The 56,670-nt window shown below is 60.4% G+C and carries 51 protein-coding genes and 10 pseudogenes (1 of these 61 only partly in view); 32 read left to right on the top strand and 29 right to left on the bottom strand.

All coding sequences use genetic code 11. The features are described 5' to 3' along the window. Both NKH67_RS24855 and NKH67_RS24845 read right to left on the bottom strand, forming a co-directional pair. Positions 1-189: the 5' end (the start) of a conjugal transfer protein TraG gene (locus NKH67_RS24855; protein WP_352610158.1), read on the bottom strand. 1,839 nt of this gene lie to the left of the window's left edge; only the first 189 of its 2,028 coding nucleotides appear in the window; the start codon lies at positions 187-189; the stop codon falls past the left edge of the window. Between the two features lie 972 nt (positions 190-1,161). Beyond that, positions 1,162-1,395: a hypothetical protein gene (locus NKH67_RS24845; protein ID WP_352467844.1), complete on the bottom strand. Its 234-nt coding sequence runs from the start codon at positions 1,393-1,395 to the stop codon at positions 1,162-1,164. 271 nt (positions 1,396-1,666) lie between these two features. On the opposite strand from NKH67_RS24845, the gene NKH67_RS24840 reads away from it, so the two are divergent. The 6 genes and pseudogenes from NKH67_RS24840 (at position 1,667) to NKH67_RS24815 (ending at position 6,831) form a co-directional block, all read left to right on the top strand. Then, positions 1,667-1,885, top strand: a complete 219-nt coding sequence (locus NKH67_RS24840; protein WP_352910898.1) for a KTSC domain-containing protein — start codon at positions 1,667-1,669, stop codon at positions 1,883-1,885. Positions 1,886-2,836: 951 nt separating this feature from the next. Continuing rightward, positions 2,837-3,190 carry a hypothetical protein gene (locus NKH67_RS24835; protein WP_352594728.1) on the top strand — a complete coding sequence of 118 codons (354 nt, stop codon included), beginning with the start codon at positions 2,837-2,839 and terminating at the stop codon, positions 3,188-3,190. Positions 3,191-3,788: 598 nt separating this feature from the next. Continuing rightward, positions 3,789-4,001, top strand: a complete 213-nt coding sequence (locus NKH67_RS24830) for a hypothetical protein (RefSeq protein WP_352594726.1) — start codon at positions 3,789-3,791, stop codon at positions 3,999-4,001. Positions 4,002-4,642: 641 nt separating this feature from the next. Beyond that, positions 4,643-5,344: a Crp/Fnr family transcriptional regulator gene (locus NKH67_RS24825; protein ID WP_352910901.1), complete on the top strand. Its 702-nt coding sequence runs from the start codon at positions 4,643-4,645 to the stop codon at positions 5,342-5,344. An 83-nt stretch (positions 5,345-5,427) separates the two neighbouring features. After that, the gene (locus NKH67_RS24820) at positions 5,428-5,673 is read left to right on the top strand and encodes a hypothetical protein (RefSeq protein ID WP_352479079.1); all 246 of its coding nucleotides are present in this window, start codon (positions 5,428-5,430) and stop codon (positions 5,671-5,673) included. A gap of 524 nt (positions 5,674-6,197) precedes the next feature. Further along, positions 6,198-6,831, top strand: a pseudogene (locus tag NKH67_RS24815) (hypothetical protein). Positions 6,832-6,852: 21 nt separating this feature from the next. Here NKH67_RS24815 and NKH67_RS24810 read toward each other — a convergent pair. From NKH67_RS24810 to NKH67_RS24765, 9 genes and pseudogenes are all read right to left on the bottom strand, one after another. After that, the gene (locus NKH67_RS24810; protein ID WP_353031937.1) at positions 6,853-8,307 is read right to left on the bottom strand and encodes a PHP domain-containing protein; all 1,455 of its coding nucleotides are present in this window, start codon (positions 8,305-8,307) and stop codon (positions 6,853-6,855) included. Next, positions 8,267-8,512 (bottom strand): hypothetical protein, encoded by a 246-nt coding sequence (locus tag NKH67_RS24805; RefSeq protein ID WP_353031935.1) that lies wholly within the window; start codon positions 8,510-8,512, stop codon positions 8,267-8,269. Before NKH67_RS24805 ends, NKH67_RS24810 begins: the two co-directional genes overlap by 41 nt. Before the next feature lie 737 nt (positions 8,513-9,249). After that, entirely contained in the window at positions 9,250-9,495 is a 246-nt protein-coding gene (locus tag NKH67_RS24800) for a DUF982 domain-containing protein (protein ID WP_352911367.1), read from the bottom strand. Positions 9,496-9,978: 483 nt separating this feature from the next. Beyond that, positions 9,979-10,221 (bottom strand): DUF982 domain-containing protein, encoded by a 243-nt coding sequence (locus NKH67_RS24790; protein WP_352911361.1) that lies wholly within the window; start codon positions 10,219-10,221, stop codon positions 9,979-9,981. Positions 10,222-10,405: 184 nt separating this feature from the next. Continuing rightward, a complete protein-coding gene (locus tag NKH67_RS24785) occupies positions 10,406-10,624 on the bottom strand; it encodes a hypothetical protein (protein WP_352911358.1) in 219 nt (72 codons plus the stop codon). A gap of 274 nt (positions 10,625-10,898) precedes the next feature. Further along, on the bottom strand, positions 10,899-11,126 hold the full coding sequence (locus tag NKH67_RS24780) for a hypothetical protein (protein ID WP_352457911.1): 228 nt from the start codon (positions 11,124-11,126) through the stop codon (positions 10,899-10,901). A gap of 140 nt (positions 11,127-11,266) precedes the next feature. Continuing rightward, positions 11,267-11,461, bottom strand: coding sequence for a hypothetical protein (locus NKH67_RS24775; protein WP_352911355.1), 195 nt, complete (start codon positions 11,459-11,461; stop codon positions 11,267-11,269). 240 nt (positions 11,462-11,701) lie between these two features. Next, on the bottom strand, positions 11,702-11,968 hold the full coding sequence (locus NKH67_RS24770; protein WP_352911352.1) for a hypothetical protein: 267 nt from the start codon (positions 11,966-11,968) through the stop codon (positions 11,702-11,704). Positions 11,969-12,611: 643 nt separating this feature from the next. Beyond that, positions 12,612-12,809 (bottom strand): annotated as a pseudogene (locus NKH67_RS24765) (transposase); the annotation flags it as partial. Between the two features lie 75 nt (positions 12,810-12,884). Here NKH67_RS24765 and NKH67_RS24760 point away from each other — a divergent pair. Next, positions 12,885-13,136: a DUF6074 family protein gene (locus tag NKH67_RS24760; RefSeq protein ID WP_352911349.1), complete on the top strand. Its 252-nt coding sequence runs from the start codon at positions 12,885-12,887 to the stop codon at positions 13,134-13,136. Here the strand turns inward: NKH67_RS24760 and NKH67_RS24755 are convergent. Further along, on the bottom strand, positions 13,082-13,498 hold the full coding sequence (locus NKH67_RS24755) for a hypothetical protein (RefSeq protein WP_353031960.1): 417 nt from the start codon (positions 13,496-13,498) through the stop codon (positions 13,082-13,084). The two genes, NKH67_RS24760 and NKH67_RS24755, sit on opposite strands and share 55 nt — an antisense overlap. A gap of 202 nt (positions 13,499-13,700) precedes the next feature. On the opposite strand from NKH67_RS24755, the gene NKH67_RS24750 reads away from it, so the two are divergent. After that, positions 13,701-15,335 carry a PIN domain-containing protein gene (locus tag NKH67_RS24750; RefSeq protein WP_353031931.1) on the top strand — a complete coding sequence of 545 codons (1,635 nt, stop codon included), beginning with the start codon at positions 13,701-13,703 and terminating at the stop codon, positions 15,333-15,335. Here NKH67_RS24750 and NKH67_RS24745 read toward each other — a convergent pair. Next, the gene (locus NKH67_RS24745; protein ID WP_352911341.1) at positions 15,289-15,516 is read right to left on the bottom strand and encodes a peptidoglycan-binding protein; all 228 of its coding nucleotides are present in this window, start codon (positions 15,514-15,516) and stop codon (positions 15,289-15,291) included. The genes NKH67_RS24750 and NKH67_RS24745 overlap by 47 nt on opposite strands. Continuing rightward, positions 15,506-15,607: pseudogene (locus NKH67_RS24740) on the bottom strand (damage-inducible protein); the annotation flags it as partial. The pseudogene NKH67_RS24740 and the gene NKH67_RS24745, both read right to left, overlap by 11 nt. A gap of 313 nt (positions 15,608-15,920) precedes the next feature. Between NKH67_RS24740 and NKH67_RS24735 the strand changes: the two are divergent. Further along, complete coding sequence (locus NKH67_RS24735) at positions 15,921-17,195, top strand: DUF4238 domain-containing protein (RefSeq protein ID WP_352911338.1); 1,275 nt, start codon at positions 15,921-15,923, stop codon at positions 17,193-17,195. On the opposite strand, the gene NKH67_RS24730 is transcribed toward NKH67_RS24735, so the two are convergent. From NKH67_RS24730 to NKH67_RS24720, 3 genes are read right to left on the bottom strand one after another with little or no spacing between them, the layout of a single operon-like run. Continuing rightward, positions 17,171-18,073: a hypothetical protein gene (locus NKH67_RS24730; RefSeq protein WP_352911335.1), complete on the bottom strand. Its 903-nt coding sequence runs from the start codon at positions 18,071-18,073 to the stop codon at positions 17,171-17,173. The two genes, NKH67_RS24735 and NKH67_RS24730, sit on opposite strands and share 25 nt — an antisense overlap. A gap of 42 nt (positions 18,074-18,115) precedes the next feature. Continuing rightward, positions 18,116-18,565 (bottom strand): DUF2971 domain-containing protein, encoded by a 450-nt coding sequence (locus tag NKH67_RS24725; protein ID WP_352911332.1) that lies wholly within the window; start codon positions 18,563-18,565, stop codon positions 18,116-18,118. A gap of 10 nt (positions 18,566-18,575) precedes the next feature. Next, complete coding sequence (locus tag NKH67_RS24720; RefSeq protein WP_352917929.1) at positions 18,576-18,857, bottom strand: hypothetical protein; 282 nt, start codon at positions 18,855-18,857, stop codon at positions 18,576-18,578. Between the two features lie 128 nt (positions 18,858-18,985). Between NKH67_RS24720 and NKH67_RS24715 the strand changes: the two genes are divergently transcribed. Both NKH67_RS24715 and NKH67_RS24710 read left to right on the top strand, forming a co-directional pair. After that, entirely contained in the window at positions 18,986-19,237 is a 252-nt protein-coding gene (locus NKH67_RS24715; RefSeq protein ID WP_352911328.1) for a helix-turn-helix domain-containing protein, read from the top strand. Beyond that, positions 19,237-20,514 carry a type II toxin-antitoxin system HipA family toxin gene (locus tag NKH67_RS24710; protein ID WP_352911325.1) on the top strand — a complete coding sequence of 426 codons (1,278 nt, stop codon included), beginning with the start codon at positions 19,237-19,239 and terminating at the stop codon, positions 20,512-20,514. Before NKH67_RS24715 ends, NKH67_RS24710 begins: the two co-directional genes overlap by 1 nt. A 152-nt stretch (positions 20,515-20,666) precedes the next feature. On the opposite strand, the gene NKH67_RS24705 is transcribed toward NKH67_RS24710, so the two are convergent. Together NKH67_RS24705 and NKH67_RS24700 are read right to left on the bottom strand one after the other, a co-directional pair. Beyond that, positions 20,667-21,161 (bottom strand): hypothetical protein, encoded by a 495-nt coding sequence (locus NKH67_RS24705; RefSeq protein ID WP_352911322.1) that lies wholly within the window; start codon positions 21,159-21,161, stop codon positions 20,667-20,669. A gap of 49 nt (positions 21,162-21,210) precedes the next feature. Then, on the bottom strand, positions 21,211-22,380 hold the full coding sequence (locus NKH67_RS24700) for a hypothetical protein (RefSeq protein WP_352911319.1): 1,170 nt from the start codon (positions 22,378-22,380) through the stop codon (positions 21,211-21,213). A gap of 265 nt (positions 22,381-22,645) precedes the next feature. On the opposite strand from NKH67_RS24700, the gene NKH67_RS24695 reads away from it, so the two are divergent. The 5 genes from NKH67_RS24695 to NKH67_RS24675 all read left to right on the top strand — a co-directional run bounded on the left by NKH67_RS24695 (position 22,646) and on the right by NKH67_RS24675 (position 33,652). Continuing rightward, a complete protein-coding gene (locus tag NKH67_RS24695) occupies positions 22,646-23,695 on the top strand; it encodes a hypothetical protein (RefSeq protein ID WP_353031927.1) in 1,050 nt (349 codons plus the stop codon). Positions 23,696-23,768: 73 nt separating this feature from the next. Beyond that, positions 23,769-27,062, top strand: a complete 3,294-nt coding sequence (locus NKH67_RS24690) for an NERD domain-containing protein (RefSeq protein WP_353031925.1) — start codon at positions 23,769-23,771, stop codon at positions 27,060-27,062. A 423-nt stretch (positions 27,063-27,485) separates the two neighbouring features. Continuing rightward, on the top strand, positions 27,486-28,406 hold the full coding sequence (locus NKH67_RS24685) for a hypothetical protein (protein ID WP_353031923.1): 921 nt from the start codon (positions 27,486-27,488) through the stop codon (positions 28,404-28,406). Positions 28,407-28,625: 219 nt separating this feature from the next. Next, positions 28,626-31,916 carry a DEAD/DEAH box helicase gene (locus NKH67_RS24680; protein WP_353031958.1) on the top strand — a complete coding sequence of 1,097 codons (3,291 nt, stop codon included), beginning with the start codon at positions 28,626-28,628 and terminating at the stop codon, positions 31,914-31,916. Beyond that, positions 31,913-33,652: a phospholipase D-like domain-containing protein gene (locus NKH67_RS24675; protein ID WP_353031921.1), complete on the top strand. Its 1,740-nt coding sequence runs from the start codon at positions 31,913-31,915 to the stop codon at positions 33,650-33,652. Before NKH67_RS24680 ends, NKH67_RS24675 begins: the two co-directional genes overlap by 4 nt. Positions 33,653-33,670: 18 nt before the next feature. Here the strand turns inward: NKH67_RS24675 and NKH67_RS24670 are convergent, their stop codons facing one another. Next, positions 33,671-33,790, bottom strand: a complete 120-nt coding sequence (locus NKH67_RS24670) for a topoisomerase DNA-binding C4 zinc finger domain-containing protein (RefSeq protein ID WP_352917951.1) — start codon at positions 33,788-33,790, stop codon at positions 33,671-33,673. Between NKH67_RS24670 and NKH67_RS24665 the strand changes: the two are divergent. Then, positions 33,758-33,955: pseudogene (locus NKH67_RS24665) on the top strand (hypothetical protein); the annotation flags it as partial. The gene NKH67_RS24670 and the pseudogene NKH67_RS24665 sit on opposite strands and share 33 nt — an antisense overlap. Before the next feature lie 67 nt (positions 33,956-34,022). On the opposite strand, the gene scpB reads toward NKH67_RS24665, so the two are convergent. After that, positions 34,023-34,742 carry an SMC-Scp complex subunit ScpB gene (scpB, locus tag NKH67_RS24660; RefSeq protein ID WP_352917925.1) on the bottom strand — a complete coding sequence of 240 codons (720 nt, stop codon included), beginning with the start codon at positions 34,740-34,742 and terminating at the stop codon, positions 34,023-34,025. Between the two features lie 2 nt (positions 34,743-34,744). Beyond that, positions 34,745-35,698 (bottom strand): DUF1403 family protein, encoded by a 954-nt coding sequence (locus NKH67_RS24655; protein ID WP_352911304.1) that lies wholly within the window; start codon positions 35,696-35,698, stop codon positions 34,745-34,747. Between the two features lie 169 nt (positions 35,699-35,867). On the opposite strand from NKH67_RS24655, the gene NKH67_RS24650 reads away from it, so the two are divergent. The 4 genes and pseudogenes from NKH67_RS24650 (at position 35,868) to NKH67_RS24635 (ending at position 39,164) form a co-directional block, all read left to right on the top strand. Continuing rightward, entirely contained in the window at positions 35,868-36,125 is a 258-nt protein-coding gene (locus NKH67_RS24650; RefSeq protein WP_031195575.1) for a type II toxin-antitoxin system VapB family antitoxin, read from the top strand. Continuing rightward, positions 36,125-36,511 carry a type II toxin-antitoxin system VapC family toxin gene (locus NKH67_RS24645; RefSeq protein ID WP_352917924.1) on the top strand — a complete coding sequence of 129 codons (387 nt, stop codon included), beginning with the start codon at positions 36,125-36,127 and terminating at the stop codon, positions 36,509-36,511. The genes NKH67_RS24650 and NKH67_RS24645 overlap by 1 nt, the downstream gene beginning before the upstream one ends. Continuing rightward, positions 36,508-37,641, top strand: coding sequence for a site-specific integrase (locus NKH67_RS24640; protein ID WP_353031918.1), 1,134 nt, complete (start codon positions 36,508-36,510; stop codon positions 37,639-37,641). The genes NKH67_RS24645 and NKH67_RS24640 overlap by 4 nt, the downstream gene beginning before the upstream one ends. 584 nt (positions 37,642-38,225) lie before the next feature. Then, a pseudogene (locus tag NKH67_RS24635) lies at positions 38,226-39,164 on the top strand (IS5 family transposase). A gap of 203 nt (positions 39,165-39,367) precedes the next feature. Here NKH67_RS24635 and NKH67_RS24630 read toward each other — a convergent pair. Then, positions 39,368-40,339 carry a LysR substrate-binding domain-containing protein gene (locus NKH67_RS24630; RefSeq protein ID WP_352457357.1) on the bottom strand — a complete coding sequence of 324 codons (972 nt, stop codon included), beginning with the start codon at positions 40,337-40,339 and terminating at the stop codon, positions 39,368-39,370. Positions 40,340-40,461: 122 nt separating this feature from the next. Between NKH67_RS24630 and NKH67_RS24625 the strand changes: the two genes are divergently transcribed. From NKH67_RS24625 to NKH67_RS24590, 8 genes and pseudogenes are all read left to right on the top strand, one after another. Beyond that, entirely contained in the window at positions 40,462-40,929 is a 468-nt protein-coding gene (locus NKH67_RS24625) for an ATP-binding cassette domain-containing protein (RefSeq protein WP_352457358.1), read from the top strand. Beyond that, positions 40,929-41,705 (top strand): amidohydrolase family protein, encoded by a 777-nt coding sequence (locus NKH67_RS24620; RefSeq protein WP_353031916.1) that lies wholly within the window; start codon positions 40,929-40,931, stop codon positions 41,703-41,705. The genes NKH67_RS24625 and NKH67_RS24620 overlap by 1 nt, the downstream gene beginning before the upstream one ends. 35 nt (positions 41,706-41,740) lie before the next feature. Beyond that, positions 41,741-42,493, top strand: a complete 753-nt coding sequence (locus NKH67_RS24615; protein WP_352453729.1) for an SDR family NAD(P)-dependent oxidoreductase — start codon at positions 41,741-41,743, stop codon at positions 42,491-42,493. A 19-nt stretch (positions 42,494-42,512) separates the two neighbouring features. Next, positions 42,513-43,352 carry a transketolase gene (locus NKH67_RS24610; RefSeq protein ID WP_352453734.1) on the top strand — a complete coding sequence of 280 codons (840 nt, stop codon included), beginning with the start codon at positions 42,513-42,515 and terminating at the stop codon, positions 43,350-43,352. Next, entirely contained in the window at positions 43,349-44,371 is a 1,023-nt protein-coding gene (locus NKH67_RS24605; RefSeq protein WP_502893802.1) for a transketolase family protein, read from the top strand. Before NKH67_RS24610 ends, NKH67_RS24605 begins: the two co-directional genes overlap by 4 nt. 106 nt (positions 44,372-44,477) lie before the next feature. Beyond that, positions 44,478-44,767 (top strand): annotated as a pseudogene (locus NKH67_RS24600) (transposase); the annotation flags it as partial. Positions 44,768-44,852: 85 nt separating this feature from the next. After that, a pseudogene (locus NKH67_RS24595) lies at positions 44,853-44,990 on the top strand (ATP-binding protein); the annotation flags it as partial. 265 nt (positions 44,991-45,255) lie between these two features. Further along, positions 45,256-45,612, top strand: a complete 357-nt coding sequence (locus NKH67_RS24590; protein WP_352453730.1) for a hypothetical protein — start codon at positions 45,256-45,258, stop codon at positions 45,610-45,612. A 138-nt stretch (positions 45,613-45,750) separates the two neighbouring features. On the opposite strand, the gene NKH67_RS24585 is transcribed toward NKH67_RS24590, so the two are convergent. Then, positions 45,751-46,719: a glycosyltransferase family 10 domain-containing protein gene (locus tag NKH67_RS24585; protein ID WP_352493678.1), complete on the bottom strand. Its 969-nt coding sequence runs from the start codon at positions 46,717-46,719 to the stop codon at positions 45,751-45,753. A gap of 536 nt (positions 46,720-47,255) precedes the next feature. On the opposite strand from NKH67_RS24585, the pseudogene NKH67_RS24580 reads away from it, so the two are divergent. After that, positions 47,256-48,379, top strand: a pseudogene (locus tag NKH67_RS24580) (site-specific integrase). 242 nt (positions 48,380-48,621) lie between these two features. On the opposite strand, the gene NKH67_RS24575 reads toward NKH67_RS24580, so the two are convergent. Next, entirely contained in the window at positions 48,622-50,283 is a 1,662-nt protein-coding gene (locus NKH67_RS24575; RefSeq protein ID WP_352493621.1) for a tannase/feruloyl esterase family alpha/beta hydrolase, read from the bottom strand. Between the two features lie 191 nt (positions 50,284-50,474). Here NKH67_RS24575 and NKH67_RS24570 point away from each other — a divergent pair. Beyond that, positions 50,475-50,698: pseudogene (locus tag NKH67_RS24570) on the top strand (integrase); the annotation flags it as partial. 2 nt (positions 50,699-50,700) lie between these two features. On the opposite strand, the gene NKH67_RS24565 reads toward NKH67_RS24570, so the two are convergent. From NKH67_RS24565 to nadE, 4 genes and pseudogenes are all read right to left on the bottom strand, one after another. Beyond that, positions 50,701-50,958, bottom strand: coding sequence for an aminopeptidase (locus tag NKH67_RS24565; RefSeq protein ID WP_352453904.1), 258 nt, complete (start codon positions 50,956-50,958; stop codon positions 50,701-50,703). Positions 50,959-51,014: 56 nt separating this feature from the next. Continuing rightward, a complete protein-coding gene (locus tag NKH67_RS24560) occupies positions 51,015-51,116 on the bottom strand; it encodes a hypothetical protein (protein WP_352468513.1) in 102 nt (33 codons plus the stop codon). A gap of 502 nt (positions 51,117-51,618) precedes the next feature. Further along, entirely contained in the window at positions 51,619-52,701 is a 1,083-nt protein-coding gene (locus NKH67_RS24555; RefSeq protein WP_352920358.1) for a sensor histidine kinase, read from the bottom strand. 404 nt (positions 52,702-53,105) lie between these two features. After that, positions 53,106-53,437 (bottom strand): annotated as a pseudogene (gene nadE, locus NKH67_RS24550) (NAD(+) synthase); the annotation flags it as partial. A gap of 1,013 nt (positions 53,438-54,450) precedes the next feature. On the opposite strand from nadE, the gene NKH67_RS24545 reads away from it, so the two are divergent. Next, positions 54,451-56,517, top strand: coding sequence for a carbamoyltransferase family protein (locus NKH67_RS24545; RefSeq protein ID WP_353031954.1), 2,067 nt, complete (start codon positions 54,451-54,453; stop codon positions 56,515-56,517). Positions 56,518-56,670: the final 153 nt, after the last annotated feature.

The following is a 56,670-nucleotide window of genomic DNA, read 5'->3' as shown; positions in this document are numbered from 1 at the left end:
TTGGAACCACCATTCGAACAGTTTCCACGGCTGGTAGATCGGCCAGCCGACTGTCACAAACCATGGCGCGCCGAGTGGCGGCTGATAGAAGAGCATGTGGGCGCACCATTGGGTTGCAGTCCACACGCCAAGAATGACAATTGCGAATACGACAGCGATCTGCCCAATCAGCAACTTCGTGGGTGTCAATGGCTTGCTCCGCTCTTCTGGCCAGACGGACCAAACATCGCGCCGAGCGATGAGAATTCGAACGGCCGCTACGTGCGACTAGGTGCGATGACAAGGTTGATAGGCATTGTTCAGCTGCGAACAGCGAAAATCCGCCGCAGCAACCGATCGGCGGTGCCAGGTACGCGGTTTGGTCGCAGAAGATGTTGGGGCTTCAGGCGCGGGCACATTGAAGATGTGCTGACAGACAAACCTTTGGAGCCGACGCGTTTGTGCGAGAGCGAGCTGAAAGGCTCGGCGAGAAGTCGTCGTTCTCAATTGGGCGACGGGGGATACATCGGCGAAGACGGCATAAGGCAGGATGGGCCAGACCGAGCCGATGGCAACGTCGTAGCCAAGGCCTTGGAGCCCATAGCGCCTGGCCGGGAGGCCGCCGCCAGTCAGGCTTACGCGGCGCGTGGTTGAGCGAGGTGAAGACCCGAACGGGCTCGACGAGGGTCCACGGCGGTCACAATGTTGTGGTGGTGATCGCAGTAGACGCGATCCGGCGAAGTTGGCCCAGCACAAAAACGATAACCGCCAGGTACAGAAGCGTCTTCGCTCACCGGGAAGCGGCACTGATAGAGGCCTAGCTGAATGAGGGGGACGTCTCTCGAAGTTGGTCTGGTATTTTCAGGCATGATGGTTTCCTAGTTCGTAGCAATTACCAGCTGACGGCCGCAGTGCGACCCGTCGGGACGAGCTTCTCTCGTTTTGGAGGGCTATGGGTCACCATATGGTGTTGGTAGCACCATCAATGAAGCCCTACGCCCTGCTTCTGAAGCCAATAGTTTGCGACTTAAGGCCACACGCGCGAACGCATTAGTAATCTACCATCGTGTCCCCGAGGCACTCGCCCGCCGCGGTTTGCCGGCGGCGGGGTCGCACTGGCTTGTGGGGCCCTAGGCCCACTCGCGGCGCTCGCACTCGATCTCGGTGCGGGTTTCCCGTGTCTCACCGCCCTGTCAGCGCCTTGCAAATGAGCGAAACCAAGCTGTCGCGCGCTCGCTCGTGGAGTGCGCCTTTCGGCCGCCATGCAAGGAAATCATCAACGCTCATCCAATCAGCCGGGTTTGTGTCGGCGTCTGGCTGGCTGAATTCCACATACAAATGCAGTTCGTCCGGCACGAAGACGACCCTCCATAATCCTTTGATGTCATTGGCAAGGTTGTAGGCGAGGACGGTCATGGCGGGGCACTCCTTTCGCCGTGGAGCGTGCCTATCTCACGGGAAAATTCCATCACCAGAAGTTAGTATTGACGCTCGCGCTTTCTCAGAAATCCAACGTCCGCGTGATGCCGAAAGGTGCAGCCAGCTTTTTGTGTATCTCGATGGAACACGGGATCGCCGCGAAAGTTCGGTGCACGCAGCGAATCCTCCCCCTCCAGGTATTGCTGCAGATCGGTATTCCGATCGGCCCGCGCTCCCCGCAAGGCGCGGGCCTCGGGCTGTGGTGCTCATGCCATCTACTTCGATACGCAAAACGGAATACGATCCTGACAGAAGAATCCTCTCTGTCTGGTTTGTGGCCAGCGACAAGCGGTACGAGTTTGAGGGGGTACCGCCGGAAACCTTTGCCGCGTTCCGGGCCGCGTTCGCCAAGGGCCGCTACTTCAACGACCACATCCGCAACAATTTCCGCTATCGTCTGGTTGCGAGCGATAGCGACCCGGGATGACCTGACCTGCCGACCGCTCAATCGTCCTATCGCTCCAACCGGCGGTTGGTGGACGCGTTGCCGCTGTGGCGCTTAGGGTTGGTTACGGTCCGCGCTCACCTGGCAAGCCCAACCCCCCGGCATCCCCCCGCCTGGTGCAAAGCGTTTGATCGGTCCCGCCGTTCTGGCAGTGCGGCGGGACTTTTTTGCGGTCCAGGTGGAACATCGGCGCGCGGGGAAGGCGCGGTGCACGCAGCACCCTTTTCTCATCCAACGTACGCGGTGGCGCGCTGAAGGGTCTCGACGTCGGTCTGCCGCCGGAGCTCAACTAGCTGGACTATTGCTCGACCGGAAGCGGCTCGTGCTGGGACTCAGCGTGGTGGAAGACCTGTCCAAGATCGCGCGCGTCGAACGTTTGGCCGCAGACTGGGCAGTAGACCAAGTGCTTCGACTCGTCTTCTACCGGCCCGTCATGCGGCCTGCCCTCATAGCCCGTCGCGATGTTGTCGGTTCTAATCCGGGGCAACGACAAGTGCCTTTCGTCGGTTTGGCGGCCGATATTTCTACCGGACCTTGTCACGGTCGACCGTGACCAGCGGCCCGAGGTCGATCGTCACGGTGTCCTCGTCGATGCGCGTGACCTCGCCTTTCAGGTCGATTTGCTGGCCCTCGGTTCACCTTGGTGTGGTCGATGATGGAATGTGGGAAGTCGTAGCCTGGGATCGACACGCTTACGCGGTCCTCTGTTATCCGCCTTCGAACCCTGGCCGTAATGGCCACCTGGTCACCAATGTCTATTCCCCGAGCCATGCCACGGATTCTGGTGCGGGCAGCGTCTTCTTCAAGAGATTCTAATATACGTCCGCCACTTTAAGGCTGGCCTACGACCAGAGTGACAAAAGTTGAGCTTCTTGGGGGAACACTCTTTCTATCTGCCTGTTGGATTTGCCAGCGCACACCGCGAGAAAGAACATGAAACGCATCCTTTTGGCTTCGGCCGTACTGGCGGTGTCGGCCGGGCTTTCCTTTGCCCAGACGACCAGCGGAACTTCGAGCGGAACCTCGACGAGCGGCACCTCGACCACGACAACCATGCCCAGCACGACGGATCAGGGCACCGGCACGACGAGCAGCGGCACCAACATGTCCGGCGATCAAGGCACCGACACGACCACGACCAGCGGCACCACAAATGCGAACTCGGCCAGAGACTGCGCGCCCGGCCAGCAGACTGGCAGCGCTCAGCAGGCGGCGCCAGGTCAGCAGGACACGACAGCCAAAACCGCCGCGCCAGGCCAGGTGAAAAAGACCGACGAAGGTTGCTGATTGGCACATCGGCTCGGGTTGGAATCACCAGCGTGTGGCTGGCTGGTCTCCCCCGACCACCGGCTAAGATAAACTCGGCTGGCGAGCAAGTTGCCGCCAGCCGAGCATCAGTCCAGGAACGTTTGCGCTTGCTTGTGCTTTCAGTGGGGCACGCCTAGCTTCTGTTTGCTTTCGGTCAGATAGTGTCGCTGGCGTCTTCGGACTACCGGTGAAGCAAGTCCGATGTGCGCCTATCGCGACCCCGCTTCACCTGCCGTCCAGCCGTTCGCGCATTCGCGATCGTCGCTCTCGGCAACAGGCGGCGCGCGCGGCCAGGACGTATCGCATGTGCGCGCTGTCGAAGGAGGCGCCCAGCAACATTGCGCGTGAAGGCACGCGGGCATCCGATCGATCGTTAACCTTTCTCTGCAATGAGCGCCTTGTCTTCGGCGATGGGCCTCCGGCTCTTACGCATTATGGAGATCACATGTTGGTCCCGGCACCCGATGCCGGGAGCAGGTCTGCTTCGGAGCGTCGTGACAGAACTGGGCGACATGGTTGCGGTGGAGTAGGCGCCGTCGCCCTGGATGAACAACAACTGTCGCATGCGGTGCATACGTTGTCGAAGCTTTCGGTCGGCCGCGGCCGCATCGACGACGACCACAACGGCATCAAGTCGTTGCTGAAAGCCCGCAAGGTATCGTCAAGACATAGCGTGCCGGCGAAGATCCGCCCTCGCGACAGGGATTCGTCAGGCCGATCGGTCGGCAACGTGACCGGCCAGATGAGCGAGAGCTTACCCTCGGTGCTGGTCTCGACCCGGCTCGTATAGAGGCCTGAAGGGACATCTCCAAACGCTCATCGACGGTCGTCGATCACTGCCGACTACGGTCGAGGTCGTATGGCTCGTGGCCTAGCTCGTTGTGATGAAGCGCCTCTGCCATACACCTGATGTCGAACGCTTGGCCGCACCCCGGGCAGAGGACAAAATACTCCTCCTCCCGAAGTGGCGATGCATCGTGGTCTTGGGGGATGACGATGTCATTGTATTCGTCGGGCATTGGGTCCTCCGGCAACGCCGCCCGCCATGCTGGAACGCCTGCCGGCAGGATTTGTTTCAAAGTTACTGCGCTTAAGAAGAGGGCCGGAACGGGTGAAGCACAATGTCGGTAAGCGCAAGGCGACGGCGCCCGAAACTCATCACGTGAGCTGAACGACTGCTTTTGCCAACTCGATGCTCGAAACCTGCCGATCTGCTTAGGCCGGTTCCGGACATTCGTGACCGGCCTCATAAGTCATAAGAAGCGCCCACCACCTACGGGACTCAAGCCGACATTCCCCGAGCCTTTCGCCAGGCACGGACTCTTTGCCAACCGCACATTTGAAGCCTATGCTTCCCACATCGGCCGCCAGCGCGTCGGACGCAGCCGACAGTAAGAGGTACGTGCTCTTGCCCGCATGGGAGAGAGAGCCATGCCCCAATCCCTTCTTCGCAACCATGTATTGAAAACCCTCTCCTCGGAGGATTTCGCGCTTTTGAGGCCGTCACTGCATCACGTCGAACTGGGCATCAAGGACCAGCTGGAGGTCGCATATCATCCGATCGAGCGTGTCTATTTTCCAGAGATGGGCATCGCGTCGGTGGTCGCCACGATGACCGGAGGGCGGCAAAGCGAAGTCGGCATCGTCGGCCATGACGGCATGACAGGAGTTGCCGTTATTCTCGGCCAGGACAAGTCGCCCAATGAAACCTATATCCAAGTCGCAGGTAATGGCTGGATCCTCCCGGTTGAAAACCTTCGCTCAGCGATTGCAGACAGCCTGTCACTTCGTGAGTCGCTGCTTCGCTATGCCCACGCGTTCCTCATCCAGTCGTCCCGGACGGCACTGGTCAACGGCCACTCCAAAATCGAGGAGCGCTTGGCCCGCTGGTTGCTGATGGTCCAAGACCGCGTCGAAGGAAATAAGATCTACCTGACGCATGAATTCCTGGCGACAATGCTTGGTGCCCAGCGCCCCGGCGTTACCACGGCCCTCCAAATGCTTGAATATCGGGGGCTGGTTCACGCCAAGCGCGGCGAGATCACGATTATCGACCGCGTTGGAATGATACGACTCACGCATGGTGCTTACGGGGAGGAGGAGCAAAGTCACTTCGGCCTAGCCTCCGCCTAACTGTCCTAAATCAGACAAACCCTTGCAAGCTACCGAATTCGTGCCGTAAATCGTGTGGGTCAGGGTTCAGGGAGGAATTCTCGATGACCACCACTTTTGACACAGTCACGGTTGAAAGAGCCGCCGAAGCCTATGTTCTCTCCAGAGGCAAGGCCCACTTCCTTTCGATAGCACAGGCAATCCGCGCCATCCGAACACTCATGCCCGCATGCAGGGCCACCGACCGCGAGCTGGAGGAGCTCTTGGCGGCAGCATCCATTATTCACGGTGTGCCAGTCGCGTTCGACTTAAAAACAGCCGTGGCCGCAGAACCACGGCTCCATTCATAGGGCCGGGTGATGCCTGCGCTCGCGCAGACGCCTACCTTATCGGACGTTCGCCAAGCGATTGTCCGCCACCTGATCGACAACATCGGCAGCCCGAGCATTTCGATATCCGAGGTTAGCCACACCGTGAGGAGAATGCTTCCCTTTTGCGAACTCACGGACTGGCAACTTGGCGATCTCATTGCGCGAAGCGCGATCGATGCGGGATTCGCGATTGAATCCGACGGGGTGGGTCCCGAAAACGCATGTCGAGGCTCAATAGCGGAACAGCCGCTTTAGCCATGTGGCTCCCAATCACGGGCGGTCAGGTTGTGGCCCACGTACAGCCGCCAGGCGGCAACGCGCCTGATATCGCACTTCGAGATCAACTCGGCCGCTTCCTGCTAGCCGGGGTTGCAAGCGCCCCCGCTAACAATCGTGGTTGCGCCTTTAGGGCATCGCGGTTCAGACCGCTGGCGGATTAGAACTCATGTTGGCTTTGCGATCGGCTCATCGCTGCCGACAATCGGTGACCTATATAAAGGGGCATGTTCACGCGCCGAAAAAGCAGTGCAACAGCGAAGCTGATTGGAGAGTGGCCTTTAACCCCGGCTGCAACGCTTGGACCGTCAGAGCGAGGGGTATTTTTCTCGAAATACGCGCCGCCTTCCAACGGAGTTCAGGAAACTGCTCCATATCGAGTCCCGCGTGCTTACCGTGCACCTGTCTGAGGGCGCCCAGAATGATGTGCAGGTGGTATTCGGGATCGTATCCAAAGCAATGCGGAATATCGAAGACCTGCCCGTAATCCCCCGTGAAATCGAGGACATTCTGACGATCTCGACGGCCGAACGGCACCGCTGGCTGAAAGACGGTCGCTTGCAGAGCGCCGGGACGAAAACGGTGAAACTCCGCGGGCGGGCAAGGAACATCACCTTTCACGTGTTCGACCCGCAGCACGTCGAGGATGTCCTTGACCGCGACCTGGTCACGGTCTGGCGCGAACAGGACGCAGCGACAGCTGCAGAGAATAGGCGGCGTGGCGCGGGGAAGGCCGCTATGAAACGCGCTCAAAGAAGCGGTCGCGGAACTGCAGCTTCAGCTGGCTTTGGCCCCGATGAGAACTCGCACTCCAGTTTGCGCGGCTGGGAAGATTTTGAGAAAGACGGACTCCTGCGCTGATAGGCCGGGCGCACAGCCAGGTTAGGACGTTTGCCTGCGCCGTGCGAGATGCGCAAGGAGGGCCGCCAAACGCATCGCGTTCAGGACCCGCTTCGCAGGGACACCGCCCTTGCGCGCCATCTCGACACCCCAATGCATGTGGTCGAGCTCGCGGATCGAATGAGCGTCCGGATTGATGCTGAAGATGCAGCCCTGATTGAGTGCCTTTTGATGCCAGCGCCAGTCGAGGTCAAGTCGCCACGGATGCGCGTTGATTTCGACAGCGACGCCGTGCTTCGCACACGCTTTGAGGACTTTGTCGACGTCGAGATCATAACCGGGCCGGCGCAACAGCTGGCGACCGGTCATGTGCCCGATGATTGTTGTCCGAGGATTTCCGATCGCCTTAATGATACGCTCCGTCTGTTCCTTCTTGGGCAACTTGAAGCGGCTGTGCACGCTCGCGACGACGAAATCGAACAGCTCCAAGATATCATTCGGGTAATCGAGCGAGCCATCCGCCAGGATGTCCGCCTCGATGCCCTTCAGTATGCGAAATTTTCCATTGTATGCCTTGTTCAGCCGGTCAGCTTCGCGGTGCTGTTCAGCAAGCTCCTGCAACGAAAGGCCGCCTGCGTAGTGAGCGGACTGCGAATGATCGGCGACACCATAGTATTCGAAACCGCGCCTACGCGTGGCTTCAGCCATTGCCTCAAGCGTTTCGGTGCCATCGGATGCGGTCGTGTGAGAATGCAGGATGCCATGCAGATCTTCATCCCGAATGAGGGCGGGTAGCTTCTGCTTTGCCGCTCGCTCAATCTCGTCCCTGCCTTCGCGCAATTCAGGCTCGATAAACTGCAAGTCTAGAGCTTGGTAGATTTCTTCTTCTGTCGCTGACGCGATCAGCTTTCTCCCGCGATGAAGCCCGTCGGCGTTTAGGGTGAATCCCTTGTCGGCCGCGAACGTCTTCAGTTGCTTGAGGTGGTCTGCCGAACCGGTTGCTTCGAGCAGGCGCGCGCCAAAATGCTTCTTGTCCGTGACAACAAGCCTGAGGGTCGTATCCTCGGTTACAGTCGACTTTCTGGCCTGCGCTACCAGGGCGAAGTCGGAAACGAGCTCGCAACCGCGTCGGAAGTCACCTGCAATTTCGACGCGCGAAAACTCTGGATGCTCTTGCTTCACCGATATGACCGCATGTTCGAGAAGGGCGGCGGCCTTGTGCAGGTGAAGTTGCGTTTCGCCGCTTCGCACGATGGCCAGGTTCTGCAGCAGCTTTGTCTGAAGCGCGGCGCCGAGGCCTTTGACTGGGCGTATGCGGTCTTCTCTTGCTGCGGCCTCGAGCTCCGCCAGCGAGCTCACGCCGAGCGCCTGATGAAGCTTCAGTATCTTATCGGGACGAAGCCCGGGTATGGCAAACAGCTCCATCACGTCCGCTGGAACATCCTCGCGCAGCTTCTCAAGGCTTGGGTGCGTGCCGGTTTGGTAAAGCTTGGTCACGATGTCTGCGATCGTCACCGATCCCCGGGATCTTGGTGAGGGCGCCGGCGGCGATGATCCGATCAAGCGGCTGCGACAGCGCCGTCAGACTGTCTGCCGCGCGCAAGTATGCCTTTGTGCGATAGGGATTGTCGCCGCGCAAAGACGCCCGTTGTGCGTATTCCTTCAAAAGACTGGCGACGGTCCTCGGATCGATTTTTGCCATTGCTTCAGCCAAACGAGGCCGATCTCCGCAGGTTCCAATCAGGCAAGGCCATGAGCGCCGCGTTGCCCTTTAAATCCCGGCTTTACTGCCTTCTTCCCGCGTCGGCCGCTACAGATCGGGCAAGGATTGGTCAGCGCGACCCCGCCCCAGCGATTCAAGGATAGCGCGGAACTGAAAGGCAGCGGCGCGGACGGCCTCAAAATCGAGGCCTTCACCGGGTCGAGGTCGAACACGAGGCGGTCGGCCTTTTCGACATCCGTATCCGGTTTCTGCCATCGGCTTTAGATGCCTGACATTCCGGTTCCGGTCCCCTTACCTCGACGTGCCCCATAGACGCCAAGTACCTCGCCCAGAGCAAGCTCCGATGCCAGTTTCAAGAAGTGCAAAATGGCCCATAAATGCGCCGGCCAGAGTGAATGCTCTCGTATCCGGGTCTATTTCGAGCAGCGCGGACTTGGTCAGCATTCGGACAGCCTAGCGGGTCCGTCCCAACATAGCCATGGGCACCGGCCTGCTACTCACGGAGCACCCCTTCCTCCTTGGCAGCAGCCTCGAAAGCCTGACGGACCTCCTGTCGGCGCACAGTTGCACAGCCTTCCTCCACTTAGGTCCCATCTTGGTCCACTTCATGAGTTCCTCGGCGGCACCCTCGACGTTGTTGCACTCGTAGGTGACCCCAGGTCGGTCGGTCTTGACGTACACCGGAGGGGAGAACCAATGGGTTACCACGACACCTCCTACTCAGGGGAGAGATACACGTTGGCCTCCTTAGCGGCAGCCTCAAAGGCCTTTCGTATTATGTGCGGGTCAATCGAATCGCCCTCCAAGGCTGACATGCAGAGGATCACCGCCTTGTGCCAGAGAGGCCCTCGCCGGGTCCACATGTTGAGCTGCTCAAGGGCTTCCTTCGCATTGTTGCAGCCATGCCTGACACCGGTTTCAGTCTTCACGAACACCGGAGGGACGAACCAGATGGGCGCCATGATACCTCCTACTCAGGGGAGAGATACACGTTGGCCTCCCTGGCAGCCGCCTCAAAGGCTTCACGGACCTCATGGGGGACATCCTGCCCTCGAACGCGTCGACGCAGGATTGGACCGCCTTGGTCCACCTCGGGGCCCTTTGTGTCCCACGCCATGAGTTCCTCGGCGGCTCCCTCGAGGTGGCTGACCCCATTGCGAATGCCCGGACGTTTCGTCTTCACGTAGACCGGGGGAGAGAACCAGAGAGGACCCATAAGGGGGAACTTAGAGCGGCAAGAGCCCGCCGACCAACCCCGCTTTAGCCGCAGCTAACGGAACGATGTAGGCCCTCGCGGGTTTAGAGGTGGCAGCGGGATTCTTCGTGATCTGCAGCCGTGTAGGGGGGTCCGTCGCCTCTCCCTCACCGGCGGCGGGCTCCTTTCGCGAAGGCGGTGTTGGTAATAGACACCTAGAACCTTATACCGCATCCAATTTAGCTAGTTCTCATTGGGGGAGTAATGTCCCCTCCTCTTTTGCAGCAGCCAGGAACGCCTTGCGAGCCTCCTCAGGTTCCATCTCGTCGAAAATCACGGCCATGCAAACACGCACCGCGAGGTCCCACCAAGGGCCACGCTTGGTCCACTTCATCAGCTCCTCGCCGGCTGTCTCGGCGTTGTTGACATTGTGGATGATCCCGGGACGCTCGGTCTTGACCGGGACCGGAGGGTTGAACCAGTGGAGAGCCATACGTCACTCTTTGTCGGCCCGATCAAGTTTCTCCAGCAAATACCTTTGCTCAGCCGGGAGCTTCCGTTCTACAGGCAGATTTAGCAGCTTGCGACGGTAATTGCGGATTACCTCTGACTATTGAAAATGACGCAGGACTGCGCGCTTCCGTTGCGATGCCACAGTGACTGAAGTTGGCTGACAGCTACTCCCGGGCGTCGAAAGCCACGCAGAGGCCCATGGCAGTTGCTGCCTCGACGATTGCCTCGGTTAGTTCTTCGTCGGAGGCCACCAAATTAGGCGCAGTCTCGCGAGCTTCGCGTAGTGCCGCTTTGATCGAGACCGTATCGCGACGGTCCGCCCTGTTGAGGAGTACAGTAATTGCTTGTTCTAGAAACGGACCGACCCTTCGCGCGACGCTCATCCAGCCCTCCCCAGGAACACGCCGAAGGGTACTCTACTCCCTACCTGAGCGGCATCAAGGCCATGTACGAATTGTACAAATTGGTACGGCGCTGGGCCGCGACAGTCAGGAATGTTTGTAGAATTTCTGTGGTGGGGATCGGACACCGGCTCGCGAAGACCCTCATGCTCCTCCTCGATCCTATTGACGCGCCTCGAGCCGCCTTTCTCCCACAATCCTAGGTCGGTCTGTCCTGACGTACACCGCAGGCGAGAACCAACGGGTTGCCATGAGGCTATTCGCGAAGATCGAACCCGACGAACAGGCCAAAGGCTGGGGCAACATTGACAATAAACTCCACCAGCTCGCAGTCAGTTTCCGCCAGATGTGGCCCGTCTCGGCGCACCGCTGCGATAGTCTCTTTGACGGAGATGATTTGGCCGCGACGGGCTTGTAGGATCAGCTCGTGAACAAGGTGTTTGGCAGTCACCTTGTCGGGTCGGCAGTTCGTCCAAACGTTCATACAAGGCCTCCCACCTCAGCGAGAAGCCAAGGGAACATTCATGATCCTCTGTCGGGAAAAATCAAGAAGAATGTTTGATAGCTTCTGAGTGGGAATCAGGGGAACAAGCCACGAAGCGAGCCTGACGCTCAGCCAGCCGGCTAGGGACCTTCTTCCGTCGGCCCCTGTTTGGCCCGATCAATAGCCGCAAGTAATGACTGAAGGGTTGGCGGCAGTTCTGGTTCGACCCCCAGATTTAAGAACGTTTGTACGTGATGACGATAGCCTTCGGAACGGATCAGTTTCCGAAACGCTTCGGAGACAGACTGATGGTCTGCTTTGTTGCTGGTTGTCATGTTCGGGAAGTCCGTCCCAATCAGCCGCAACTCGCCCGCAACGAATGGGTTCCATCAGGAGGTCGGAATATTTGGTAGAAATTTCTGAGCGGGAGATCGGATAACTGGCTCGCGCGAAGACCCCCCCGTGCCCCCTTCGTTTGCCGCAGCATTAACCTCGCTCTTTGAACTGAAATTCGTGTCTATCTAGCGTCGGCGTTGCACATCGTGAACGTTGAAATGCTTCTGTCCAATGTTTGCTCACGCTGTGATGCCAACGGGCAGGCTCTTGCGGCAGGGTGCCGCAAGGCGAATGAAACGCCGGCCCAGTTCAACCGCGCGACGTCCTTCAAAGCTGGGGGGATCGATCTTCACCAAGCGGTCTGCGGACTCGACCGCAGTTCGTATCCTGCTGCACAGCGCGAGATTTTCGGCCAGCATTTCTTCAGTGCGTTGAAGCGCGAGCTCGGTCCGGTGGATGCGCTGCCTGGCATTGGCAACTTCCGATGTCAAAAGATCGGCCGCCATCCCGTGGCCGTGGGGTTCCATAGTGTCCATGGGTTTCTAATACATGGGGGGAGATATCGTTCCCTGATGTCGGGCGAAACGGCGGGCCGCAGAAAAGCGCGATGAGCCGAATGACCAATGCGCTCCCTGTCAAAACAGCGCCAGAAACAGGCGAACGGCTTCGGCCGCTCTACATCCCACGGGCAGAGGCGATCACGGTCCAGAGGCCATTGATCTGTTCAGGCACGACTACAACGTAAGCGAAGACACACTCAGGCGGCTGGTGATCAAGCACCGTCTTCACAACCAGACAATGCCCGGTGCTCCGTGGAGAATAAGCGCTCCCGGTTTGGCTATGGCGCTCGCCGGCGATGATGACGCGCTTGCACGGTTGAGGCAGGACGATCGCGAGCACCCGGACGTAACTCGGTATTTCAAGCGGCTCGGCATCCCGCGACCCTGACCTGTTATCAAAAGTTATGGTCGCGGCTACTGTCTAGAGTAGACATTAAGTAGATGTCGCGGCCCGACAGGGCCCCACACAAGAGCGAACCGTTGCTGCCTTGCGCGTCGCCCTCTAGGCCGCCGGCGTCGAGTTCATCCCGGAGAACGGCAGCCGCGCCGGCGTGAGGCTCCGCAAACCTTAGGCCGTAGACTCGTTACTGCGCAGCCACACACCTGCTTTTCCCCATCGGACGAAGCGGTTGCAACAGGTGGTGCGCGGGCCATAGCGCTGAGGCAGGTCGCGCCATGGAGCACCGGAGCGCAGCACCCAGAAGATGCCGTTCAGCACGCGCCGATCATCAACACGCGGTACACCTCTTGGCTTGTTGGGTAGACGCTTTATTCCATTGCTGACCATTGTCCAAAAGCGCTGTTAACCAAATTTTCTCACCCGCCAATGCTTATTCGCGCGACTGAAGGGGTGAGGTGATCGATGTGTGATTCAAAGATAAGCGCGTTTCCGCTGCATCGGCGGCGGAAGTTGGTCGAAGGGATCGCCCGGGTCCTGGAATCCAAGAACGGGGAAGACGCGAACGCCTTCTGGCGCAACACCGCCAAGGCAATTCTCGTTCAACTGTCCGAATCAGGAATTGCACCCGGGGTCGCCGAACAGGAAGTTGGAACGCTTCTTCATGCTGTCTTGGGCGATATCGCCACCCGCAGTGCTGCGAAACTTGCACAATAGCATCGGCTCACGATGAGGGATTGCCGCATAGAGACGCCCCGGGGCTCCACAAGCGTAGCACCACTGCATCCGTCAAACGCAGGTTTCTCACTGCGGATGAAAAGATAGCCGCGTTCGTCGAAATCATGCGCGCGAATGTGCTCTCGGGCGAGATACGGTTCCGCCTCGCCTGTCCGGCGTTCATCGACCAAATCGAGGTAGGCGATGCGGAAACCCGCATTCATGGAAGGCCGACGGACCTTTTCCACGAGCTGAACCCGCAAAACCAATGAGCCGCCGTTGAGTTCCACACTGCCATTTATGCGACTTTTGAGGCACAAAAAGCGAACATCCAGTGGCGGCTTATGTGGTTTCGGCGTCATGATTGGCTGGAACGGGGAGGATAGCAGCCGGTCAAACTTTCAAATTGACACGCAACCCATGCGCCAGGCGTGAGTGACGGAAGCGAAGGACGCGTCCGCTCTTCGTACGGCAACATACCAAGCTTTGGTTGGCCATTGGCAAAAGTGCTTGAATTTGCCTGAAGGAGAGCAAATATCCGAGCCGGCAGACGAGGGGGCGGGAATGGAAATCCATCTGGTTGCGGACACCAACCTTTTCTTCGAGTGCAAGCCACTCGACCAGCTGCCGTGGCAAGAGCTCGGCTACGATCCGATTGTCATCCTCTTGGCGAAGCCCGTCCTGGATGAGATCGACAAGCACAAGAATGCCAATAGCCGCACGCGCGATCGCGCGCTCGAAATATTTCGGCGCGTCCGCCAAATGCTGAAGTTTTCGGTACTGGAATCCGAAATCCGGACATCCTCGCCAAAGGTCGTGTTGCGCCGCATGCCCAGCGTGAAACCGGATCCCGCGCTGGAGGAACATCTCGATTACACGAAAACCGACGAGAGACTCATCGGCATCGTGTCCACGCTGAACGCGCGGTCCCCAGAACACCGCGTAATATTGTTCACCGAAGATGCCGGACCAGCCATGACCGCTGATGGCCTAGCTATCCCGTACCTTATGATCGACGAAAGCTGGCGACGCCCTCCGCTGGCAACGGACGATGCCAAAAGGATCAAAGAGCTCAAAAGGGAAATAGAAGCCTATCGGGCGCAGGAGCCGAGGATTTCGATCGGCACCTGCGAAAGCGCGGACGGTTCGAACACGATAGCCGCGACTAGAAAGGTCGCGACCCCGCTCACGCAAATGGAAATTGGGGGATTTCTCGCGGCACTCAAACTTAAGCATGCGCTCGTAACAGACTTCACGCCGCCCTCTCCGTCGAGCACGACCGATGCTTCGGGCGAGGTGACGAAGATCGAGTACTCTTCCCCTGCCGAAGACGATATTAGCAAATATCGCGACGTGCTTTACCCGCAATGGATTGAACGGTGCCACGCGATCCTGTCGCAGCTCCATCACGGCCGCGACGAGATCGAGCCGCCCGTTATGGTGCGCTGGCCGATATCGAACAACGGCACCCGCCCTGCATCGCAGGTTCGCCTCGAGTTCGAGGCGAAAGGTTCGCTGGCACTCCGGCGTATCCGGACAGACGACGACGAGGATTCCGCGACTGGTGCGCCTTTGCGATTGCCGCCGACACCCCCCACCACACAGTTTCCGCTACCACCCAAACCTCCGTCATTTCAAAAGCAGGTTACGCGTATATCGCCACCTGCCGAACCGAAACCGAAGGTGACGCAGGGACTCGACATCTCGAAACTGATGGCTTCTGGAGCACTAGGCGACAACCCCCGACACATCGCAGAGATGTCCAAAATGCTTGGGCGCTTGGATACTTCCGCGGTGAGTGCAGCAGCCCGTCTGCTGCAGCATGATGTGTTTCGCACCTTCAGTCCCGACGCGTTTTTCGGTCAGGCATCACCCGAGACAGTTTCGTATCGGCCCTTACGAACCTACATTCCAGATCCGCATGACCCGGAATCCTTCTACTATGAGGACTGGCCGACGACCGGCATCGTGAAGAAGGGTGCCTTGACGTGCGACCTTTGGCGTCACCAGGCTAGCGAACAGGTTTTCGAATTTGAGGTGTTGTTCACAAAGACAGGAGAAGCCCGCGGCATTGTCGAATGCACGGTGCATGCCGAGAACCTGGCAAAGCCCGAACAAGCAAGGCTGATTGTCAGTCGGACTTTGGATTCGTTTAGCGTATCGGATGTGGCGAGCGCCATGGTCGAGATCTGCAACTAGCGTGCTCGATCCTGAGCGCAGTTAGCGTCTCGGGCGTAATCGTCCCGGTTACCTTCAGAGAGTAGTCCGCCTGCATATTCTGCAGTCCGGCCCTCAGGTCGGGATTCATTTCGCCGTCTATCTCGCCGCTGTAGTAGCCGAACGCAAGCAAGGCGAATTGGACCTCTTGGTTCCACTTCAAAATCGGCGCTTTCTCCCGCTCTCACCCGGATGAGTTCGAGCTGCCAGCGAGCACGGCCGATGCCGGGGACCGGCAAGTCGATACCGGGAACGCCGAACGGAAGCACCGCGCGATGGCGCGCCGGCCCGCCTTCGAGGCGTGCGATTCGCTCGCGAAGCGCAGCGATGGCAGGGCTGGCGGCCGGCTGACCCATGGATAAATCACTCTCAAACAGTCTTCCCAATGGATTTCGGGCTGATATGTTCCTTATTTGTTCTACTCGATGGGAATGCGGCTGCCCGTCAATCGCGACGCGGTGAGCCATTGCCGGTCATCGGATGCAAACGAAGTTTGCTGCTATGATGCGCTTCGGACTGCTTCCGCACCATCAACTGTGCTGAGGGGCCGCATCACGGCAGGAAACGATGAGTCGACCATCGAAAAAGCATCACTTCGTTCCTCAGGCCCAACTTCGGCACTTTGCCGCCGATCCAGAACGGCGCTCCATCTACGTTTTCGCCAAGCGGTCCGACCGGTCCTTTCTGACGTCGATTGCCAACGCTGGCTCCGAGAACGACTTCAATACGGTGATCCTGGGGGACACGAGATGGAACTTCGAGGACCTCTTTCAGGAGGTCGATGCCCGCTCCGCCCGCCTCGTCGCCGAAATCCTCTCGCGACGCTCGCTGGCGTGGATGACGGCGGACGATCGTATTGCACTGGCCGATTTCTTCGCGACCCAGATGCTACGGACTCATTTAAGCCGAACGGGACCAAAGCATCTGGCGGGCCAATTGCGGGAGATGACGCGCCAGGTCGGCTATGACCCGGATGCCGATCCGCACATGGCCATGCCCTCTGACACGGCAGTGAGGCTTGGTGCCGTCAAGGCGTTCCTTGAACGGGAAGGTCACACCGTCGCGCTGCTTCGTCTTCATCCCGCCCTCTATGGGAGCGACGGCGAGCATCGCTTCATCATCTCGGACCATCCGGTCAGCCGCATCAACGCCTTCCCCTACGGAGATGTCGGGCTCACTTCGCCGGGTGTCATGGTGATGCTGCCGGTTTCACCTGGCCTGACGCTTGCGTTGCATTGCGCGACGATTGCCCAGCGTTACGAACTGGCGGCGAGCGCGGATCTTGAGCCTGAACGCAAGGCAAGAATGATCCGCTATCGGGATGGTCTGCGGTCCGGTGAGGCGATCGCCATCGATGGCGACATGGTACGCTACCTCAATGGTCTCCAGGTCTCGCAAAGCGCCGGCTACCTTTATGCCGATACCGACGCGTTCGACTTCGCACGCGAGATTCTGCAGCAGGACGAGGACCTGCGGAGCGTCGAGGCGCATACCGAACTGGGAAAGATGGGGCACGCGCCCCCGCCGCGATCGGGCATGCCCGCGGGGACCCACCTCGTCGTCTTCGGTCCCCTCGATCACTGCGTGGTGGCGATTGAAGAGATCGACGAGGCGGGTGAAGGCCTGACGGCACGAACCAGGCAGGTCGATCTGCTTGCCCAAGTCGCTGCCGACAAGGGAATGTTGCGGGTCGAACTCTATGTCGATCGGCAGATGAGGCGTGGGATGGGCCAAGTGATGGTCGAGCGCTTTGGCGAACCATCGTCCGGCTGGTTTCGCGTTGTCCATCGCGATCCCAGCCTGAGATCGCTCAGCGTTCAGCTCGACGCCGAGCGCCGTTGAGATCGCCCGGTGGCGACAGAGCGCTTGAGAATCCGGTCGAGGTCGGCGTAGCTGAAGGCCGGGGCGCGGCCGATCAGGAACGACGGCGCGAACACATCGATCAGCTTCTGACCTGGTTGCACGGATTCGCGTATCCTGCGCCGGACCTGTTTCAGTTGCGCGCTGGACGGGTTTACGATGCCGTCGCGTTGCAGGACGGCCGTGACCATGCGCTCCAGGCGATCCTGTCGCATGCCCCCAATGCAGTAGGTTCGGATGTACCGCAACAGCGATTGCAGGAACAAACCCTGGCAGTGAAACGACTCCATGACCCCGCCCAGCGTTGCCTCAAATGCGGCCGTGACGTTCGAGGTGCGGTTCATCTCCCGATAGAAAGCCAGTGTTTGTGCCTCGAGGAAGCCGACGCTGATTTCCGCGGGCGGCGCGCAGAAAAGATAGGACGGCACGGGCTGCCTCAGGCTCACCTGCTTGTAGAGATGCAGGCCGAAGCACAGAGCAAAGATGCAGGTGAGATTGTTGGCCGTCGCAACATTGAGGGTCCGGAGATCTTCAATAATCTCGCCCCAGCCGACGCGTTCTCCGCTGGGCGCAAGCAGGAGCCCCTCGGCGACTGTTCCGTGAGCATCGGCATGGAGCACCGGCCTCAATCCCTGCTCGGCCTCCGTCATCAACTGCCTGAAGAGATCGCTCAGTTCGGCGCGATCTCGAACAGCATACGCGAAGACGGGGAAACCGCCGGCGGAGGCGAGGCCCTCAAGATCTTCGAGGATGCGCCGGGTGGGACCCATCTCACGTTCCGGTAGCGAGTGGATCCAGACGATCGCGTTGGTCTGCAACGGTTCCGAGATCGTGAGTGCGGTGTCCGAGTACGATATCATTCTGGTGGGCCTCGCCTTGCTCTGGTGCCTGCTTGCTGGGTCTCAGATATAGCGGGGTTGGCCGAGAAGGGTGGAAAGCTCAAGGCGATCGCTTAGCCCGGCGGCTGCCACATGTTGAGCGACGGTGGCGCGCTCGGCTTCGGTTGTGGTTGAGCCGAGCACGATGCGTTCGATCAGAGTGGGAAGATCGACGTCGACGAGGATGCCGTGTTCGGGAACCCGGACGCCAAATTCCTCGGCCATCCTAACGGAGATTGCAAGCCGATATTCCCGCTCCCATTCAAAGGCCCTGTGCTTGAAGAAGAACCGGTCGAGCATGGCGACGCCGCGCATCCGAACCTGGGTCAGGTCGACATATTGAACCGGACCACCCCACAGATCCTCGACGCCATATTCAGGTTTGAGCCGAAAGGGTTTGAAGGCGGCGCTCATGCGATCGGGCGTCGTGCAGATGGCGATGCCCTTGTGCTCTCCGGCGTAGAGCTTCCACATCGCATCGCTCTCATAGGCGGCACGGTGCCAGGCAGCTTATCTTGGTCAACCGTTTGAGTTGGAAGAAGGCGCGCTCCACACTCTCCATTTCGGCGTAGCGCGGATCAGGCGGCGGCACGTTCAACTGGACGGCGACGGCGCCTTCGAACGGATCGATGAACTGGTTTGCCGATGCGAAATAGAGCCGGCTCTCCGCGAGCGTTGAAAGGAAGCGCTCGAAACGAAAGTAGTTCCAGAGCGTCTCGTTGCCCTCGACAGCAATGTCGCCAACCGTCCGCACGATGCCGCCCATGTTCTCGCAACGCCCGACGTTTATTACCGAACGGTTATTTTTCTGTGCCTTGCCTTGAAACTTCACCAGTCGGTGATATTTTTCCCCTACGAACCGTCTTATCACTGAACGGTCATAGGATGTCAAACATGCACATTCGGGGTGTCGACGACGTTCGTCACTTTCTGCGGGAGGAGCGCAAGCGGCGTGGGCTTACCCAAAGCCAGCTCGCGGATCTTACGGCGACCTCGCAAAAATGGATCAGTGATTTCGAGCGTGGCCGCGTCGATCCGCCAATGTCGATCGTACTCAAGGTGCTGGTGTTGCTGGGCGTGACGATCGCGTTCTCGCCGGCGACAATCTCGGCCAGCGACCCGTCAGACGCAGGATCCGAATTCTGATGCCCGCATCCATCCGACTCTACGGTCTTCCTGTTGGTGTCCTCGATGTTGCCAGGGATGGCGCCTTGTCCTTTCGCTACGAGCAGGGCTGGCTCGAGCGCACGCAATTGCCGCATCATCCGCTTTCTTTAGCGCTCCCTCTCTCGCCAGATCCCTACGACCATGACCACGCCGGCCCGTTCTTCGATGGGCTGCTGCCGGATTCCCAACAGACGCGCGAGGCTCTGGCGCGCTATCTGCAGGTCGATGCCACCGATGATTACGCGCTGCTCTACCAGCTCGGCCGTGATTGCCCGGGCGCGGTCACCGTTATGCCGCTTGAGGATGAGGTGATCGCCGACGAGAATGTCGAGACGAAGTGGGACGTGCTGGACGATGATCGGCTTGCCGAATACATCGAGGCCTTGCCGCGGCGGCCGCTGTTCATCGATGCCGACGGAGAGCTGCGGCTGTCACTTGCCGGGGTCCATCACAAGGCTGGGGTCGGCGTCGTCGATCGCAGGATCGCGCTGCCGAGAGGGCACACCCCTAGCACTCACATTCTAAAGGTCGACATCGACGGTCTGCCGGACTCGATCCGCGTCGAGCATTTCTGCCTGCGCCTGGCTGCGGCCGTCGGCATTCCGGTGCCGTTCTCGACCATCCGCGTGGTCAAGGACACGCCCTACATGGTCATCCGGCGATACGACCGTGTCGGCGTGAACGGGCAAGAGGTTTTCCGCCGTTTGCATCAGGAGGATTTCTGCCAGGCGCTCGGGCGCTTTCCGCGGCAGAAGTACGAAAAGGATGGCGGGCCGGGCTGGCAGGAATGCTTCGAGCTGATGAAGAAGGTCAGCGACGTCGTCACGGCTCGCACGCAACTTCTTGATCGCGCGATCTTCCAGTTCCTGGTTGGCAACCCGGACGCCCACGCCAAGAACTACTCACTGGTCTATCGGCTCGATCGCATCGAGCTCAGTCAGCTCTATGATGTCAACAACGCCGCTGCTTTCCGGTCCTTCTACAAGGAGCAGCGTCCGCGGCTGGCGATGTTCGTCGGTGGCAATCGTGATCCGCTCACGCTGACGCCGGAAAACTGGGAAGCCTTCGCCAAGGATACCGACTTCCGCCCCCGCTACGTACTTCGGCAATTGCTCGATATGGCCGAGCGCCTGATCCCGGCAGCCGAGAAGTTGCTCGCGGAAGTGAAAGGGACCGAGGCCGACAGCAAGCTGCTGGCGCCTGCAGTCGAGGACATCGTTCAGCGCTGCACCGCAGTGCGCGCCTGGAGCGCATAGCTCAAAGATTTCCAGCAGCGCCGCTGCTCGGCGTGGATTTCATAATGTCCGTCAGGAGCGCGTCGATGCTGCCGGCCGATGTAGCTAGCCTTCCATCGACAAAATGTGGAAGGTTGTTCTCTTCTTCATAGTCATAGCTGGCCTCGAAATCCTCAACGGCTTCCCCCGCCAGGGGGCACGCCTCGATCCCTCAGGCGCTCATAGGCAGCGACGACAAAGTTGAACAGAGCGGGGTTGATGTTCACGACCGGACCATACCAATGGAACATCTGTTGGCAGGCCTGCCGAGTCTCCTCCTGATACCGCTTTGTCGTCTCTATCGCCGCGACGACGTTGTCGCGTGGGACGAGGCACAACGTCATCAGATCTGTCGTTATCGGATAGCCGCCGATCGGAATGAGTCTGACGACGTGCCGCAGTTCCTGTTGATGGTGGAAGTAGTTGCGGAGGCACTTGAGCGCCGCAAATTCCTGGACGTCGAAGAAATCGGCAGCAGCTCCAACCTTCAGTCGGTCATTGAGACTGTGTGCCGCCTCCAGGAGCGAAAACAGTGTGTCGCGGCTCGGTGAGACGCAATGCGTCTGGTAGAGCCGAAAGAACCTTTCGGATGCTGCGCCAACATTGGCCAAATCGACATCTTCTGTCACACCGAACCTCCAATCGAATATGCGCGTGTCGAAGCCGTCATGCGCCGTTCTAGCCCGAAGCCTGCGACGAACCGCACTGCAGAAAGGCATCCTGGTTTTCTGGAGGCGACGGTGAGGTTGCCGCGCCGATTAAGGCACACACGCATCCACGCGCAAGCCGTCGAGCGTCCAGTCGCACTTGGCTTGGTATGTCCTGCATCGCCTGGCCATGGAGGAAGTCGCTTCTCTCCTTGAAGAGCGCGAGGTATCGCTCGCCGGCAGAGGCATCGTCCAGGAGCGCCGCCAGGCGCCATGCGACCCGGGCCGTCGCGCCCTGGCGCCGTTGTCTGTTAATTTTCGGGCGCTTCCTCGGGTCATGGTCGATCGGCTGTCCCAATGCGGCCTCGATCACCGTGACATGCGCAAGAAACTCGTCGATCCCATCGCTCGCGAAGGCCTGGATCGCGAAGTGGTCGATCGGGCGATGAAATAGCGGGGAACGTCGAGCCTCCAGGAGTTCAGTCCAGGCTGCATCATCCAGATAGGCTGTTTGGGGTATCGCAGCGTCGGTCAGGGGCAACCGCGTAGGCCGTTCAATCTCCACCATGGCGCCGTCCTCATCTTCGTAGAAGTCCGGCTCCCACGACAATGTGTCGGCATCGGGCGGCGTCGATCGGCGCGCAAACAGGTCGTCTGACAGCGTATGGACCCATGGCACGCGAAAGGGGCGCCAATCCAAGTCGGAATAGCTGGTGACCTCCTCCCAGGGGGCGGTCAGTAGCGCGAAGAGCGCAGCTTCGACCGGAGCGGGGAAGTGCCTTTTGTGCGGTTCGATCCGCCCGAAATCCTGTCGCAGATCGGCGAACAGTCCGGGGAGAACGCGGCCGCCAGATTTTCCGGGGAGGACCACGGTTTCTTCGACGACGAGCCAGGCAAACCGGCTGAAGCGCTGGCTGTCGAAACGCCAGCCGGGCCGTTTTTGCGACAACCCATCGGGGTCGAGGAGATCGTCCAGCTCCTCTGCTGTGAAGTTTCGAATGGCATTGGGTCCAAAACGCAGTTCGGGGACATCGTCGCCGAGATCAAGCGGACAGAGATGTACCAGATGCGCTTCCGTCTGCCTGAAGGCTTGGTCAAGGCGGGCCGCTGCGGTAGCCGGGGAGACAGCAAAGCGGGCGGGTTCGTCGTCGCTCCAGCGAAATCCGAGACCGTAGAGGGCTTGGCTGAGGGCGACGTTCACGGCGTCCTTCGATCCCGCTGATTGATACAGCCCCTGGCAGGTTTCCCCAAGCCTCACAAAGGCGGGGGACGCATATAGATTGCCAGCCACCGGACCTTCGTGGCGCCACAGAGCGTCGACCGCGGACACTAGCTCAAAGGGGAGCGGGTTGTTCAGGACGCGAACTCCTTTGACTATCGGAAGCTGTCCGAATGCGGTGGGTCAAATAATGTAAGGTGCGGCGAGCTGTAATGTCACGGCTGCTGCGCGCATTAGGAGAAGATCCGTGCGATCAATCGTTCCCATTGCAGAACAACTGGACCGCGCACTTGCTGAACTGGCGATTGATCACCCCCTCAATGGGCGGATCGCACTCATCCTCGTCGACAATGGCCTTGAGCTGATGTGCCATCAAAAATGCGCTGACCTATTGTTCGAGGATAGGCACAGGAATTCCCGCAGGCTCACGCAGCGCAGCGACGCACGTGGCCGCGCCTTCGACAGGAAGACCCAATTTCTAAAAGAGCTCGGTCACATCCCGCCCGATCAGGTCCGGGCGATGGCAATCCTGCACGAGTACCGGAACCAACTCTATCATGTCGGGCTCCGCGACGATCCGATCATCGGGCAGCTTGCGCACCTCTATTTCCGCCTGGCTGCTGGGCTGCTCGAGCCGCTCCTGAGTGCGCAGCGTCATCTGCGCTGGGAACCTGAAGTCGTCAGCGATGCGGCACGTCGACTTTTGCCTGAGTTGGTAACGACGAAGTACCGCAGAGCCAGGGTCGATATGACCGGACTACGCGATCGGCTGGTCGCGGCTTGTCCGCAACCGCCAATGCCGGTCGAGCGAGCGTTGAGCGCGCATTTGTTGTTTCGCGTCGACCAGGCGGAGGCGGCTTTCGGCATAATCGCCAAGGGACGCTCAGGAATAGACGACCCTGTCGATACGCTGCGGACGATCCAGCTAGAAGCTGACACGATCGCCGCAATCGTTCGTTTTCGCCGCGATGGCGACAAGGCGCTGAAGGCGAAGGGCCTCCCGCCCAAGCCACTCGATGTGGACGCGCTCGGAATGGCGCGAGGGACGAAAGTGTTAGTCGATCTCAATGCGCGCCTGCTGCCTAGCTGGAAGCCCAGATACCCGCAGTTGCCGTTCGAGAGCTGGAGAAAACGAGCCAACTCGATTGGCGCCAAACGGACGGCCCTGACCGCACTGGAGATGTTTGACCAGATCAGGAAGGAGATTGACCAGTTGGAAGAAATCATGGCCGAACCCATCGAGGACATGCACGGGTGGCACCAGCACCTCGAAGACGTCGCCATGGACAGCCGATAGCATTCGGTCGGTGCGGTCATGATGACCTGCATCGAGGAGTGCTTTTCAGCAGTGAAGCTGTAGAATCCACATCATGAACCAGACACGCCAACTGACGATCTTCTGCGGGGGACCGCTGGAACACGACTCGGAACGTGTCTTCCTGCGCGCCCTCGTTGACCATCTGGCGCGAGGTGCGACGGCGGCCGTCGTCCTGTGCAATTTTCAGCTCAAAGGTCGACAGATCGACTTCGTCGTGGCGACGGAGAATGCCGTCGCCCTCGTCGAAGCAAAAGCCACCAAGCTTCCGGTTCGAGGCGAGATCAATGGCGCGTGGGAGCGGCTGTCGCCGTCCGGGGAGTGGGCATCGTTCCGCAACCCCTATCAGCAGGCGCTCGACGCCAAGAACCGTCTGCGTGATGCCATGGCTCAGGCGGCGCCCATCGGCGATTTCTACCCGGATGGGTTCGTCGCGATGACCGGCGAGCTCCCTGCGGGGTCGACCGTCACTTCGGGCGACTTCAAGGTTCGGATCGGGTCTACTGACGAAGTCCTAGCTGCGTTAGGAGCGACGGGAGGCAGCCCGTGGTCACTCGCGGCTTGGCAGGACTTTGCGCGATCCTTGAAATTGACCGCTACGTCCGTGGACGTCGCGCTGGCTGCCGAAAGTTCCTGGGCGTTTAGCGAGTGGGCGGAACGATATCGGCGGGCGTTCGCTGCGGAATACCAGCCCGATGCCGATCTATGGATCCCGGAAGATGACGAGCAGGCAGAGGCTCTCATCGCATCCACCAATGAGCAGGCTGGCAGCTTCTTGTGGGGACCATCCGGGTGCGGCAAGAGCCTGATGGCAAAGTGGCTGGGCCTCCAACTGACAGCGACGGGCGCCATCTGCCTCTTCGTTTCGGCGAAGCTGTTTTCGGGCTCGTGGGCCGAGGCGGTTCAGCGCGAGATTTCGCTGCTTGTTGATTCCTACGATCCGCGATTCCTGCGCCGGGCCACGCAATTGGGGATACCGGTCGTCCTGATCTTTGACGGCTTGAACGAGCTATCGGCCGACAATGCGCGACAAGCGCTGCGTGGACTCAGGGCTCTCGCAAGGCGGTATGAGGCGCGGGTGGTTGTGACGAGCCAGGAGTCCCGTCCAGAAGGTCTGGCTGGCCTGAGCAGCGTCAGCGTCGGGAAGCCGTCAGAGACCTTGAAGGCACGCATCGCCGAACAGGGACATGGAGTCTTGACCTCGGCGGCAAAGGACGTGCTGCGCGGCGTGCGGAGCGGGTTTGAGGCGCGCATCGTAGGTGAAATCGGCAACGAGCTGCGGTCAAACGTTACGCGCCTTGAACTCGTCGACCAATTCATCCGCACGCGACTGGGTCCACATGCGCGTTCGGGTTCGCTGGGCCTTCGACGGCTCGCGGCGCGCCTCACCGACGAAATGGCCTATTCCCTATCGGAAACTGCCTTCGATGAGTTCATGCTGGCACAGCACCTGACGTTCGACGATTGCGAGGCAATTCTGCGGGCCGGCGTTCTGGAAACTCGAGGCGGCAGCGTGTCCTTCAGTCACGAAATCTTTCAGAGCACGTACGCCGCTCAAGAACTGGTCAGGCTGGCGCAGACGGATCCCTCGAAACTTGGCGTCCAGTTGGGCACGCCGCTCTTTCGTCCACTGGCCCGCGACATCATCGCCGCTCTCGGCACGGAGCCGGCTGGCCGTGCGGTGCTGGACGAAATCACGGACGCAGACATCATTGCCGATGCCGCCGACGGTGAACTTGGTAGCGTGGCGACAGCGACCGCCTGGGCTATTCTCGAGGCCAGCCACGCTAGTCTTCTCGCCGAGATCGCGCAGTCCAAGCTGGTCCTGACGAATGGTGAGGCTTTCAAGCGCCTCGAATGGGAAGGGCACATCGAGTCTCCGCCGACGAGTCGAGCCCGCTATCAGGCCTTGGGCGTTCGCGCGGCCAAGGGCACGGGCATCGAGGAATACCTGGTTTTGTGCCGAGCGATGGATGCAAAACTGCTGGAGGAACGATCACAGCTTGCCGAGGCGGCTCGTGAGGGCAACGTCGCCTTGCGCAGTGAAGCTTTCGCACTGGCCTATTATGGCTTCGGGCCGCGACACAACTTCACGCTCGCCGCGACGCAGGCTGACGCAACGAGGTTCACGCATATCATCGGCAATCGGCCACCGAAGATCGCGATGCGGTCTCTTGTCGGCTTGACCTCGGGCGAGCTCCTGTTCGTTCTCAAGCAACGCCATGAGCTGTTTGGCAAAGAGGATGTCACGCGATTCACGCTTGAGCTGACCGAGGTATTGCGCACGCGGTGGAGATACGAGCCCTATCATGTCCGGCTGGAACTGCTGCACATCGTCGGGTTCGTGCGGGACGCCGAGGAGACGGCGAGGGCTGGCCTTATCGAGGCGATCAACTCCCTCGAGATTCACGCCTGGAACTGGGCGTTGAATTCGAGCGTGATCGATGCCCTCAAGATACTGGGAGCGCTTGACGACGAGGGCGAAGGGCAGCGAGCTGCAATTCGTGAGGAGGTCGTGGCGGTGATCGGGGAAGCGGACAGCGACGACATCCGCGAGCAGGCTCTCAGCGTCTACACGCGGATGTTCGATCACCCGTTTGATTGGATTTATGCCGAGGAAGTCTACGCGTTGCCGGAGGAGACTCAGCGTCTGCTGTATCGGCGGGCCTTTCAGGCTGATGGGATCGGCGATTCCATGAGCGTGAGATACTTGGCGCAAAGGATCGCGGAATACGAAGAGGCATCAGACGCTCCGTTGTTCTCGAACCTGGCGCGACTTCCGTCCCAGACCAACCCGATGAGCCAGGACGAGATGGCTGCGTTCGTGCTGGCGGTTCGCTTCCTCGCACGACACGCTGGGCCGCTCCCGGTTGTGGAGGCCGAGAACGATGCGCAACAGTGCATGGTACTCATCAGAACGCTGGTCTATGCTGCCGAGTCCGGGCGCGACGCCGACCGGGAACAGGCTCGCGCGGCGTGGGAGCAATTGCACGCACTCCGTCCGCAACGCGTCATCGGTTGCCTTGCAGAGATCAACGAGTCGCTGGCGGCAAGTCACGTGGCGGAGCGACCGCCCAACTATCCCGCCCTCAACCTGGTCGATGTGTTTCCGGCCGACCTGCTCGCGGTCAGCCGGAAGTTGGTTGATGAGGGCGTCCCCCCGACATCGTATCATCGGGTCGGCTTTCGTGATCGGGACCTGCATTTCGCCTTTGGCGTGATTGCGAAGCACGGCGACCGCAACGATCTCGGTAGGCTCCGGCGTGTAACTGCAGATCACCCGTTTTCGCAAAAGGCCATAGAGGTCATCCGTGCAATCGAGACATCCGCAACGGCCATCAACCGATAGCCCAGATTCGCGGATTCACCGCTGCATCCACAAAGGCCGTGGCAATGCGCAGTACCTGCCTCATCGATTGGGGCGGCGCGCTTACCCTCGCCAAGATGGGCTGGCCTAGATCTGGTCGAGTTCCTAGCCAGCTCTCCGAAGACAATAGAACGCGGATCGACGGACTCGTCCGGTTGCATGGCGTAATCCTGGACCTCAGCGCGCCGATCCTGCCGACGAAGGGCTTGGGCGATTGGCTGCCCGCGCCACCGGCGTAGCTTGCGGATAGATTCGAATCGCATATGCTGGAGCATGGCTGATCCGGCCATGCCGTCCACATTGGCGAAGCCTGCGGGCAGGAATGAACGATCACCCCGTATGAACCTCTCTCCAAGGTGCGCGGGCCAAGTGGACGCGCCATTGCAGCACCGCCGGAGCGGTTCCATGCGAATCCATTTTCCCGATCTCATTCGGCCGAAACAGGCCGCAAAACATCTCGCTCGAGGTTCGACCGAGCTGAAACTGGCAGCGGTGCACGAGGCACTGGCGCAGGCTCTGGGCTATCGAGACTGGCACGAGCTTTCGATCACGAGTCACCCGAACGGTCTCGCTGCTCCAGATGGTCCAGGTCTCCAGGCCGCGCTTCTCACGATTCTCGAGTTGGCTGATGCCCTTGGCCTTCCGGACGGCCATGTCCAATATGCCGTTTCGAGAGCGCGCCTGCTCCGAGCGACGCCGTGGTCGATCGATGAGCACATGGTCCTGCGCGCATCGATCTGGAGGCGACGTGTTTTCGGGACACCGGGCCGCGGCAAACCCGGAACCGTCGTGAGAGACAAGGCCTATGGCTCAGGCGCCCCGGCCTATCTTCGCTATCCCGGCCGTCCCACCTATCTGCTCTTCGACACCGGATTTGGTACGCGGGCCGACTTCGAGGTGGCCACTCCGCGCTCCCCGCTCCCGGACTTCGTGCCCTCGCGGATTTGGTTGCCCTACGGGGTCTGGCAGCTGACGGACGAATCGGAAGTCCTGTTCTCGCGCGACTACCTACCGATGTGGCGCATATCGGACGATGGAACGGAGCGCCTTGCTCCCTGGCTATGGATTAAGGACATCGCGGAAGAAAACCACTTCGGCAGTCCTGGAACCGCCATATGGGCCTCCGGTCCCGCTCGCAACAGTGCCGTCGGCTACCTTCAGCGCCATCGCATTTTCGAGTTGCCGATGCTGACCGACATCATGCCTCACCTGTTCGAGCCCCACGTCGAGTCCTTGCAGGACGGTGTTGCCCGCCTCTATGCCGCTCGACGCCATGCGGAGGCGCTGCCACCCTACGCCGACCTCAACGATCGTGTTTTGGCGTGATCCCCAGTTTGTTGCCATTTCGCACGGCAAGGCGCACTCGAATCTGCTAAGCGGTAAGTATTGATGGGCTGGGACTATATGGCTGCAGTCAAAAAGAAGACTAATCCGCCGTTAGATGCACGTTTCACATTCGCAGAAGACTCGTTTTCCCGGTTGACGGGCGGGTGGGACTCTCACCTGCGCCCTGCTGTGGGCGTGGCAGACGGCGAGCCATATCTGTTGCGCTTGTTCAAGAAGACGGGCACTGCGCTCGACGATGATCTCCGGGTAATTGTCGGGCGTGGCCTGAGGCGCATCCGGCGTGTGCTTTCCTCCCGTCGCGCGAGAGACGTCCTGGTCGAGGTTCTCGAAACTGCAGAAGACCAGTATGAGCTGGCTATCGTTATGGTAGACCCCGGAAGTCCGATTTCCGGAGCATCACAGCGCCGGAGGACGAGGGAAGGGCGCTACCTTACGAGCGCAAGTCGTGGGGTCTTCTGGCGGAATATGGTCCGCGTGGCAGAGGCGCTTGCGCTGTGTCACGACGCCGGCATCGTGCACGGCGGCGTCAGCTTGCATTCGATATTCTCGCAGCGAGACGATAGTGCCGACTATCGGCTCGGTGGCGTCGAGGCATGCGTCCACATTGCGGACGGCGATCTCAAAGAGCCCGGGCATCTGCTTCGCGCGTCTGCTGTCATCTCCTTCCGACAAGACTGGATGGACTTGGCTGCGGTCGCCGGCACGCTGCTCGGCCTCGATGGTGACAACCCGCCCGCGCTTCTTTCCGTCGAGCGTCGAATGCTGGAACGGCTGGCCAGTCCCCCGCAGTTTCAACTGTTCGACGGTGCGGTCGTCCTCGACGAATTGAGAAATGTCGTCACCGAGCTCCACAGGGTTGGCTCCAGCTCGGAGGGCGAACTCGTTCTTTATCCTTCCCGGGACGTGGTTCAGAGCGATTTGCCGGCCCTCTCTTCGGGCACGATACCCGCAGCGGATGGCGCTGCGATCATGCAGTTTGTTGCCGACAATCTGTTGTCGGCCGGCGTCCGCCTTGTCCCGGCCGACCAGGACACCGTTCGCGTCATGACAGACCTCGCGGTCTATCATGTTCGTGTCATGAGCGACTCTGTCGGGATGATCGTAGCGGCACATCAGCGTCGCCCAAACGAATGGATGCACGGCGCTGTCGACATCGTCCATCAATTGCATCTCTCCCGAAATCGAGCGAGCTCGGAAGAGCGGGTCCAAAACCTCGGGCCAGGCGCCAAGCGCTGGCGGGACCTCCTTGAACCCATCCGGCCCGCCGACGGGACGAGCGACGTTCCAATATGGTTTGCTCTCATCCTCCTCGAGGCCTTTACCCTGCTAAGGGAACAGTTTCGCCTCTATCCGGTCCATGTGCTTCCAACAGCCAATGCCGAGACCAACGTCGTCTGGCTGATGCCCGCCGATGACGCAGGGCGGGATGCGCAGCGTGAAACAATAGGGCTGCGCCCGGCTGCTGAGGCCCTCAGGCGCGAGCTGAAGTATGACGACGGAAAGGCAAACTGGACGCTTTCACAAACGGCGCGTCTGGCGATGGGCCGGGAGCGCGTGCCGGAACTCACCTATGAAGGCAGCGGCCTGATCAACGGGAAGATAGCGTTCGCATTCGGCACCAACCTCGCGATCCAGGCCCGGCAACGGCTTTTCCTGCGCCCCCGCAAGGACACCGGCACCGAACGTGCCATCCGACGACGGCTGCAGAACATCGTCGCCGCCAGGTCCAACGTCGAGCTTCTGAGGGCTTTGGACGATCCCGCGCAGGTTCGAATGGATGACGTGCTGCGCGACATCGCGGCACCCGGCTCGCCGCCAGCCGACGTCGACATGGAAGAATCCAAGGTCGAGGCATGGCAGTCCATCGTCGAAGGCAGATCCATCAATGTCGTTGTCGGGCCGCCTGGGGTGGGCAAGACCTTTTTGATCTCGCACCTGGTGACGAGCATTCTGCATGAAACGCCCGACGCTCGAATCCTCGTATCATCCCAGAACCACGAGACGCTCGTCCACATGGAGGACGAACTCCGCAAATTTCTGCCCGCGTCCTCAACCATCGTCGTTCGCGTCGAGCGGTCGCGCTCCAGCGAGAAAGAGAGCACGCTGAGGCGGAGATCGCAGTTCCTGCTGCGCTCCGTGTCGAAGCCGGATCCGGCCAGCGCCGCGATCATGACGAACCAGCTCAACCAGATCATCCAGGCCCTCAAACCCGTCGATACGTCCGAGCAATCGAGCGCCGACCGCGCTCTCCGCGACACCGATAATCTGATGCTGCGCTCCTCGGATGTGACGCTTGCAACCACGTCGTCGCATATTCTTGAGGAGATGATCGCCGACGGCGAGCAGTTTGACTGGGTCTTCATCGAGGAGGCGGCGCGGGCCAACGGTGCCGAATTGATCGGTGCTCTGCTCTTGGGAAACCGTCGGGTGATCATCGGCGATCACAATCAGCTCTCGCCCTTCGATGCGGCGGATCGCCAGAAATTCTACGACGCGAGCCGGGCCGGTGAGCTCCTGCGTGATGCCAAGGAGAAGCTCGCCGCGATCTCCGATCTGCCGAGCGAGGTGGAGTTGGCGCTCGAGGCGTTGAAGGCAGATCAGTTTCTGCTCAGCGACGTTCTCGCTATAGCGTCACGACTTGAAGAACCCTTCAAGTCGATTGCCGCGCGTGAAGAGATGAGGTTTCGGGACACCGGGCGCCCGAGCACGATCGCCTACACGCTGCGTGAGCAGAGCCGTATGCACCCGGTTATCTGCGAGCTCGTTTCCAACACCTTCTACAAGCGATCGCTGGTGTCCTCAGATCGGGTGAAGGCTCGCCAACCGGCCGTCGAGTGCGTCGACGGATTTCCGGCTTCTCCCATCGTCATTTTGGACCTGCCCTCGTTGAGCGTCGTCAAGCGGCGGGCCTTCGAGCAACCGGCGAAACGCTCGTATCGAAACGAGGTCGAGGCGACGGCCGTTCTAGCCGCCATGAAGAAGCTGCGCCCCATCATCCGCGAGGGCAAGCCGGTGCCAACGCTCGTGGTGCTGTCTCCGTACCTGGCGCAGGTCAATCACCTCGAACGACTGCTCAAGCCTCACATCGACACATCCTCGGGCACCCTGTTTGGCTTTATCAGCCCTCGAGGTGATGGAAAGTTCGTCTACACCAGCGACAGTTTCCAGGGCGGCGAGGCCGATGTCGTCGTGGCGAGCCTCGTGCGCAACAACGTCCTTGTGGGCACCAGAGCCCTTGGCTTCATCAAGAATCCGCAACGCCTGAACGTGTTGCTCAGCCGCGCCAAGCACAAGCTCGTTCTCGCCACCAGCCGGCAGTTCATCCGCAATGCGGTTGAGGGGATCGACCCCGACGCGGTCAATGACGAACTCGGCTTTCTGCGGACCATGCTCGACGAAGTAACCCGCTTGTCCGAAGCCGACTTTCCGTCGGTTGGGAAAGGCGCCTCCATCATCCCCGTGGATGAGCAGGGGAGGCCGATTCCATGAACAACATCTACATCCCGGCGTGGCACTATCGCGCACCCGGCATCGTCCAGCGGACCTGGGGCTGGAGCCCGGTTGAGGAAATGATCCTGCTATCACTCGACCGAAGCCCGGGCACGATCAATCACGTGTCAGAGGCGCTCAAGATTCCCCGACAGGTGGTCGGCTCCACTGTGGCCCGGCTCATGCAGTTCGGACTTGTCGAAGTCCGACTCTCGCCGCACCCCGTCCTCGTCACCAGCAGTATTGGTCATGACTTCATCCGCACCGGGCGCGCCCTTCCTGAACGCTCGGTCGATCGTGAGATCGGCATCAGTGTCGTCTACGAGAAGGTCGGACTGTCCGTCTTCAGGACGAGGGACGTCGACACGATCCCCGTCACCAAGCTTCCCGCCAAAGGCGCAATCATCCGGTTTCCGGAAGGGGAGCCACCAGAGACCCACTATTCGATGATGCAACGCGTCAACGAGTTCATGGTCGGCATGCTGAGGTCTGGTGAATGGCTGCGCGGCGTGCAGGCCAACAGCTCGTTCCTGGAGGCGAAATTCCTTGTGCTCGATCTCGATGAGATCGGAGCTGGCGTCTTTCCGCAAGGCGCGAGCGACCAACTCGTCGAGGCCCTCAAAGCAACGATCAAGACCGGCGTCTTACCAAAGACCACGACACCGCCGCCCGAGCGTTCCGTATCCATAGAGACCCGGTTCAGTGCCAGCGACCTCGTCGTCGGGGCCGAGCAGCACTTGCAACGCTTCGAGCAGATTGTCGGTGCCGCCAAATCCAACGTATTCGTCCTGTCCACGTTCGTGGCTTCTCAGTCCGATGAAAAGGGCATGGATCGTCGGGAACGCATTGTGCGAGCTCTCGAGGATGCGTGCAAGCGCGGCGTGAGATGCCATCTATTCTTCGGCACGTCGCTCGATCGCGCCAAGCATGCCGCAGCCATGCAGGAACTCTATCTGCGCCTATCCGCTGCACGGCAAACCAGAGGATATCTCCTGGTGCAGAGGGATCCTGTCGAGAGTCATGCCAAGTTCCTCGTTGCCGACGACGGCCACGACGGCGCGGTGATGCTGATGGGATCGTGCAATTGGCTCCACTCTCCGTTCTCGGCCGTTGAAGTCTCCGCCGAGCTCAGAGAGCCCAACGCGGCCGCAGAAGGTCTGGATCTGCTCCGCGAGATTGTCTCCAGGCTCTCAAGTGCCAGCCGATCCGTGGAGACACTACAGTTCATGGCATCCGAGCTGCGCCGCCAGCGAAACATGCTGTCCACCTCTGAAGAGGCGCAAGCGCCTGCAGCGACGCTGACGATCCTGTATGCCGCTGACCACGAGCGCCTGCTGCGCGCTGCGGCCCACGATGCGCGACAGCGCTTCGTCTGTTGTACCAACAAGGTCGGCGCGAACATGGTGCCGGCGCTGTTCGATCCCGCCGAGGTCGCTGGCCGGCGACTTAGCGGCGTTCGCATCTACTATTCGCGCCGGACCGGCCCGGTGAAGCGCAGCCACGTGACAAAGCATCGGGAACGGCTCCATGGCATAGTCGACCTCACAGGCGTGCCGGAACCGCAGCTGCATGCGAAGTTTCTGGCCTGGGACACCGACCATGTCGTCGTCAGCAGTCTGAACTGGGGGTCCCAGTCTGGACTCGAGGACAACCCGCTCGATGAAATCGGTCTCTATCTGGAGGGGCCAAGCCTGGCGACGTCGTTGCTCGACAACTTCGAGCGCGAACTCGAATGAGATGGCCGCGGCGATCCGTTATTTCAGGCGTGCCGTATCTTCGCAGTTGGGGAACTGGCTGCAGCCCAGAAAACGGCGATTGGCGATTCCGGTCCGCTCGACCAAGTGACCGGCCCGACACGCCGGACACTGGCGCAGAAGGTCGCCGGCGACAGTCTCGAAGCGGAGGTTGTCACCGGCGATCTCGGAGAGCTCTCGGATGTATCGGGATGGTTCCCCGGGCGTTCCCCATCGTGGAAGCTTGCGGATTTGGCTATCACGGCCGAACTTCGGGGCATCCTGTTTCCGTCGCTGCGCCACGCAGGCGGCACCAACCTGGTGGTCTTTCCGGCCAATCGTTCAGCTGAGGGCATGACTCGGCAACGCCCGATCAAAATACCTGGTCCTCAACACTATCGCCGTAGGCTTCTTCCTCTTCGCCGCCCCTCTCCCCAACAAGCCCCACCGAAATGTCTCCCGCCAGTAGCTTTTCCTTCGACAGCAGCCCGGCGTCCTCGAGCGCCTCGAAATCCGGCAGGTGGCGCAGCGTGTCGAGCCCGAACTGCGACAGAAAATTTTTGGTCGTTACGTAGGTGTAGGGCGCCCCCGGCTGCGGCGAGCGCGGCCCCGAGGCGATCAGATCCTGCGCGCGCAGAATGCCGATCAGGTCGCGCGACACCTCCTTGCCGAAGAAGGAAGAAAGCTCGCCACGCGTGATCGGCTGGAAATAGGCGATGCACATCAAAACCAGCGCGTCGGATTGCGACAGTTCTTTTGCCCCCTCGCCCGCTGCCGTGCCGAAGGCGGCGCGGATGGCGTCGCCAAAAATCTTCTTGGTCCGGTGCTGCCAGCCGCCGGCGATCGCGACCAGCTCATAGGGGCGGCCGGCGAGCTCGGCGCGGATGTCGTCGATGATCAGCTCGATATTGCAGTTTTTTCCCACCACCCGCGCGAGCACACTACGTGTCACCGGTTCATTTGCCGCAAAGATCACCGCTTCGACGCGGCCCATCCACTCGCGCCAGCGCAGTTCTGCCGGAAGATGCTCCAGCTCGGTATCCAGCAAATCCGGCTGACCGTTTGGCTTCCGGCGGGCAGACGCTTCGCTCATCGCTACAACCCAAACAGCCGAAAGGTGGTACGGCCGGAGAGCTCGCGGACGGCATCCAATTGTTGCAGCCGGTCGAACAGGCGCCGCGCCGCAAAGCGGGACAGGTTCTTGGTCGTCAGCGAGCCCGAAACGGCGTCGTCGTCGAGCAGTTTTTGGATCACCTCGCTCGCCCCCTTTGCCCTGAGCTTCGGTGCGACGGCGATGAGCCGCTCCGCGCGCCGCGACAACTCGGCGGCCAACCGGCAGGCGTCCGCGGCGGCCGCAACGAGCGCGACGCAAACCGCGCGCTCAAAATCTTTGTCCCCCGGCCGAATGCGCTTGCCGCCGGCGTCGGGGCGAAAAGCCGGACCAAAGGCCTGGGCGATCAGCAGCGGCAGCGACCGCGGCCAGCGCAGGTTTTGCGCCAGCACCAGGTCGGCGAGCCACCAGGCGAAGAGCTCGGCATCGGGCCGCATGGCGACGACGTGGGCGGCGATCGCCGCGGCGGCGAACGGCGCCGGCCGCTGCAACCCCGCCAGGTTTTCGATCTCCGTGCAGAGGTTGGCGAGCGCGGGACCGTTCCAGTGAAGACCAAGCTGGTCGAGGGTTTTGGCCAGCCGATCGGCGCTGGCGATGGGCGGCTGCGCGGAAAGCTGCCGCCAGGCGCTATAGATGGCGCCGGCGGGGCCGGGATCGGCGCCGGCCGGGCGCAGGTACCAGGCGTCACGCAGGGCGGCCTCGTCTTCTGAGCGGCCGGCGAGCCGCATGCCGGCGGCGGCACAGCGAAGCGCCAGCCGCTGCCGCCAGGCCCCGGCCCAGCTGGCTTGCGCGCGGGCGAGCGTGTCGAGCGCGCCCAAGGCGGCGCCGGCCCGGAAGGCGGCGTCTGTGTCGCTGACGTCGCGGGCGGGCGTGAGTGCCCAGGCCGGCACGGTCGGCGGCGCGGCGCGGCTGGCAGTCGCGGGATCAAGGCGAATCATGATTTTGGAGGGTAAAGTGGCCGTGCGCTTTTCGCCATCAATTTCGCGTTAAAACGCACAGCCTGTCGTGGCGACAAAACGAACGATAATCTTGCCTTATCGTTCGTTGTTTACGAGCCTTCGGAGCCATGGTAGAATACGCCAGAAAGGTAGAATTTTGGAGTCTTTCGTGTCCCTGAACATCAAAAATCCGGCCACCGTGGCTCTCGCCGACGAACTCGCACGCCGCCAGGGCATCAGCAAGACGGCAGCCATTCATCAGGCCCTGAGCGAGCGCTTGCATCGCTTGGGCTTTGGAGAGACCGCTCAGGAGCGTCTGCTGGCAGAATTGCGCGCCATCCGAGAAAGAGTGGCACGATTGCCTGAACTGGATAGTCGCAGCGACGAGGAGATCATCGGGTATGACGAGCATGGAATCCCGAACTGATGGTGATCGATACCTCAGCCGTTGTAGCGATCCTTCGGAGCGAGCCTGAGGCAGCAAGGCTGGAACGAGCGCTGATCTTGGACCCAATCCGTCTGGTCCCGGCAACCTGCGTGCTCGAGGCACGCATGGTGCTGGTCAGCAGGCGCGGCGAACACGTATTGGCCGAGATCGATCTTTGGCTGCGCAAAATCGAGGCCGACATCATTCCTGTCGACTCCGAATTGGTTGATCTGGCGACCCAGGGTTGGCTGACCTACGGCAAAGGCCACCACCCGGCGGCGCTGAATTTTGCCGATTGCCTGTCCTATGCTTTGGCAAAGCGTGCGGACGAACCGCTGCTTTTCGTCGGCAACGACTTCTCCCAAACGGATATCGAAGCGGCATGAGCATGACTGACGACGCTCCAAGATCATCGGCTGCTTCCGGCGATGACGACATGCCCGACATCGTCGACGTCGTCATGGAGATGGACGATGCCGACTACGGCTCGCCCCCTCCCCTTCCAGCCATCGCCAATCCCAGCCTGCCTGCGCATCTTGAGGCGCTCGCCGGCCGCGCGCGCGACTATATCGAGGCGGCGAGTTCGGCCAACACGCGCCGCGCCTACGCAGCCGACTGGAAGCATTTTTCGAGCTGGTGCCGGCGCCAAGGCATCGAGATGTTCCCGCCCGATCCTCAGCTCGTCGGGCTCTATATCGCCGCCTGCGCGTCAGGTACGGCCACTGGCGACAGAAAGCCCAACACCGTTTCAACCATCGAGCGCCGGCTTTCGTCGCTCTCCTGGAATTTTGCCCAGCGCGGCCAGCCGCTGGACCGCAAGGACCGGCATATCGCCACGGTGATGGCTGGCGTTCGCAACACCCACGCCTCCCCTCCGCGGCAGAAGGAAGCGATCCTGCCCGAGGATCTGATCGCCATGCTCGAGACCCTCGACCGCGGCACGCTGCGTGGTCTGCGCGACCGCGCCATGCTGCTTTTGGGTTTCGCCGGCGGCCTTCGCCGATCCGAAATCGTCGGCCTCGACATTGGTCGCGACCAGACCGAGGATTCTTCTGGCTGGATTGAGTTTTTTCCTGACAAGGGCGTGCTGGTGACCCTGCGCGGCAAAACCGGTTGGCGCGAGGTCGAGGTCGGCCGCGGCTCCTCCGACGCCACCTGCCCGGTGGTCGCGCTGCAAACCTGGCTGAAGCTGGCGCGGATCGGCCATGGCCCTTTGTTCCGAAGGGTAATAGGGCAAGACAAAAGAGTCGGCGCCGATCGGCTTAACGACCAGGAGGTCGCACGCCTGATCAAGCGCACGGCGCTCGCAGCCGGCGTGCGTGGCGATCTGTCGGAGGGCGAACGCGGTCAAAAGTTTGCTGGCCATTCGCTGCGCGCCGGCCTCGCGTCCTCGGCCGAGGTCGACGAGCGCTATGTGCAAAAGCAGCTCGGTCACGCCTCGGCCGAGATGACGCGAAAGTATCAGCGCCGGCGCGATCGTTTCCGCGTCAATCTCACCAAGGCGTCCGGGCTCTGAAAAGCCCCCCTCCCTGCCCCGTTTTGTCCGCTGGGATGAGGCGGTCAGATCTCAGGCGATAACAATACCTCATCGAGCACAGCGAGCGCTGTATCCAGACTATCGGCGGCCGACGCTTCGTAGTCAGGCATGATCATCAACTGCGTTATGGCACGGCCCACAAGAGGGCATCGCGATAAAAGTACGCCAAACAACGCTAAGGGAGAACAAACGGTGATCTGATTTCGTTCGACGCTCGTTTTCGAGAGCCGTTCTGGGTCGTTCGCAATCAACTGTGTAGGCCAGCGGAGCGAGCAAGGAGCGCCAGATCCGGACAGGGCTGAGTGGGGTGTTTTTCCGGAAGGTGGGGCCATGCCCTAAGGGACACGAGATGTAGTGGACTCGTCGATCCGCGCGGTTTCGATTCGCGCACCCCGGGCACAACGCTGGGATAAGTCCCATCAGATGCTCTCCGGTGGCCGTCATCTGTTTAGCTGACATTGGGCCGAGGGCTTCCAGCACGAGCCACATGGCGGGGGTATCGGCCGTGACCATGGTGCGCCGCCCCTGCCGTCAATGCCAGCCGCCGTCACCGAGTCGCGAAGATGAAATTCAAGGTGACAAACTGGCCGGAATACGAGGCGGGCCTTCGGCGGCGCGGCAGTCTGACGCTGTGGTTGACAGAAGAAGCCTTGGCCAGGTGGCATGCGCCGCGAAGAACGACCCGCAGCGGCCAGCCCCGCTATTCCGATCTCGCCATCGAGGCGGTCTTGACACTGGGATGCGTCTTCGGGCTTCGTCTGCGCCAGAGCGAGGGATTGGCGACCTCGCTGCTCGATCTGATGGGGCTTGATCTACCGGTTCCCGATCACACGACGCTAAGCCGCCGGGGGCAGATATGGGAACCATCGGCCAAGCGGCAGCGGCATCCCGAGACGGTCCGCTGCATGTGCTGATCGATAGCACCGGATTTGAAAGTCTACGGCGCCGGCCAATGGCTGGAAGACAAGCACGGTGCCAGATCACGCCGGACCTGGCGCAAGCTGCATTTGGTTCTCAATGCCGACAGCGGCGAGATCATCGCCCATTGTCTGACCGACCAGGACGGCGACGATCCCTCGCAGGTGAAGCCGCTGCTCGACCGGATCGATGCAGAGATCGACCAATTCACGGCCGACGGAGCATATGATAGCGGTCCCACCTACTGCGCGGTGCTGCAACACAGCGTCACCGCAAGGATAGTCGTCCCGCCACGTTCAACGGCCGTGGAGAGTGATGACACCGGACCACCCGGTCAAAGGGACGGTCACATCACGGCGATCGCCAATGATGGAAGGCTGAATTGGCAGGCGTCCACCGGCTATGGCAAGCGCGCCCTGATCGAGACCGCCGTCGGGCGCTACAAGGGGCTGATCGGACGTCGCCTGCGAGCCCGCTCCTTTTCGGCTCAGCAGACCGAGGTCGCCATCGGCTGCGCCGTTCTCAACCGCATGACGGCGTGCGCACGCCCGGAGTCCGTTCGCAGCCCGGCAAGGCCGACATAGCAGGCGGCATCAAAGAGCTGATTGTGCCTAATGCCACATTTGTGCACCAACGCCTTGTGGCGCGGGCAGCCGCAGGCACAGGCTACGCGGAAAATGAAAAGCGGGGCCAACCCATTCGCTTGCACACAGCCTGCGTTTTGCCAGCTCCTCAACCGCAACGTGCTGTCAATCTTCGTCTTGCCATGTCTTGAACGCCGAACTGTTCACGCCATTGGCGCCGCTTTGTCATCCCGTGCCCCGAAATGAGGCCGTCGTTCGAACGATATGCGCAGTTGCTTATCCGCCAGAAACCGGCGAGCCAGATCGGTGTCGCGCTTACCCACGCGTGACACCCAGTCCGAAAACAGGCGAACCGCGCGCCGGTTCATATGCCGCGAAGGACAGACCAGCCAGTATCCCGGAAACTCGATGACCTCGAACTCTATCGAGACCGGAACCAGAGAACCCGACACCAGGTCCTCGAATGCGATGGATGTGCTTTCCAGGACCACACCTGCACCGTCCTTCGCCAGTTGAACCGACATTGACGAACGGTCGAAACGATAGGGATACGTCATGCGGGCGCCCTGGATACCGTTGCACGGCAGCCAATAATCCCACCGGAAATAGGCCTTCACACTGTCGATCAACCGCGCATGGCGAAGCTGCTCGCGCGGATCCGGTGAGATCGCGCGCAGTTCGGCAAGATAGGAAGGCGAGCACATCGGCAGGATCAGATCGTTGACGACGCAATCCGAATAAAGGCCGGCCCAGCCGCCGTCGCCATAACGAAGATCGAGATCGATGACCTCCGTTTCGAAATCCGAGAAATTGGGCGTGGCGTCGACGCGCAAATTCCAGCTCGGATAGCCCTTGCTGAACTCGGCCAACCGCGGCGCCAGCCATTTCTCGCCGAAGGAAGGACTGACGCGCAGGCTAAGCTGGAAGCTTTCGCGCTGCCGCACAATGGCATTACGCACCTCGCGTATGGATTCGAAAGCCTGGGTCGTGGTCTGGAAGAGCCGCTCACCGTCGATCGTGAGCGAGAGATGGCGCTTTTCGCGCTGAAAAAGCCGCACCCCGAGTTGGTGTTCGAGCAGCCGCAGCTGCTGGCTAACCGCCGAAGGTGTCACCTGCAATTCCTGAGCGGCCTTTGCCACGCCGCCGAGCCGCGCGACTGCCTCGAAATGCGTCATCGAATTGAACTTGATGTCTGACCTCGTCCTCGTCAGTTAAGCTCAGCTACACAGAATGTTAAGAAACGAAAATTGAGCCGAATGTCAATCGGTCGCACAGTGGTCCCGGAAGGAGATACAGGATGGAGCCGAGTTCAACCCAAAGCTTGGGTAGCGCCGGCAACGTGCCGGGAGTTGGACAGGTATTGACCAGGAAGCCCCTGATCGAAGCTGCCAATATCGAGAAGAGTTATGACGCAACCCGTGTCCTGCGGGGTGTGAGTTTTCAGGTCCGGGCCGACGAAATCCACGCGCTCCTGGGCGGCAACGGCGCCGGCAAAAGCACTCTCATCCGCATCGTCACAGGGCTGACCTCACGCGAAGCCGGCGAGATTGGCTTCGCCTCGTCGAAGGCCGACCACAACAGCCCGATCATCGCGGTGGTGCATCAGGAGCTGGCGCTGTTGCCCGAGCTGTCCGGTCGCGGAAAACATCGGCATTGTGCATGCGAGGTCGGGCTGGTGGCAGATCAGCCGTCGCCGCACGCGCGAAACTGCGCTCGGAGCGCTCCAGCTGATCGACCCAGCGATCGGCGAAGCGATCATCGATAATGCCGGCACGCAAATTGTCCCTCCACGAAGGCCAGATCGTCCAGATCGCTCGTGCCCTTTCCACCGCAGCCGAAGTGCTGCTTCTCGATCCCGGCGATCCGGTTGGGGAAACGCGCTGGCTGCAGGAGATCGCCAACAAGCGAGGCTTTCCGCATGGCATCGTCGGCTATGTCGACCTGTCCCAACCCGACGTCGGCGACCTCCTCGACCGCCACATGGAATATCCGAACTTCCGCGGCATGCGGCAGCCGATGAATTATCATCCCGACCCCGCCAATACCTATCTGGCGCGGCCGGAGGTCAGTCGTACGCCCGAATGGCGGCGCGGCTTCCGGGAGCTGGCGAAGCGCGGGCTGAGCTTCGACCCGCAGCTCTACTATCCGCAGATGAGCGAGTTCCTCGAACTGGCGCGCGACTTTCCCGACGTGCAGATCATTCTCAATCACACCGGCATGCAGGTCGACGGCGCCGAGCATTTTGGCGCCTGGAAAAAAGGCATGCACCAGTTAGCGCAAGCGCCGAACGTCGCCTGGATCTCGGGCCTCGGCATGGGCGACTGGACTTGGACCACGTTCTCGATCCGTCCTTATGTCGAGGAGGCGATCGCAGCCTTCGGCGTCGGCCGCTCGATGTTCGCGACGAACTTCCCCGTCGACAAGCTGTTCTCGAGCTTCGACGCCATTTTGAACGCCTTCAAGGAAATTACGATCGCCCACCCGCACGAGGAGCGGCTCGCGCTGTTCCATGACAACGCCGCCCGGTTCTACCGACTTTAGATCACCGGCAAACAGAAATAGCAGGAGAGTTCGACTTGTTGCTGAAGGGCAAGGCCGTGGTGATTTCGGGGGCCGCGGGCCCCCGGGGAATTGGCCGCTCCACGGCAGCGCTGATGGTACAGCACGGGGCTCGCGTTGCAATACTCGACCTGGATGACGGGCAAGCGCGTGACGCCGCTGCGTCGCTTGGACCCGACCATATCGGCCTTGCGTGCAACGTCGCGGACCTCGACGCCTGCAAGAGGGCGGCGGCGCAAGTGACAGAAACCTTGGGCAGGATCGATGTGCTCTGCAACAATGCGGGCGTCACGCAGCCGGTCAAGACGCTGGAGATCAGCGCGGCTGACTGGGACCGCATCCTCGATGTCAACCTACGCGGCGTGCTCCATCTCAGCCAGGCATTCATCCCGAACATGCGCGAAAATGGCGGCGGCTCGATCATCTGCATGTCGTCAGTTTCGGCCCAGCGCGGCGGCGGCATCTTCGGTGGCCCGCACTATTCGGCTGCCAAGGCGGGTGTTCTGGGGCTTGCCAAGGCCATGGCGCGCGAATTCGGTCCCGAAGGCATCCGCGTCAACTGCATCACACCGGGCCTGATCCAGACCGACATCACCGGCGGCAAACTGACCAACGCCATGCGCGCCGACATCATCAAGGGAATCCCGCTCAGCCGGCTGGGCGAGGCGCGCGACGTAGCCGGCGCCTATCTCTTCCTGGCTTCCGATCTGGCCAGCTACATCACCGGCGCCGTGATCGATGTCAACGGTGGGATGCTAATCCATGGCTGAGTGGACAACGGAGCTTGAGATGCCTCGCGCTGGCAGCAATGTCAGCCTGGCCGAACGAGCCTATCGTATCCGCCGACACGCCGTGCGGATGGGTCAAGTCCAGGGCCAAGGTTATGTCGGACAGGCGCTGGGTGTCGCCGACGTGCTTGCCGTCGCCTATTTCCATGCGCTTCGTTACCGGCCGGAGGACACGTTGTGGGAGGGACGCGACCGCTTCCTGCTGTCGATCGGACACTATGCGATCGCGCTCTACGCGGCTCTGATCGAAGCGGGCGTGCTGCCGGAGGAAGAGCTCGAAACCTATGGCAGCGATGAAAGCCGTATGCCGATGTCCGGCATGGCGCCATACACGCCCGGCATGGAGATCACCGGCGGCTCGCTCGGTCACGGCCTTGGCATTGCCGTTGGCATGTGCATGGGGCTGACGCGCAAGCGAAGCGACAGTTTCGTCTACAATCTTTTGTCCGACGGCGAGCTCGGTGAGGGCTCGACCTGGGAAGCCGCGATGTCGGCCGCCCACCACAAGCTCGACAATCTCATTGCCATTGTCGACTTCAACAATCAGCAGGCCGATGGTCCGTCGACGGCCATGCTCTCCTCCGAACCGGTGACCGACAAGTTCGAGGCGTTCGGCTGGCATGCGCAGCGCGTCGACGGCAACGACATCGAGGCGGTCCGCAAGGCCTTCGACATGGCGCGCGGCCTGAAGGAACCTCGTCCGCGTGTGATCGTTTGCGATACGCGCATGGCCAAGGGTGTGCCATTCCTGGAAACCCGCGACATCACGCATTTCATCCGCGTCGAACCGCACGAATGGACGTTAGCGCTCGAAGCTTTGGAAAAGGGACGTCCGCGTTGAGGTTGTCAAAGTTCGCGCCGCGCCACGCCGCCAATGCCGGTGAGCGCAAGACCACATCGGCGATGATCGCGTCGATCGCGCCCGATGGCGTACCGACACGCAATGCGCCGTTCGGGCACACACTGGCCAGACTGGCGCACCAGCGGCCCGGGATAGTTGGCCTGACGGCGGACCTCGCGAAATACACCGATCTCCATGTCTTCGCACAGGAGCATCCGGACCGCTTCTATCAGATGGGCATGGCGGAGCAGGTGCTGATGAGCGCCGCCGCCGGCTTGGCGCGGGAGGGTTTTACGCCCTTCGCCACCACCTACGCCGTCTTCGCATCGCGACGTGCCTACGATTTCATCTGCATGGCGATCGCCGAGGAGAAACTCAATGTGAAGATCGTCTGCGCCTTACCGGGGCTGACGACCGGCTACGGCCCCAGCCACCAGGCGACGGAGGACATCGCGATCTTCCGCGGGATGCCGAACCTGACGATCATCGACCCTTGCGACGCGCTCGACATCGAACAGGCCACGGAGGCGATCGCGGACTACAACGGGCCGGTCTACATGCGGCTTTCGCGCGGTAAGGTTCCTGTCGTGCTCGACGCAGACGACTATACATTTGAAATCGGCAAGGCGCGAATGCTGCGCGAGGGCGCGGACGTATTGTTCATTTCCAGCGGCCTGATGACCATGCGCGCGCTGGAGGCCGCGAAGGCGTTTGAAGCCGACAGGATCGGCTGCGCCGTTCTGCACGTTCCGACGATCAAACCTCTGGATACGGAGGCGATACTCGCTGCCGCGCGCCGTTCGGGACGGCTGGTGGTGGCGGCGGAGAACCACACCATCATTGGTGGCCTTGGCGAAGGCGTTGCCGCGCTGCTGATGCGCGAGAGAGTGACCCCAGTCTTTCGCCAGATCGCCCTGCCCGACGAGTTCCTCGACGCTGGCGCGCTGCCGACGCTTCACGATCGCTATGGGATCTCAACTTCCGAGCTCGTGCGCCGCGTCCGCATTTGGAGCGAATGAGAAGTAAGAGCTCTCCCCACACAACAGTTGAGTCATCGACCTTGACCTTGCCCCTCTTATCTAATCCGGTTTGAAGTTCGTTCTGGCCCATCGAGAGGACCAGGACATGAAACGTAGCCGCTTCTCTGAAGAGCAGATCATCGGAATTTTGAAGGAACATGAGGCCGGGGTATCGGTTGCCGATCTGTGCCGCAAGCACGGGGTCAGCGACGCCTCGATTTACAACTGGAAGGCCCGCTTCGGCGGGATGGATGTCTCCGAGGCTCGGCGACTGAAGGCTCTGGAGGACGAGAACACGCGGCTGAAGCGGCTTCTGGCCGACGCCATGCTCGACAATGCCGCGTTGAAGGATCTTGTGGGAAAGAAATGGTGACGCCCGCGGCCAAGCGGAAAGCTTTCCAGCGACCAGATCGATCAACTTCAACGCCGACTGCAACGGACCAGGCGATCAAGGAAAGGTGCATCATGAGCATTCGCGGAGCCGACAATAGCCGACGCCATTCTCGACCGGATCATCCACAACGCCCATCGCATCACCCTCGAAGGCGACAGCATGAGAAAGCAAAAAACACCGCCGCCCTTGACCGGCGCCGAAAACGGCGAAATCAATCGCAAATGACTTCAACCAGGCAACCGAGCGCCGACCCCATCCTGCTGTCCGCGAATTAGTGAAACTGCTGTCCGCGATTTAGCGGAACGACTGTCCCGTTTTTGCGAATACGCACGTCCGACGCAGCTTGCGTTGACAGAGGCGGTTTTACGCGCAGTTGCAATAGCACTTCCGCCGGCCTATTTTTGTGGAGTTCAATTGTGGTTCGGCCAAGGGCGCTTTGGGCGCCGGACCGGCCCCGTGTAAACCTCATTAAAGAGAGACGAACCCTGCCATGGAAGAATTCTTATCGCGCATCGCCACTGGTGCCGGCATCGGCCCGGCTCTCGCAGAGAAGGCCGTTGGGTTAATGCTGGGTTTCCTGCAACGCCACGCGGCCGACGGTCCCGTTGCGCGCATGATCGCGGCCATTCCCGGAGCTTCGGAATTAGTGGCGAAGTATCATGGCAACGACCCAGAGGGCGGAGGCGGCCTCATGGGGCTCGGCCAGCAATTGATGAGTGAGGGTCTCAGCATTCTAAAGATCGCCGCCATCGCCAACGAGACGATCGCCTTCGCCAAGGAACATGCCGGCGACGAACTCGTGGACGAGGTCCTCAATTCCGTTCCTGGCCTTCCCCAGTTCGTCTGATCAGCGGCAGCCGGGGGCGCATGACCTCGTGCGCCCGTGCCGGCCCGTCTGCGCAGGTAGGCATTCTCCGCCGAGCGCTCCGTACCGATCTCGCCAGACCACCAACCGCCGGGCACGCGAAGCGAGCGTTGGAGTACTTCATTCGTCTCTCCCAAAATCGACCGCAGGCGAACCGATGTGTATAACTTCCGGCGGTAAGGGTTTATCGTGAACGCTTTCGATGAAGCCCGCGAGATAAGCAAACGTATTGTATTTCTCAAGAACCAACCGCTTCGCCTCTTGTATTGCGCCGCGACGCTCCTTCCAGAGGTCCGAGTCGATGATTTCTTGAATTTTTTGGATTACGTTCTTGTCCTCTGGGTCAATCAGAACCATTGAGTCGGAAGGGAAGAACCTCGTGATTGCCGGGCTGCCGTAATAGATCGGCATTGTTTCAGCAACGAAGCAGTCCATAAGCTTCTCTGTAAAATAGTAATCAGCACGAGTATTCTCGAAAGCTATACTGTAACGGTACGGTGCGAGTGCGTCCCATTTATCTCCAATCAGCCGAAAACCTCGGCCGAACAGGTCAAAATCGAGCTCCTCTCTCAGCCGTTCCAGAAACGCCAGCCGATATCGATGCCCTTTAAGCAGGGCGATGTTACTGGTAATCCATGAGAGCCGAAGCGGCTTGTCCACGACTTCGCTGACCAGAAGTTGGTCATATGTCTTTGTTACAGACCAAGACCGAGTGATAGGTGGAGACAAAACGAATCGGCGCTCTGCATTCTGCCGAGCAGCCAGCTCTGCGTCAGACGTCAGGACGATGGTATTTTTCCCCTGCCCTTCATGAAATGCGCGATGAGCTTTCGTCGGCGGTTCGCCGATTGCAAAAATTGTCCTGTTTGGACTCGCCTCGATATCAACAGGGAGCCCAAAAATAGAAGCAGAGTTAAAGACAATATGCCAATCGGGCGCGAAGGATGTCCTGCGTACAAAAGCGACATTGTTCCAGATTCCACTGCCCTTTGGAGTGAGATGGTGGATTGCATCATCCAAAACGCCCCAAGAATCCAGACATGTAGCAACAATGGGCGCCGGACGTTCCGTCAACAATTTGGTCGACAAAGCAGTTCCACCCCATTCACTTCCGTTGGACCGGGAGCAACTCGTGCATCGGGCGCAAGACCTCTCTGCGCCTGAAATAGCTCGCGATCCTGATCGGTATCAAACACACGATTCTGTGCGACTTCGCGATTCTGTGCGACTTCGCGCCATTCGACAACTCATCTCTAAGACCGCGGGAATCCCTTCACTCGTGAAGGTACTCAATCGCCATTTCGGATTGCGGTAAGATTGGGCAGCATAAACCGTCCGGGACCCGCTGTCGAGGCAATTGTCGCTTTGCACCTAACCAGGTTCTTCCTCACTTTGTGTGATGATCAGGCCGGTTGAGTGGCAGCATGCGTGCCCTCTAAAATATGGAAGTTGACTACATTCTTATTATTAATCGGGATATACGACCAGTTTAGAGGCGGCTCGCCTCTCACAGGCGACGTTTGCAGCGGCGACGGCAGATCGAGATATTGGCGGGTTGATGCCGGGGCTTTGTCCGAAATCTGTGGTCCGATTTCGGACGAAGTGACGGTCAAGATGTCCGAAATATGCTACGAATTTCGGACAAGCTTCACACACAAAGCGCCGCGGCTTTGCCCGACATCATCGATATCGTCATGCAGATGGGCGATGCCGACCTAGCCTCGTCCCCTCCCCTTCCAGCCATTGCCAATCCCAGCCTGCCTGCGCAGCTTGAGGCGCTCGCCGGCCGCGCGCGCGATTATATCGAGGCGGCGAGTTCGGCCAACACGCGCCGCGCCTACGCAGCCGACTGGAAGCATTTTTCGAGCTGGTGCCGGCGCCAAGGCATCGAGATGTTCCCGCCCGATCCTCAGGTCGTCGGGCTCTATATCGCCGCCTGCGCGTCAGGTACGGCCACTGGCGACAAAAAGCCCAACACCGTTTCAACCATCGAGCGCCGGCTTTCGTCGCTCTCCTGGAATTTTGCCCAGCGCGGCCAGCCGCTGGACCGCAAGGACCGGCATATCGCCACGGTGATGGCTGGCGTTCGCAACACCCACGCCTCCCCTCCCCGGCAGAAGGAAGCGATCCTGCCCGAGGATCTGATCGCATGTTCGAGACCCTCGACCGCGGCACGCTGCGTGGTCTGCGCGACCGCGCCATGCTGCTTTTGGGTTTCGCCGGCGGCCTTCGCCGATCCGAAATCGTCGGCCTCGACGTCGGCAGGGATCAGACCGAGGACGGGCGCAGCTGGGTCGAGATTTTTGCCGATAAGGGTCTGCTTGTCACATTGCGCGGCAAAACCGGCTGGCGCGAGGTCGAAATCGGCCGCGGCTCCTCCGACGCCACCTGCCCTGTGGTCGCTCTGCAGACCTGGCTAAGACTGGCCCGCATTGCGCACGCACCGCTGTTTCGGCGCGTTGCTGGTCAAGGCAGAGCCGTCGGTGCCGATCGCTTGAACGACCAGGAGGTCGCACGCCTGGTCAAGCGCACGGCGCTCGCCGCCGGCGTGCGCGGCGATCTGTCGGAGGGCGAACGGGCCAAGAAATTCGCCGGCCACTCACTGCGCGCCGGCCTCGCCTCGTCGGCCGAGGTCGACGAACGCTATGTGCAAAAACAGCTCGGCCATGCCTCCGCGGAGATGACGCGAAATTATCAGCGCCGGCGCGATCGTTTCCGCGTAAATCTCACCAAGGCGTCCGGGCTCTGATGCCCCCGTTTTGTCCGCTGGGATGAGGCGGTCAGATCTCAGGCGATAACAATTACCTCATCGAGCACAGCGAGCGCTGTGTCCAGACTATCGGCGGCCGACGCTTCGTAGTCAGGCATGATCATCAACTGCGTTATGGCACGGCCCACAAATTCCGGGTTTAGCTTTTCCAACCGATCCTTGGTCCGGGAGACCTGTTCCGGGAATGCGCGCAGATTGAAGCGAACAAATGACGAGGTCTCTTATCCCCGACACGAATAGCTCGCGATCTCATCGGGATTTCCCTTACCCCCATAGGCAGCTTGAGTGGGATAAGCGCAGATCGGCTGGTGCTTGCCGGGGAATGCCTTGCTGCCAGCCGCGAGAGAATCCGGAGCCTTGTCTTGGTTTATCCAGCCCTCGATGGCGGCCAAAGGATCAAAGTCGTCGAAGGCTTGGCCATCGCCGCAGTGGGTCATCCCCGGGATTATGAACATGCGCACGAAACGGCGAGTCGCTTCCAAATCGCCGCCGCTTGTGACCTCGACGACTTGCTTGTACCAGCGCACCAGATCGTTGGCTGAGAAGACTGGATCGGAAAGTCCCTGAAACAAGAGCAGCTTTCCACCGTGGGCAGCGAAGCTGGCGAGATACGTGCCGGTCGCATCATTGAGCTTGGCCGTATCCGCAACGCGTGCCGGATCCTTGTCGAAGTCGAACTTCAGGGGGTCAAAATTCGGCGCCGGGGGCGTCATGAAGTAGTATTGAAGCGAGCGGGCTCCCAGAACGATGTTATTTGCATCCGACTGGGAAGTGGGGGAATTGCCCAGCTTCCACATTCTCCAGTCCGCGCCCGCAACGCCCGTATCATATGGCCAATCGCTGTAAAGCTTTTCGCCATCGGAGCTTTCCGGACCCGCGAACGCGCGGCTCATGGCCTGCACTTGACCAGCCGTGAGGCAGCTGTCCGTCTTATCGCCTTGGCAGGACAGGACCTTTGGGTCGAACCGGCACTGCTGCCAGGCGTTGATGACGCCATCCTCAATGCCATCGCGGGCATCACAGGCAGCGAGAACCGCCTTGGCGACGATGTTCAGATCCTGCTGGGAGAAGGCGCGGGATAGAATGGGATGGCCGGCCTCATCCTTGGGAGCGATGCTCATGTACTGGCGAGTATCCCAGGCTTCGGCAATGTTGGCGGCACTGAGACGAAAACCCGGGCTACCTGCAACAATGCCGTCGAACTCGAGCGGATATCGCTGAGCCGCTATCAACGCCTCACGACCGCCATTCGAGCATCCCATGAACACCGACTTTTTCGGAGCCGCCCCATAGAACTTGGCAATCACCTGCTTCGAGACCGAAGTGACTTTGCCAATGGAGGCGTACGCAAAATCAATGCGTGCGGCTTGATCGACCCCGAAAGCCGGATCGGGGCTTGGGTGCCCGCCATCCATGCTTACAACAGCGTAGCCGCGCAAGAGCCCGGGAGCCGCGGTCGAGTTCCGGCAAGGAATGGTCCCGACGGCCGGCGCCAGGAAGCCATCAACTGCGCCGCCGCCCTGGAAAAGGAACATGTCGTTCCAGGTCGTCGGAAGACGCACCTCAAACCGGGTGCCATATGATTGACCATCGACCCCCTGGCGTTTCCCGATAACACCTCGGACAAGGCAGTGCCCGCCCACTTTTACCGCCTGAGGCGAGGCGCCGGTGAATGCAGTGAAGGGATCTGCGGGGATCTCCTGCGGCTTTTGAAGGCTAGCCTCGGTAAAGATCACGCTTGGAATTTTGAGCTTGGCGATGGACCGGCACGCCTGATCTGACGCGTTTGCCGCCAGTGCAGGCGCACATACACATATGATCGCCAACATCAGTGCCAGCGTGCACCCGCGGTCCCGCAGCTTGAGCCCGTTAGCCAAGAACATACCCATCCTCCCTGGATGCGCCCGATAGCCCGAAAGCTGATCGCATTGGTAGCTAGTTGTGAGCTTTCAGTAGGTTGTCCATCCGGTCCGAACCGGGAAAGCTGAGATTGTCGAAGCTTCAGTGACTCCAGGGGGACCGGATGAACATCCATAAGAATACCGGTCTGACGCCGCTCGGTCGAGAGCGGATTTTTTGCGCCTGGGCGCGCCGGCAGCACCTCGAGGTGTTGCCGCCTGATCCGCAGACCGTCGGCCTCTACGTACGCAGTGTGGCGAGCCGCTCGATCGAAAGGACCGCCATATCGCCACCGTGCCCGCCGGCATCCGTAACAGCCACGCAAAACCGTCTGTGCAGAATGAGGCCATACTTCCCGAAGACCTGATCGCCATGCTGGAGACGGTGCTCCGCAAGACCCATCAGGTCGCCCCAGGCCAGAGCAACCGGCTCGTCCCCGGGGAGGACGAAACGGTCGACCACTCCGCTTGTTCGACTTGTGTTCGGGCGACTATCCCGGCTTCTATGCATCGCGCTTCGGCGCGGCGAGCTTTGTCCAACGCGCCAAGCCTTTGAACCGAATCGCTGTAGACGGAAGTCGCGGCGAGCTTCGCGTTGTTGATCGGAGCATCGAACCAGGCGTCGTATCCGCGGTATCCACCCCATCGTCTGTCGCGCAATCTGTTGGCGAGCGCGTCCTCAGCCGTTCGATCGCGGCCGTCTTTGCCGCAAACTATTATATGGCGGCCGCCGATGCCATTCGGGCGCGCAATATCTCAGGGGTTGAAGGATCGTCGATCAGTTTTCCGATGTCTTGGCGGGCCGCGATGATCTGCACATGACCCTGCAAAGATTGCGCGTAGTAGGAAATACTGGTGCAACTGGTCACCCCAGGCGTCAGGATAATCGTAGAACCAATCGAACGAATGCACGCATCGCGGTTTGCCTACAGCACTGCTCTCCTGTCCCGATAGCGCAAATTCGCGGTTACCTCCGGCCACGAACAGTCGGACCAATTTTATTTGTAGGTTAGACCTTCGTCCTCGGCAAGATTGGCCAAGCGATGACTCGCTGCTGAATTGCCGGCCCGCGCGTGATGAGCGCGAAGGCGTCAGGTGCCCCCGCCGTCAAGACTCAAGCCGCAACGTAATCAGGCGGGAGTGCCTTCCGCTAGGTGGGGATGGACTGGCCGCCGAAGTCAGAAGCAGCAAGCCTGGAGCATAATGGAAGACCTCGACCATGTGAAGCAGGCCGTGAAGGGCGACCTAGCCTATTTGCAGCCACCTGCTCAAAGCCGCGACATGAAGCCAGCCGCCAGCCTGCTAGTCGACAGCAACCGTTCAGCTTGCTGCCGCCGACCGCTTGAAAACGATGGTCACCTTCGTCCCTTTGTTGGCGCTGGACTCGACGGCTAGCTGCGCCTTGGCGTTCTCGGTCAGCGATCGCGCGATCAGCGCTCCGAGCTTGCCTGGTTTGGGCCACACCTCGCCTTCCGGCAGGCCGATTCCGTCGTCCGCCACTATAACCCGGCAGCCGTCGCCATCGACGACGCTGTGCAGTGTTATCGTGCCGCCATCGCGGCCCCAGAACGCATGCTTTAGTGAATTGGTCAGCAATTCGTTTACGACCAGCCCGGCCGGCATGGCGACGTTTATTGACACGGGATATGTATCCACCTTCATATCCAGCCGGATTCCCTCGACCGCATGCGAGCTCATGACCGCGGACGCGATCTGGCTGAGATACACACCAAGGTCGACCTCCTCCTTCGGCTCGTCGGCAGTTAGCGTCTGGTAGAGGATCGCCAGAGCGTCGACGCGACCGGCGAGCCGCTCAAACCGTCTCCGGTCGGCCTCGGTCGCGTTGCGGCTTTCCAGCCGGATCAGCGCGGTGATCATCTGCAGGTTGTTCTTCACCCGGTGCTGCAGTTCGCGCAGCAGCGTGTCTTTCTCGCTAACACGCTCCTCCGCCGAGCGCTCATCTCCCGCCTCGCCATGGGCGGATACGTCGACCAGGGCCACCAGTCGGAAGCACACCTTGCCGTTGTCGTCTTCGATCACGTTCGAATAAACGTCGACGATCGCGGGTTTGTCCTCTCCGCGCTCCAGCTTGAAGGTGCCGACCAAATCGGTTCCCTCGACCACGGCCTCGGCTAGCGGCCTGTCCTTTTGCTGATGGAGGCCCGTGCCTAAAAGGGCCACCCAGTTTTCTTGGGTGAGCCTGGCGGCTGTCAGGCCTGACAGTTTCTCGAATTCCGGATTGGCGTAGACCACGCGCTCTTCACCGGCAAGGTCCGAAACGGCTATGGCGATCGGCACCTGGTCGAGGAATTTCTTGAACTGTTCGCTTTCCAGTGCGGTTGCAAGGTCAGGTGTATCAAGCAACTGCTCGACCGTCTCAGCCTTCTCTGAATCCGATGTCATTTGCGCGCCTGTTTTGTGCGGATATTATCAACAATGCGGCGAGCCTGCCATCGCCAAAACTGGAGCTGCATCTCACATTTCGCATCACGCATCTGACAACCAGCTCTGCATCGCGTAACGGCCGCACGTCTAGCATTGCGACCGGCCGAAGGAGAGCGGCAAGGATCGGCTACAATCCGGGTGCTTGGAATGTCGAAGCGACCGGTCAAGTGGGTACGCTGCGGAAGATCGATAGAGCAGGCATTCAGGGAGAATGAGTTCGCGTGCCGGCCTCGGCGATACGTGCCGACACTGTCAACCTCATGACCGCATGCGGGCTGAAAGAGCAGCGCTTCGCTCCAGCGGTAATTCAGGCCGCTAGCTGCCTAACTGCGGCAAGCCCATCGATCGTGTATGTTGAGACGCTATTGCCGATGCCTAAATATCGAACCCGTCATGGCAATCGTTGTGACGGGAAGCGCTCGCTTATGGGCTGTGCTGGAATGCGCATGAAGTATACGCCTGTGCGCCGCTTCGTTGATCTCTTGGCCTTCGAGGAAGTCGTCAATCTCATCGTATGTGAGACCGGGACGAGGTTCTCCAGGTCGGCGGTCGGGATCTTTTCAACAAGATCAGACGGAGCGCCCAGATACACTGCCAAGGCGCGAACTCTGCGCTTGTTCAGCCCGGAAAGAGGAAGAATGTCTGCGGCACCATCGCCGAACTTGGTGAAGAAGCCCATCAAGGCCTCGGCTGCTTCGAAGCGACTTCTGAAAAAGAAGTGTGGGTTTGCTCTCATACCCTTTGCTGAAAAATGTTGTCATAGAGCGCATGGAATGCCACGCGCTTCGAATCGGAGTAGCCATCCGGGAAGCCTGAAGCCCCTTTGAAGCGCATGTCCGGCAGCTATTCATAGCGTGGATGACTTTGATCGAAACAAACGATTTCATAACTCTTCGGAAATCTTGCATGGACAAAAGCACGTCCGCACCGATCACCCATCCAAAGGAGAAAATCTTCCATGCGCCCTGACGTGCAGTGGAGGTCGTGCCGAGAAGTGAGTTGCAACTGGCCGATCATGTCGGCGGTTCGACGCTAGTCGTCCCCAATGTTCCTGAGCTGCGAAGTCTTGCAGGCGAGCCAGCTGCCCAGCGCGATTCTGCTTGTGGCGGGCTTTTTGCCGCAGGCAGTCCGCTCGTTTGGGCAGCGGATTGGAGACCCGGCCGGCAGCGCTACCATACAACATCAGCGCACTTTACATCTACGCGGTATTGCCGGGCTTCCAGTCGGTGCCATGTTTGGCCGACGAATGACGCGATGCGGCCTCCTGCACAAGCGAAGGCGTTATCGGATGTGCGACCGGGAAGCAGGCGGACAGTGCAGCACATGTCACTCGCCTGTGCGACGGTCTTTCGGGGAATGAAATCGGGCCAGTTCACGGCGCGGCATTATTCGTCAACAGCCGCCCCTTCGCAAGGATATAGGCAGCCCGCGTCACAAGTTCGTGCTGCAGATGAAAACGGCATCGCCGGCATGCAAGTCAGCAGCCGCTCAAGATTCGATGATCCAGCCAAGCTCTCGGCGTCATGGAACGGCAGGCGCCACGATCGAAGCATCTCATGTTGATTCAGGCGGACCCTTATGAGGCGTTCTTTGATGCCGGTGATGCCTGACAGGCGGTTGCAGCTGCAAGCGACAACGCGGCCTATTTAGTTGGAAACGGTCTGAGGCAGGCCAATTTGGCTTGCCCGTCACTATGTGGAGAAAGAAATGCTGTGTCTAGGAATTAGCGGCGGACTTGACCAAGTCCATGAAAACCGATTCGAGCTTCGGAACGCCTTTATGCACGATGGCGCCGCGGTGCTCGTCCGAGACGGACGGGTGATAGCAGCCGTCGAAGAGGAACGCCTCAATCGGATGAAACACTCCAACAAGCTCCCAATTCGTTCGATTCAATACTGTCTGTCAGCGGCGGGGGTTCAGCTCAACGACATTGATCGTGTCGCGCTCTACGCCAGCGAGCCCTATGCCAACGCCATGCTTGAAGGTATGTCCGCATCCCACCCGGACATTCTCTCCATTCCGTTGGATGCTAAAACGTTGGTGCAGGATCTGTTAACGCGTGAGTTCGGCACTAAGTTGGACAGTTCGCGTATTTCATTCGTAAGTCATCATCAGGCGCACGCCGTGAGCGCCTTTGCAATGTCGGGCTTCGAACAAAGTCTCATTCTAGCGATTGATGGCTCTGGTGATTTCCTGTCGGGCCTCTTGGCGGTAGGGTCTGGCACAGAAATTACGCAACTCGAGGCTTTCCCCGAGAACAATTCTCTTGGGCTGTTTTATCTCGAGACGATCCGCTATCTCGGCTACGGCTTGTTCGACGAGTATAAGGTAATGGGACTCGCGCCCTACGGCGACCCCGCTCCCTATCGCGAGCTCTTCGAGCAGTTCTACGAGCTCTCCGCCAACGGCGGTGGCTACCGTGTTCACCTCGACCGCATCGGTCCGGCGTTGCTCCGCAATATCGAGGTCAGGCGAAAGGGAATGCCCTTCACCCAGCAGCATCGAGATGTGAGTGCGTCACTGCAGGAAGCGCTTGAGCGTATCGTGTTCCACATTCTCCGGCATCACCGTGAGGCCACCGGCATGAAGCGGTTGTGCCTGGCGGGGGGGGTGGCCCACAACTGCACGATGAACGGTAAGCTGCTGTATTCAGGGCTTTTCGAAGACATTTTCGTGCAACCCGCGTCTCACGACGCTGGCTGCGCATTGGGAGCTGCGCTGATAGTCTCTAACGAGATGGGCCGCCCCGCGCCGTGTGAGCGACTGCAGGAGGTCTATTGGGGTCCTGATCTCGGGAGCGAGCGCGCCGTGCAACAGGAACTGAATGCATGGGCCGGACATCTCGAGGTTGAACGCTCTGATGACGTGGCAAGCAGTGCAGCCGACTGGATCGCCAACGGCGCCGTGATCGGCTGGGTGCAGGGTCGTTCGGAGTTTGGGCCACGTGCGCTGGGCAACCGCAGCATTCTTGCCGACCCTCGGCCGGCCGCAAACAAGGACCGGATCAATGCGATGGTCAAGAAGCGCGAAGGCTATCGGCCCTTCGCGCCATCTGTGCTGGAGGAGGATGCGAGCGAATTTTTCGACCTCCCGGACGGTAGGCACGAATTTCCATTCATGAATTTCGTCGTTCGCGTGCGTGACTCAAAGCGCGCCTTGCTCGGTGCCATCACGCACGTCGACGGTACCGCTCGCCTGCAAACAGTATCGCGCAACGCCAATCCCGCGTACTGGGAGGTCATCAATGCGTTCAAGAAGCGCACAGGCACTCCAATTCTGCTCAATACGTCCTTTAACAACAATGCCGAACCGATCGTGGATTCGGTTGCAGACGCGATTGCCACCTTTCTGACGACAGAGCTGGATGGACTTGTGGTCGGGCCCTTCCTGGTAAAAAAGCGGGCTGCAACGCTGCAGGATTGGACTGCGCTTGCGGTTTCGTTGCCGCCCTATGTGTCCCTCCATCAAACCCGCGCTTACAAAGCGCCAGATCGTCGGGAGACTCACTGCGAGATCAGCACGACCCACTTCAGCAGTGACAGTGTACGAATTTCACACGACTTGTTTAATCTGCTGATGCGGATTGAGGGCGAAGCCATGTTGGGAGATCTCCTCAATACAATTGCGCCGGATCAGGCTAAGCGTGACGCTGTGATGGAGGGCCTGCGACGACTGTGGGAGCAGCGCCTCGTTCGGTTGCATCCCTCACAAGCTGCTCGCATGGATCAAGACTGCCATCAAACGCTGGACCAGCATAACAGGCTCTCAGCGTGATAGGGATGCCGCTATCCAAGCTCGGCGAATAAAGGTGTTCATCGACGCCGCCTGCCCCCGCACCCCCGGGCCGGGGGGGGCGGGAAACACCGGGTGTTTAGTGGACCTTATTTTGGGCCGCCCCGCCCGGCCGGAAAAAAACCCCGGGGGGGG

It is taken from the genome of Mesorhizobium sp. M0968 (genome assembly GCF_040319065.1).
Classification (GTDB): domain Bacteria; phylum Pseudomonadota; class Alphaproteobacteria; order Rhizobiales; family Rhizobiaceae; genus Mesorhizobium.
Note: the sequence above shows the minus strand (reverse complement) of the source record. Positions and strands in the feature narration are given on the sequence as shown.

What these genes read in the sequence shown, in the direction of transcription:
- NKH67_RS24845 (WP_352467844.1), bottom strand. Translation starts at nt 1,395, where the DNA reads ATGACCGTCCTCGCCTACAACCTTGCCAATGACATCAAAGGATTATGG.
- NKH67_RS24840 (WP_352910898.1), top strand. Translation starts at nt 1,667, where the DNA reads ATGCCATCTACTTCGATACGCAAAACGGAATACGATCCTGACAGAAGA.
- NKH67_RS24835 (WP_352594728.1), top strand. Translation starts at nt 2,837, where the DNA reads ATGAAACGCATCCTTTTGGCTTCGGCCGTACTGGCGGTGTCGGCCGGG.
- NKH67_RS24825 (WP_352910901.1), top strand. Translation starts at nt 4,643, where the DNA reads ATGCCCCAATCCCTTCTTCGCAACCATGTATTGAAAACCCTCTCCTCG.
- NKH67_RS24820 (WP_352479079.1), top strand. Translation starts at nt 5,428, where the DNA reads ATGACCACCACTTTTGACACAGTCACGGTTGAAAGAGCCGCCGAAGCC.
- NKH67_RS24805 (WP_353031935.1), bottom strand. Translation starts at nt 8,512, where the DNA reads ATGGCAAAAATCGATCCGAGGACCGTCGCCAGTCTTTTGAAGGAATAC.
- NKH67_RS24800 (WP_352911367.1), bottom strand. Translation starts at nt 9,495, where the DNA reads ATGGCGCCCATCTGGTTCGTCCCTCCGGTGTTCGTGAAGACTGAAACC.
- NKH67_RS24790 (WP_352911361.1), bottom strand. Translation starts at nt 10,221, where the DNA reads ATGGCTCTCCACTGGTTCAACCCTCCGGTCCCGGTCAAGACCGAGCGT.
- NKH67_RS24785 (WP_352911358.1), bottom strand. Translation starts at nt 10,624, where the DNA reads ATGAGCGTCGCGCGAAGGGTCGGTCCGTTTCTAGAACAAGCAATTACT.
- NKH67_RS24780 (WP_352457911.1), bottom strand. Translation starts at nt 11,126, where the DNA reads ATGAACGTTTGGACGAACTGCCGACCCGACAAGGTGACTGCCAAACAC.
- NKH67_RS24775 (WP_352911355.1), bottom strand. Translation starts at nt 11,461, where the DNA reads ATGACAACCAGCAACAAAGCAGACCATCAGTCTGTCTCCGAAGCGTTT.
- NKH67_RS24770 (WP_352911352.1), bottom strand. Translation starts at nt 11,968, where the DNA reads ATGGCGGCCGATCTTTTGACATCGGAAGTTGCCAATGCCAGGCAGCGC.
- NKH67_RS24760 (WP_352911349.1), top strand. Translation starts at nt 12,885, where the DNA reads ATGTGTGATTCAAAGATAAGCGCGTTTCCGCTGCATCGGCGGCGGAAG.
- NKH67_RS24755 (WP_353031960.1), bottom strand. Translation starts at nt 13,498, where the DNA reads ATGACGCCGAAACCACATAAGCCGCCACTGGATGTTCGCTTTTTGTGC.
- NKH67_RS24750 (WP_353031931.1), top strand. Translation starts at nt 13,701, where the DNA reads ATGGAAATCCATCTGGTTGCGGACACCAACCTTTTCTTCGAGTGCAAG.
- NKH67_RS24735 (WP_352911338.1), top strand. Translation starts at nt 15,921, where the DNA reads ATGAGTCGACCATCGAAAAAGCATCACTTCGTTCCTCAGGCCCAACTT.
- NKH67_RS24730 (WP_352911335.1), bottom strand. Translation starts at nt 18,073, where the DNA reads ATGATATCGTACTCGGACACCGCACTCACGATCTCGGAACCGTTGCAG.
- NKH67_RS24725 (WP_352911332.1), bottom strand. Translation starts at nt 18,565, where the DNA reads ATGTGGAAGCTCTACGCCGGAGAGCACAAGGGCATCGCCATCTGCACG.
- NKH67_RS24720 (WP_352917929.1), bottom strand. Translation starts at nt 18,857, where the DNA reads ATGGGCGGCATCGTGCGGACGGTTGGCGACATTGCTGTCGAGGGCAAC.
- NKH67_RS24715 (WP_352911328.1), top strand. Translation starts at nt 18,986, where the DNA reads ATGCACATTCGGGGTGTCGACGACGTTCGTCACTTTCTGCGGGAGGAG.
- NKH67_RS24710 (WP_352911325.1), top strand. Translation starts at nt 19,237, where the DNA reads ATGCCCGCATCCATCCGACTCTACGGTCTTCCTGTTGGTGTCCTCGAT.
- NKH67_RS24690 (WP_353031925.1), top strand. Translation starts at nt 23,769, where the DNA reads ATGAACCAGACACGCCAACTGACGATCTTCTGCGGGGGACCGCTGGAA.
- NKH67_RS24685 (WP_353031923.1), top strand. Translation starts at nt 27,486, where the DNA reads ATGCGAATCCATTTTCCCGATCTCATTCGGCCGAAACAGGCCGCAAAA.
- NKH67_RS24675 (WP_353031921.1), top strand. Translation starts at nt 31,913, where the DNA reads ATGAACAACATCTACATCCCGGCGTGGCACTATCGCGCACCCGGCATC.
- scpB (WP_352917925.1), bottom strand. Translation starts at nt 34,742, where the DNA reads ATGAGCGAAGCGTCTGCCCGCCGGAAGCCAAACGGTCAGCCGGATTTG.
- NKH67_RS24655 (WP_352911304.1), bottom strand. Translation starts at nt 35,698, where the DNA reads ATGATTCGCCTTGATCCCGCGACTGCCAGCCGCGCCGCGCCGCCGACC.
- NKH67_RS24645 (WP_352917924.1), top strand. Translation starts at nt 36,125, where the DNA reads ATGGTGATCGATACCTCAGCCGTTGTAGCGATCCTTCGGAGCGAGCCT.
- NKH67_RS24640 (WP_353031918.1), top strand. Translation starts at nt 36,508, where the DNA reads ATGAGCATGACTGACGACGCTCCAAGATCATCGGCTGCTTCCGGCGAT.
- NKH67_RS24630 (WP_352457357.1), bottom strand. Translation starts at nt 40,339, where the DNA reads ATGACGCATTTCGAGGCAGTCGCGCGGCTCGGCGGCGTGGCAAAGGCC.
- NKH67_RS24625 (WP_352457358.1), top strand. Translation starts at nt 40,462, where the DNA reads ATGGAGCCGAGTTCAACCCAAAGCTTGGGTAGCGCCGGCAACGTGCCG.
- NKH67_RS24620 (WP_353031916.1), top strand. Translation starts at nt 40,929, where the DNA reads ATGCCGGCACGCAAATTGTCCCTCCACGAAGGCCAGATCGTCCAGATC.
- NKH67_RS24610 (WP_352453734.1), top strand. Translation starts at nt 42,513, where the DNA reads ATGCCTCGCGCTGGCAGCAATGTCAGCCTGGCCGAACGAGCCTATCGT.
- NKH67_RS24590 (WP_352453730.1), top strand. Translation starts at nt 45,256, where the DNA reads ATGGAAGAATTCTTATCGCGCATCGCCACTGGTGCCGGCATCGGCCCG.
- NKH67_RS24575 (WP_352493621.1), bottom strand. Translation starts at nt 50,283, where the DNA reads ATGTTCTTGGCTAACGGGCTCAAGCTGCGGGACCGCGGGTGCACGCTG.
- NKH67_RS24555 (WP_352920358.1), bottom strand. Translation starts at nt 52,701, where the DNA reads ATGACATCGGATTCAGAGAAGGCTGAGACGGTCGAGCAGTTGCTTGAT.
- NKH67_RS24545 (WP_353031954.1), top strand. Translation starts at nt 54,451, where the DNA reads ATGCTGTGTCTAGGAATTAGCGGCGGACTTGACCAAGTCCATGAAAAC.